The 49,375-nt window shown below is 64.2% G+C and carries 70 protein-coding genes, 3 tRNA genes and 1 riboswitch (1 of these 74 cut by a window edge); of the genes, 30 read left to right on the top strand and 43 right to left on the bottom strand.

Going from position 1 to position 49,375, the window contains the following annotated elements; translation table 11 throughout:
• The 40 genes from ACT80S_RS18580 to ACT80S_RS18385 all read right to left on the bottom strand — a co-directional run.
• Window positions 1–185, bottom strand: partial view of a hypothetical protein gene (locus ACT80S_RS18580; protein ID WP_377418837.1) — the 5' end (the start) only. Its footprint begins 259 nt before the window's first position; only the first 185 of its 444 coding nucleotides appear in the window; its start codon is at window positions 183–185; its stop codon lies beyond the left edge, outside the window.
• On the bottom strand, window positions 182–646 hold the full coding sequence (locus ACT80S_RS18575; protein WP_377418834.1) for a lysozyme: 465 nt from the start codon (window positions 644–646) through the stop codon (window positions 182–184). The genes ACT80S_RS18580 and ACT80S_RS18575 overlap by 4 nt, the downstream gene beginning before the upstream one ends.
• A 282-nt stretch (window positions 647–928) precedes the next feature.
• The gene (locus tag ACT80S_RS18570; RefSeq protein ID WP_377418831.1) at window positions 929–1,210 is read right to left on the bottom strand and encodes a hypothetical protein; all 282 of its coding nucleotides are present in this window, start codon (window positions 1,208–1,210) and stop codon (window positions 929–931) included.
• Window positions 1,210–1,653, bottom strand: coding sequence for a hypothetical protein (locus tag ACT80S_RS18565; RefSeq protein ID WP_377418828.1), 444 nt, complete (start codon window positions 1,651–1,653; stop codon window positions 1,210–1,212). Before ACT80S_RS18565 ends, ACT80S_RS18570 begins: the two co-directional genes overlap by 1 nt.
• Complete coding sequence (locus tag ACT80S_RS18560; RefSeq protein ID WP_377418826.1) at window positions 1,654–2,937, bottom strand: glycine-rich domain-containing protein; 1,284 nt, start codon at window positions 2,935–2,937, stop codon at window positions 1,654–1,656. It lies immediately after the preceding gene.
• Window positions 2,937–3,335, bottom strand: coding sequence for a hypothetical protein (locus tag ACT80S_RS18555; RefSeq protein ID WP_377418823.1), 399 nt, complete (start codon window positions 3,333–3,335; stop codon window positions 2,937–2,939). The genes ACT80S_RS18560 and ACT80S_RS18555 overlap by 1 nt, the downstream gene beginning before the upstream one ends.
• An 18-nt stretch (window positions 3,336–3,353) precedes the next feature.
• Window positions 3,354–4,298, bottom strand: a complete 945-nt coding sequence (locus tag ACT80S_RS18550) for a hypothetical protein (protein ID WP_377418820.1) — start codon at window positions 4,296–4,298, stop codon at window positions 3,354–3,356.
• Entirely contained in the window at window positions 4,295–5,206 is a 912-nt protein-coding gene (locus ACT80S_RS18545) for a carbohydrate-binding protein (RefSeq protein WP_377418817.1), read from the bottom strand. Before ACT80S_RS18545 ends, ACT80S_RS18550 begins: the two co-directional genes overlap by 4 nt.
• Window positions 5,203–9,831, bottom strand: a complete 4,629-nt coding sequence (locus ACT80S_RS18540) for a phage tail length tape measure family protein (protein WP_377418814.1) — start codon at window positions 9,829–9,831, stop codon at window positions 5,203–5,205. Before ACT80S_RS18540 ends, ACT80S_RS18545 begins: the two co-directional genes overlap by 4 nt.
• A 38-nt stretch (window positions 9,832–9,869) precedes the next feature.
• Complete coding sequence (locus ACT80S_RS18535) at window positions 9,870–10,082, bottom strand: DUF1799 domain-containing protein (protein ID WP_377418811.1); 213 nt, start codon at window positions 10,080–10,082, stop codon at window positions 9,870–9,872.
• A gap of 104 nt (window positions 10,083–10,186) precedes the next feature.
• Window positions 10,187–10,579, bottom strand: coding sequence for a phage tail assembly chaperone (locus tag ACT80S_RS18530; protein ID WP_377418808.1), 393 nt, complete (start codon window positions 10,577–10,579; stop codon window positions 10,187–10,189).
• 94 nt (window positions 10,580–10,673) lie between these two features.
• Window positions 10,674–11,318, bottom strand: coding sequence for a phage tail tube protein (locus tag ACT80S_RS18525; RefSeq protein WP_377418805.1), 645 nt, complete (start codon window positions 11,316–11,318; stop codon window positions 10,674–10,676).
• A 123-nt stretch (window positions 11,319–11,441) separates the two neighbouring features.
• Window positions 11,442–11,789: a tail completion protein gp17 gene (gene gp17, locus ACT80S_RS18520; RefSeq protein ID WP_377418802.1), complete on the bottom strand. Its 348-nt coding sequence runs from the start codon at window positions 11,787–11,789 to the stop codon at window positions 11,442–11,444.
• A complete protein-coding gene (locus tag ACT80S_RS18515; RefSeq protein ID WP_377418799.1) occupies window positions 11,789–12,214 on the bottom strand; it encodes an HK97-gp10 family putative phage morphogenesis protein in 426 nt (141 codons plus the stop codon). Before ACT80S_RS18515 ends, gp17 begins: the two co-directional genes overlap by 1 nt.
• Entirely contained in the window at window positions 12,211–12,522 is a 312-nt protein-coding gene (locus tag ACT80S_RS18510) for a phage head closure protein (RefSeq protein WP_377418796.1), read from the bottom strand. The genes ACT80S_RS18515 and ACT80S_RS18510 overlap by 4 nt, the downstream gene beginning before the upstream one ends.
• Window positions 12,522–13,001 carry a head-tail connector protein gene (locus ACT80S_RS18505; protein WP_377418793.1) on the bottom strand — a complete coding sequence of 160 codons (480 nt, stop codon included), beginning with the start codon at window positions 12,999–13,001 and terminating at the stop codon, window positions 12,522–12,524. The genes ACT80S_RS18510 and ACT80S_RS18505 overlap by 1 nt, the downstream gene beginning before the upstream one ends.
• Complete coding sequence (locus ACT80S_RS18500; RefSeq protein ID WP_377418790.1) at window positions 12,991–13,251, bottom strand: hypothetical protein; 261 nt, start codon at window positions 13,249–13,251, stop codon at window positions 12,991–12,993. Before ACT80S_RS18500 ends, ACT80S_RS18505 begins: the two co-directional genes overlap by 11 nt.
• 55 nt (window positions 13,252–13,306) lie before the next feature.
• Window positions 13,307–14,473, bottom strand: a complete 1,167-nt coding sequence (locus tag ACT80S_RS18495) for a phage major capsid protein (protein WP_377418787.1) — start codon at window positions 14,471–14,473, stop codon at window positions 13,307–13,309.
• A 60-nt stretch (window positions 14,474–14,533) separates the two neighbouring features.
• Window positions 14,534–15,220 carry an HK97 family phage prohead protease gene (locus ACT80S_RS18490; protein ID WP_377418784.1) on the bottom strand — a complete coding sequence of 229 codons (687 nt, stop codon included), beginning with the start codon at window positions 15,218–15,220 and terminating at the stop codon, window positions 14,534–14,536.
• A 9-nt stretch (window positions 15,221–15,229) separates the two neighbouring features.
• Complete coding sequence (locus ACT80S_RS18485; protein WP_377418781.1) at window positions 15,230–16,459, bottom strand: phage portal protein; 1,230 nt, start codon at window positions 16,457–16,459, stop codon at window positions 15,230–15,232.
• Window positions 16,460–16,468: 9 nt separating this feature from the next.
• Entirely contained in the window at window positions 16,469–18,166 is a 1,698-nt protein-coding gene (locus ACT80S_RS18480; RefSeq protein ID WP_377418778.1) for a terminase large subunit, read from the bottom strand.
• On the bottom strand, window positions 18,163–18,849 hold the full coding sequence (locus ACT80S_RS18475) for a hypothetical protein (protein WP_377418775.1): 687 nt from the start codon (window positions 18,847–18,849) through the stop codon (window positions 18,163–18,165). Before ACT80S_RS18475 ends, ACT80S_RS18480 begins: the two co-directional genes overlap by 4 nt.
• Window positions 18,850–19,376: 527 nt before the next feature.
• Complete coding sequence (locus ACT80S_RS18470) at window positions 19,377–19,535, bottom strand: HNH endonuclease (protein WP_377418924.1); 159 nt, start codon at window positions 19,533–19,535, stop codon at window positions 19,377–19,379.
• Between the two features lie 429 nt (window positions 19,536–19,964).
• Entirely contained in the window at window positions 19,965–20,336 is a 372-nt protein-coding gene (locus ACT80S_RS18465) for a hypothetical protein (protein WP_377418772.1), read from the bottom strand.
• Between the two features lie 136 nt (window positions 20,337–20,472).
• Entirely contained in the window at window positions 20,473–20,664 is a 192-nt protein-coding gene (locus tag ACT80S_RS18460) for a hypothetical protein (RefSeq protein ID WP_377418769.1), read from the bottom strand.
• Complete coding sequence (locus ACT80S_RS18455) at window positions 20,661–20,858, bottom strand: hypothetical protein (RefSeq protein ID WP_377418766.1); 198 nt, start codon at window positions 20,856–20,858, stop codon at window positions 20,661–20,663. The genes ACT80S_RS18460 and ACT80S_RS18455 overlap by 4 nt, the downstream gene beginning before the upstream one ends.
• Window positions 20,855–21,358 carry a hypothetical protein gene (locus ACT80S_RS18450; protein ID WP_377418763.1) on the bottom strand — a complete coding sequence of 168 codons (504 nt, stop codon included), beginning with the start codon at window positions 21,356–21,358 and terminating at the stop codon, window positions 20,855–20,857. The genes ACT80S_RS18455 and ACT80S_RS18450 overlap by 4 nt, the downstream gene beginning before the upstream one ends.
• A 3-nt stretch (window positions 21,359–21,361) precedes the next feature.
• Window positions 21,362–21,841: a hypothetical protein gene (locus tag ACT80S_RS18445; RefSeq protein WP_377418760.1), complete on the bottom strand. Its 480-nt coding sequence runs from the start codon at window positions 21,839–21,841 to the stop codon at window positions 21,362–21,364.
• Window positions 21,838–22,104 carry a hypothetical protein gene (locus ACT80S_RS18440; protein ID WP_377418757.1) on the bottom strand — a complete coding sequence of 89 codons (267 nt, stop codon included), beginning with the start codon at window positions 22,102–22,104 and terminating at the stop codon, window positions 21,838–21,840. The genes ACT80S_RS18445 and ACT80S_RS18440 overlap by 4 nt, the downstream gene beginning before the upstream one ends.
• A gap of 2 nt (window positions 22,105–22,106) precedes the next feature.
• Window positions 22,107–22,526, bottom strand: a complete 420-nt coding sequence (locus tag ACT80S_RS18435) for a recombination protein NinB (RefSeq protein WP_377418754.1) — start codon at window positions 22,524–22,526, stop codon at window positions 22,107–22,109.
• A complete protein-coding gene (locus ACT80S_RS18430) occupies window positions 22,523–22,906 on the bottom strand; it encodes a putative PDDEXK endonuclease (protein ID WP_377418752.1) in 384 nt (127 codons plus the stop codon). Before ACT80S_RS18430 ends, ACT80S_RS18435 begins: the two co-directional genes overlap by 4 nt.
• Window positions 22,903–23,082 (bottom strand): hypothetical protein, encoded by a 180-nt coding sequence (locus ACT80S_RS18425; protein ID WP_377418749.1) that lies wholly within the window; start codon window positions 23,080–23,082, stop codon window positions 22,903–22,905. Before ACT80S_RS18425 ends, ACT80S_RS18430 begins: the two co-directional genes overlap by 4 nt.
• Window positions 23,083–23,229: 147 nt before the next feature.
• Window positions 23,230–23,415 (bottom strand): hypothetical protein, encoded by a 186-nt coding sequence (locus ACT80S_RS18420; protein WP_377418746.1) that lies wholly within the window; start codon window positions 23,413–23,415, stop codon window positions 23,230–23,232.
• Window positions 23,412–24,017: a DUF6475 domain-containing protein gene (locus tag ACT80S_RS18415; protein ID WP_377418743.1), complete on the bottom strand. Its 606-nt coding sequence runs from the start codon at window positions 24,015–24,017 to the stop codon at window positions 23,412–23,414. The genes ACT80S_RS18420 and ACT80S_RS18415 overlap by 4 nt, the downstream gene beginning before the upstream one ends.
• A 32-nt stretch (window positions 24,018–24,049) precedes the next feature.
• A complete protein-coding gene (locus tag ACT80S_RS18410; RefSeq protein WP_377418740.1) occupies window positions 24,050–24,670 on the bottom strand; it encodes a hypothetical protein in 621 nt (206 codons plus the stop codon).
• A gap of 257 nt (window positions 24,671–24,927) precedes the next feature.
• On the bottom strand, window positions 24,928–25,134 hold the full coding sequence (locus tag ACT80S_RS18405; RefSeq protein WP_377418737.1) for a helix-turn-helix domain-containing protein: 207 nt from the start codon (window positions 25,132–25,134) through the stop codon (window positions 24,928–24,930).
• Entirely contained in the window at window positions 25,131–25,331 is a 201-nt protein-coding gene (locus ACT80S_RS18400) for a hypothetical protein (protein ID WP_377418734.1), read from the bottom strand. The genes ACT80S_RS18405 and ACT80S_RS18400 overlap by 4 nt, the downstream gene beginning before the upstream one ends.
• Entirely contained in the window at window positions 25,328–25,504 is a 177-nt protein-coding gene (locus ACT80S_RS18395; protein ID WP_377418731.1) for a hypothetical protein, read from the bottom strand. Before ACT80S_RS18395 ends, ACT80S_RS18400 begins: the two co-directional genes overlap by 4 nt.
• An 85-nt stretch (window positions 25,505–25,589) precedes the next feature.
• Entirely contained in the window at window positions 25,590–25,799 is a 210-nt protein-coding gene (locus tag ACT80S_RS18390; RefSeq protein WP_377418728.1) for a hypothetical protein, read from the bottom strand.
• A 33-nt stretch (window positions 25,800–25,832) separates the two neighbouring features.
• On the bottom strand, window positions 25,833–26,066 hold the full coding sequence (locus ACT80S_RS18385; protein ID WP_377418725.1) for a hypothetical protein: 234 nt from the start codon (window positions 26,064–26,066) through the stop codon (window positions 25,833–25,835).
• A gap of 89 nt (window positions 26,067–26,155) precedes the next feature.
• Between ACT80S_RS18385 and ACT80S_RS18380 the strand changes: the two genes are divergently transcribed.
• The 15 genes from ACT80S_RS18380 (at window position 26,156) to ACT80S_RS18310 (ending at window position 33,169) form a co-directional block, all read left to right on the top strand.
• Complete coding sequence (locus tag ACT80S_RS18380) at window positions 26,156–26,551, top strand: helix-turn-helix domain-containing protein (protein ID WP_377418722.1); 396 nt, start codon at window positions 26,156–26,158, stop codon at window positions 26,549–26,551.
• A gap of 531 nt (window positions 26,552–27,082) precedes the next feature.
• Window positions 27,083–27,370: a hypothetical protein gene (locus ACT80S_RS18375; RefSeq protein WP_377418719.1), complete on the top strand. Its 288-nt coding sequence runs from the start codon at window positions 27,083–27,085 to the stop codon at window positions 27,368–27,370.
• Window positions 27,370–27,534 (top strand): hypothetical protein, encoded by a 165-nt coding sequence (locus ACT80S_RS18370; RefSeq protein WP_377418716.1) that lies wholly within the window; start codon window positions 27,370–27,372, stop codon window positions 27,532–27,534. The genes ACT80S_RS18375 and ACT80S_RS18370 overlap by 1 nt, the downstream gene beginning before the upstream one ends.
• A 63-nt stretch (window positions 27,535–27,597) precedes the next feature.
• On the top strand, window positions 27,598–28,344 hold the full coding sequence (gene bet, locus ACT80S_RS18365) for a phage recombination protein Bet (RefSeq protein ID WP_445323094.1): 747 nt from the start codon (window positions 27,598–27,600) through the stop codon (window positions 28,342–28,344).
• On the top strand, window positions 28,341–28,970 hold the full coding sequence (locus ACT80S_RS18360; protein WP_377418713.1) for a lambda exonuclease family protein: 630 nt from the start codon (window positions 28,341–28,343) through the stop codon (window positions 28,968–28,970). The genes bet and ACT80S_RS18360 overlap by 4 nt, the downstream gene beginning before the upstream one ends.
• Window positions 28,967–29,329: a hypothetical protein gene (locus tag ACT80S_RS18355; RefSeq protein WP_377418710.1), complete on the top strand. Its 363-nt coding sequence runs from the start codon at window positions 28,967–28,969 to the stop codon at window positions 29,327–29,329. Before ACT80S_RS18360 ends, ACT80S_RS18355 begins: the two co-directional genes overlap by 4 nt.
• The gene (locus tag ACT80S_RS18350) at window positions 29,326–29,451 is read left to right on the top strand and encodes a hypothetical protein (protein ID WP_377418708.1); all 126 of its coding nucleotides are present in this window, start codon (window positions 29,326–29,328) and stop codon (window positions 29,449–29,451) included. The genes ACT80S_RS18355 and ACT80S_RS18350 overlap by 4 nt, the downstream gene beginning before the upstream one ends.
• A gap of 47 nt (window positions 29,452–29,498) precedes the next feature.
• Window positions 29,499–30,302: a DNA cytosine methyltransferase gene (locus ACT80S_RS18345; protein WP_377418705.1), complete on the top strand. Its 804-nt coding sequence runs from the start codon at window positions 29,499–29,501 to the stop codon at window positions 30,300–30,302.
• Between the two features lie 53 nt (window positions 30,303–30,355).
• A complete protein-coding gene (locus tag ACT80S_RS18340; protein WP_377418702.1) occupies window positions 30,356–30,547 on the top strand; it encodes a hypothetical protein in 192 nt (63 codons plus the stop codon).
• Window positions 30,544–30,774 carry a hypothetical protein gene (locus ACT80S_RS18335; protein ID WP_377418699.1) on the top strand — a complete coding sequence of 77 codons (231 nt, stop codon included), beginning with the start codon at window positions 30,544–30,546 and terminating at the stop codon, window positions 30,772–30,774. Before ACT80S_RS18340 ends, ACT80S_RS18335 begins: the two co-directional genes overlap by 4 nt.
• The gene (locus tag ACT80S_RS18330; RefSeq protein WP_377418696.1) at window positions 30,771–31,454 is read left to right on the top strand and encodes a hypothetical protein; all 684 of its coding nucleotides are present in this window, start codon (window positions 30,771–30,773) and stop codon (window positions 31,452–31,454) included. The genes ACT80S_RS18335 and ACT80S_RS18330 overlap by 4 nt, the downstream gene beginning before the upstream one ends.
• Window positions 31,451–31,606, top strand: a complete 156-nt coding sequence (locus tag ACT80S_RS18325) for a hypothetical protein (protein ID WP_377418693.1) — start codon at window positions 31,451–31,453, stop codon at window positions 31,604–31,606. Before ACT80S_RS18330 ends, ACT80S_RS18325 begins: the two co-directional genes overlap by 4 nt.
• Complete coding sequence (locus tag ACT80S_RS18320) at window positions 31,603–31,890, top strand: hypothetical protein (RefSeq protein WP_377418690.1); 288 nt, start codon at window positions 31,603–31,605, stop codon at window positions 31,888–31,890. Before ACT80S_RS18325 ends, ACT80S_RS18320 begins: the two co-directional genes overlap by 4 nt.
• Entirely contained in the window at window positions 31,887–32,105 is a 219-nt protein-coding gene (locus ACT80S_RS18315; protein ID WP_377418687.1) for a DUF4224 domain-containing protein, read from the top strand. The genes ACT80S_RS18320 and ACT80S_RS18315 overlap by 4 nt, the downstream gene beginning before the upstream one ends.
• Window positions 32,105–33,169 carry a tyrosine-type recombinase/integrase gene (locus ACT80S_RS18310; protein ID WP_377418684.1) on the top strand — a complete coding sequence of 355 codons (1,065 nt, stop codon included), beginning with the start codon at window positions 32,105–32,107 and terminating at the stop codon, window positions 33,167–33,169. The genes ACT80S_RS18315 and ACT80S_RS18310 overlap by 1 nt, the downstream gene beginning before the upstream one ends.
• 95 nt (window positions 33,170–33,264) lie before the next feature.
• Here ACT80S_RS18310 and ACT80S_RS18305 read toward each other — a convergent pair.
• A tRNA-Pro gene (locus ACT80S_RS18305) sits at window positions 33,265–33,341 on the bottom strand.
• Window positions 33,342–33,382: 41 nt separating this feature from the next.
• Between ACT80S_RS18305 and ACT80S_RS18300 the strand changes: the two genes are divergently transcribed.
• Window positions 33,383–33,832: a flavodoxin domain-containing protein gene (locus tag ACT80S_RS18300; RefSeq protein ID WP_377418681.1), complete on the top strand. Its 450-nt coding sequence runs from the start codon at window positions 33,383–33,385 to the stop codon at window positions 33,830–33,832.
• Here the strand turns inward: ACT80S_RS18300 and ACT80S_RS18295 are convergent.
• Window positions 33,817–34,827: a sulfate ABC transporter substrate-binding protein gene (locus tag ACT80S_RS18295; protein WP_377418678.1), complete on the bottom strand. Its 1,011-nt coding sequence runs from the start codon at window positions 34,825–34,827 to the stop codon at window positions 33,817–33,819. The genes ACT80S_RS18300 and ACT80S_RS18295 overlap by 16 nt on opposite strands.
• 85 nt (window positions 34,828–34,912) lie before the next feature.
• On the opposite strand from ACT80S_RS18295, the gene ACT80S_RS18290 reads away from it, so the two are divergent.
• The 12 genes from ACT80S_RS18290 to ACT80S_RS18235 all read left to right on the top strand — a co-directional run bounded on the left by ACT80S_RS18290 (window position 34,913) and on the right by ACT80S_RS18235 (window position 46,413).
• Window positions 34,913–35,185: an oxidative damage protection protein gene (locus ACT80S_RS18290; RefSeq protein ID WP_377418674.1), complete on the top strand. Its 273-nt coding sequence runs from the start codon at window positions 34,913–34,915 to the stop codon at window positions 35,183–35,185.
• A gap of 31 nt (window positions 35,186–35,216) precedes the next feature.
• Entirely contained in the window at window positions 35,217–36,938 is a 1,722-nt protein-coding gene (gene mnmC, locus ACT80S_RS18285; RefSeq protein ID WP_377418671.1) for an FAD-dependent 5-carboxymethylaminomethyl-2-thiouridine(34) oxidoreductase MnmC, read from the top strand.
• A 108-nt stretch (window positions 36,939–37,046) separates the two neighbouring features.
• Window positions 37,047–38,843: a nitrite/sulfite reductase gene (locus ACT80S_RS18280; protein ID WP_377418668.1), complete on the top strand. Its 1,797-nt coding sequence runs from the start codon at window positions 37,047–37,049 to the stop codon at window positions 38,841–38,843.
• The gene (locus tag ACT80S_RS18275; RefSeq protein ID WP_377418665.1) at window positions 38,843–39,235 is read left to right on the top strand and encodes a DUF934 domain-containing protein; all 393 of its coding nucleotides are present in this window, start codon (window positions 38,843–38,845) and stop codon (window positions 39,233–39,235) included. Before ACT80S_RS18280 ends, ACT80S_RS18275 begins: the two co-directional genes overlap by 1 nt.
• Window positions 39,236–39,970: a phosphoadenylyl-sulfate reductase gene (locus tag ACT80S_RS18270; RefSeq protein ID WP_377418662.1), complete on the top strand. Its 735-nt coding sequence runs from the start codon at window positions 39,236–39,238 to the stop codon at window positions 39,968–39,970.
• Entirely contained in the window at window positions 39,967–40,908 is a 942-nt protein-coding gene (gene cysD / locus ACT80S_RS18265; protein ID WP_377418659.1) for a sulfate adenylyltransferase subunit CysD, read from the top strand. The genes ACT80S_RS18270 and cysD overlap by 4 nt, the downstream gene beginning before the upstream one ends.
• Entirely contained in the window at window positions 40,908–42,218 is a 1,311-nt protein-coding gene (locus tag ACT80S_RS18260; protein ID WP_377418657.1) for a sulfate adenylyltransferase subunit 1, read from the top strand. Before cysD ends, ACT80S_RS18260 begins: the two co-directional genes overlap by 1 nt.
• Before the next feature lie 55 nt (window positions 42,219–42,273).
• On the top strand, window positions 42,274–42,603 hold the full coding sequence (gene fdxA / locus ACT80S_RS18255; RefSeq protein WP_377418654.1) for a ferredoxin FdxA: 330 nt from the start codon (window positions 42,274–42,276) through the stop codon (window positions 42,601–42,603).
• Window positions 42,604–42,610: 7 nt separating this feature from the next.
• Window positions 42,611–43,699, top strand: a complete 1,089-nt coding sequence (locus tag ACT80S_RS18250; RefSeq protein ID WP_377418651.1) for an NAD(P)/FAD-dependent oxidoreductase — start codon at window positions 42,611–42,613, stop codon at window positions 43,697–43,699.
• Between the two features lie 40 nt (window positions 43,700–43,739).
• A riboswitch (TPP riboswitch) is annotated at window positions 43,740–43,840 on the top strand.
• A gap of 72 nt (window positions 43,841–43,912) precedes the next feature.
• Complete coding sequence (locus ACT80S_RS18245) at window positions 43,913–46,072, top strand: TonB-dependent siderophore receptor (RefSeq protein ID WP_377418648.1); 2,160 nt, start codon at window positions 43,913–43,915, stop codon at window positions 46,070–46,072.
• Between the two features lie 36 nt (window positions 46,073–46,108).
• Window positions 46,109–46,184, top strand: a tRNA-Asn gene (locus ACT80S_RS18240).
• Between the two features lie 153 nt (window positions 46,185–46,337).
• Window positions 46,338–46,413, top strand: a tRNA-Asn gene (locus ACT80S_RS18235).
• A 47-nt stretch (window positions 46,414–46,460) separates the two neighbouring features.
• Here the strand turns inward: ACT80S_RS18235 and ACT80S_RS18230 are convergent.
• The gene (locus ACT80S_RS18230; protein WP_377418645.1) at window positions 46,461–47,366 is read right to left on the bottom strand and encodes a LysR family transcriptional regulator; all 906 of its coding nucleotides are present in this window, start codon (window positions 47,364–47,366) and stop codon (window positions 46,461–46,463) included.
• Between the two features lie 108 nt (window positions 47,367–47,474).
• Between ACT80S_RS18230 and ACT80S_RS18225 the strand changes: the two genes are divergently transcribed.
• Both ACT80S_RS18225 and ACT80S_RS18220 read left to right on the top strand, forming a co-directional pair.
• Entirely contained in the window at window positions 47,475–48,677 is a 1,203-nt protein-coding gene (locus tag ACT80S_RS18225; RefSeq protein WP_377418642.1) for a CaiB/BaiF CoA transferase family protein, read from the top strand.
• Window positions 48,678–48,723: 46 nt separating this feature from the next.
• Window positions 48,724–49,375: acyl-CoA dehydrogenase family protein (locus tag ACT80S_RS18220; protein WP_377418639.1), on the top strand; the 652-nt coding region annotated here is incomplete at its 3' end.

Below are 49,375 nucleotides of genomic sequence, written 5' to 3'. Positions count from 1 at the left end.
TCTAGGGCCTCCACTTTTGCCGATAGGGTTTGCTCACGCTTGCGGGCCTCTTCGCTGGCTTTCAGCGCCTGCGCCGCTTGCTCGGCCAGGACAGCAGCGCCCCCCATGCGGTACACCTTCCAATGGCTTGCCATCAGCGCCACAAGGACAACCAGGGCGGCGACGGAGTAGGCGAATCGGCTCATGCTTCCCCCTTGCAAACTCGGCGCTCTGCCTCGCGCCGCTTGACCAGGCCAGGCAGCACCTTGCCGCCCGCACGATTCCACATCAGGAAGGCATCGCAGCCGCCCGCGTAGTCGCCCGCCTTCCAGCGCTTAACCACCGTAGAGCCGCAAAATGCGCCGGTCCCGATGTTGAAGGCCAGGGACACCGCCGCATCCCATTCGCGCTGTGCGAGGGGCACATCGGCCAGGCACCGACGAATCCCGGCCTCATGCTCCGCAACGTCATCACCCAGGCGGATCAAGGCGCGTTCAACAGTCGTCTTGTCGCCGCGCTTGACGCCAGAGGTAGACCCGAAGCCGATCGTTTGAACGCCGATGCCATCGTCGTAAGCCTCTGCACGAAAGCCCTCATGCACGGCCAGGCCGATCAAGGCAGAGGCCGACAGCGTGAGCGCCGCGACCGATCCCCGATTAATCGTCATACCGGCCTCGCGGCACCTTGCGGCCTAGCCAACGCTGCACCGTGCGGGTTTCGTAGATGCGGATGCAAAACCAAAAGATCGAAAGCAGGGTCGCAATGTGCGGGAGGATTTGCAGGAGTCCCGCGAGAGCCGTCCCAATGCTTACGGAGTCCATGACCGCCTTTGTTCCGTTACTCAAGTTGTCGAACCACTCTTTAAAGTGCGTCATGGTGAAAATGAAAAAGCCCGCACTAGGCGGGCTGTTGCAGGACTACAGGCCAGGATGGCGCTGCTAACGAACGCTCATCGGGCGCTACCGCGATATGTCTGCGGCAGTTGTAGACGCCGCTTTTCCGCGCAATACGCTGCGCGGCAATGATTCCTCTGCGCCCCTAGCGTGAGAACGAAGAAAAGCGCATCAATGACAGGCCGGAAGACCTGGCCGAAGATGCGCCCCTCTTGCTCGACGCGCCAGGCCGCAGAGGACAGGGTTTCATCCGGGAAGCCTGCGCCAAGCGTGACCACCACATAAGCCAACTGGTCAAGAGCAATCAGCAGGTTTAGGAAACGCTGGCCCAGGCTCATTACTGCAATGCCCCGGACAGGATGGCAGTGCGCCGCTCGGCAGTGACCAGGCCCTGCGCCACCAGATAGGAAAGCGCGTCTTGCGTCGATTGCAGGCCCAGGTCAACGTGGGTCAGGCGAGGGTCATCAACAATGTCGAAGAAATCATCAATGACCGGATCAGTAGCCCGCTCCAGTTTGATTGCCACGCGCTCTTGCGGAGTGAATAGCAATTTGAACTCGACCGGGGACACCTTCGCAAAGACAGGCGCAGCCGGAGGCTCGACCACAGGCGCGACAGGCGCGGGCTTCACAAGCTGGCCGTTAACCCAGCCGTCGCCGTTCTCGGCATCGTCGGGCACCTCAGTAGCGTAGTAAGCAGCAATGTCCGGGTGATAAAGCTCCGCAGGGTTGCCGGGGGCAATGTCGCGGATACGGTCGTTTTCAATCCATGCGAGTTTCATTTAGTAGCCCTCCGTCCACAGCAGAATAACGAGTCCACTTCCGCCAGGCCCGCTTGTGGAACCCGAGTAGGAAGGGGTGACACCACCACCGCCACCGCCGTAGCCACCTGCGCCGCCGCTGGAGCCAAGGGCCGATCCGCCACCGCCACCACCCACTCCGCCAGCGCCGCCAACGCCAGGGGCGGAGTTGCTGCCCGCGCCACCGCCGCCAGCGCCTGCGCCGCCATTGCCTGCGGCAGTAGCGCCGCCGGTGCAGTAGCAACCACCACCACCGCCGCCTGGAGCCCCTGATCCTGCGGAATAGCTACCCTGTGAAGCGCCGCCGCCACCGCCACCACTCAGAACAGACGGGTCAATAAAAACATCAGCAAGACTAAAACCCACAGTTGCAGAAGTTGACCCGTTACCGGCGGGTGCGGTCGAGGAACCCAGGCCACCGAAACCAAGGATTCCGTTTCCGCCGTTGCCCCCAGTTCCAGGCGCTGCCGCGCCGTTTTGAACGGTTGCGCCGCTGGCTGCGGTACCGCCGCCTCCCGTAACGCACTTGCCTGAGTTGATGTTGGTCGAGGCACCGCCTGGGTATCCGAATCCACCTCCACCCGTGTAGCCTCCGTCATTCGTGGTCGAGCTGGTGCAACTTCCGCCATGGCCGCTAGCCCATCCGCCGCCGCCAGTGATTTGCTGCCCAATGCCCGCCGCAGTCACTGCAACGTCGCCGCCATTGCCTCCAGCACCCGCAGGGCTGCCGGAAGCTCCGCCGCCAGTCACCATATAGCTGCCGTTGGAAGATCCGCTCTTGTTGCCACCGCGCCCGCCGGAATAGGACGTCGGATTTCGCAGGCTAGCCGAAACAGTCCCAGCGCCTCCCGCGCCGCCATTAAACGTCGAATTAGATGCTGCCGCCGAAGCGCCCCCGCCGCCGCCCGTCGCAGTAATCAGGGAGCCAATAGAAGAAGTACCGCCAGCATTACCCGCCGAAGCTGAGGAGACAGCCGCGCCGCCAGCGCCCACGGTAATTGTGGGCAGTAGCTGCCCAGGCACCACATCAATCGTCCCGGCAGCAAAGCCGCCCCCGCCGCCGCCAGTTGCGATTCCGCTTCCGTGATACGCGCCAGACCCGCCAGCGCCAACAACAATTGCGCGAATCTGAAAGACGTTTTGCGGGACTACGAAGTCGTTATAGGTTCCGGGCGTCGAGTAGACGCGGCGATTTGTCCATCGCGGAGGCTCAACGCGAGTCGGAGCGCTCGGAGGCAGCGGGTAGCCGTAAGCACCTTTATTCATCAGAAGTCACCCCCGAAAGCCGTCACGTTGAAAGTCTCCGCGTTATTCGTAGCAGCCCGCAGCGAGTAGCCAGTGGGGAGAATGATCGGGAGAACCTGGCTCATGCTGTTTGCGTTAAGCAGAGCCTCCCAGGCGGGAAGGGTTGCGCTCGGAGTGATAGCCACCACAGGAACCTCCGTCAGCAGATAGGCAGTGGTCCCGTTGTGAATGAACAGGCGCACCATGCCCGCAGTCGTCGTGCCGGTCGCCTTGAGGTCGATTGCATCAATACGCGAACCATTAGCGCCAGCCGTAAAGACCGTGCCAATCGTGCCGGTGCCATCGCGGGCAGTGTTCGCCGTGCTGATTTGCCCAATGCCGCATTTAGGCGTTGCGGCGTATGCCGGAGTAGAAGCCATTAGCTGTTTTCCTTTCGTTTAGACGATACCAAGAGCCAGCACCGGAAGATGGTTGCTGGGAGTGGTCAGGGCGGCGATTGCTTGCGCGATGTTTTGCGGACTCATGCCACGCAATGCGGTTTGAGAACCGGCCTCCATTTCGGCCTGCGAGGCTTGCGGGATTTCTTCAATTGCACCGCTGCCCGCCGTATTGCGGCCTAGCAGCTTGCCGGACCCCATCGTCAGGCCGGATCCGGTCGCAGGGCCTGCCGTAGCGCCACCGAAGCCGATGGCGACCCAGGCATCGGGCGAGGCGTCAACATCGGGGATTAGCGTCAGACCAGCAGGAACAGAAATCGACTTGCTGGCCGTGCCATCGTCGAAAACATCGGTGCCACCGCATACGACAGTGACGCCATTTGCATCGCTGGTCGTCTTCTTCACACCCACCACATAGGGCTTAGTCAGCGGGCCGAGGACAGGAAGATTGATCGTGATTGCGCCCGCCGAGGTATCGCAGGCAATCAGCTTGCCGGAAGTGGCCTGCGACACCGTGTAGGGGCTGGCTGCGGCGTTAATGAACACCACATCCGAATAACCCAGGCCAGCGACCGCAGCCGCAGCGGCGGCGGCGCTGCTAGCCGCTGCCGATTGGCTGGCGGCTGCATTCGATTCGCTTGTCGCTGCGGCATTCTTGCTAGCCAGGGCGGCGGCGGCGCTAGCTTCGGCCTCGCCTGCCTTCGTCGTGGCAATGCCTGCCTGAGTCGTGGCAATGCCCGCTTGCGTGGTCGCAGTACCCGCCTGAGTCGTAGCCGTTGCGGCCTGAGTCGTAGCCGTCGCCGCGTCAGTGTTCGCGCCAGCGGCGAGTGCATTCGCCTCAGTGACGAAGCCGTCAAGCGCAGCAACCAGGGCGAAGGCCTTCGTATTGAATTGCTCTTGCGTGTCGGTCGGCTGCGGCGCGGTAGGTAGCGTCGAAATGGTCACGTTAGTCCTTCAATTTCGAGGGTGCAATCTGCATATGTGGGATAACTTATAAGAATGTCGAAGCTCTTGTAAAAGCCGAACACCACAGCGGCCTCAAACTGTCCAGAGCCAATCCACAGGCAAGGCACAGCCCGGACCTCTGCAAGGTAGTTTTGAAGGTCGTCAACCTGCAAAGACTCCAACAGCAATTCAAACGAAGCCCTCTTAGCGAAGGCCCGGACAACCAGGGTCGTATCTCCGAAGTCGTTTGTTTGTCGGCGCGAGTAGTCCTGAATGCCGACCCGTGCCCCAGACCTCAACGTCAGGCCGAATCGCTGTTCCTGGCCGAAGACAATCACGCCGATTGCAAGCGCCGAGTTACCCACAAGATCAATCACAAGATCGGCATTCGGGTAGCTCGGAAGACCCGACACCACGAACTGAGTCCGGGCGCGTTTCTGCCCGAAGAACCAGGCCCACCAGGTACTCACCAAAGGTGCGCGGGTGAAGTCTTGGGTCTTGTCGAAGACGGTCCCGTAAACCGGGTCGATCAGACGGACACGCATCGACGTTGCATTGCTCACATTCAGCGCCGCGACGGTATTAATCGCCTGACCAGGCCGAAGCGTGTAACTAATGCTGTTCGCATTGGTCGTCTGAGTGCTGTTGCTGGTATCGAGTACCCGCCAGCGATTCGTGGGGCCGACCTCGATCCACCAGGCCGCAGCCGTTACCGGGTCGTGATTGAGGTTCGAAGCCTGGAGCGATTCGTAGACCTTATGGGTAGAGGTCAGGATGACCCGATCCCCTACCCCATAGGTCGCCGCGTTGCTCCAGGCCGCATAGTCCGTTTCCGGGACGTTGGACGAAACCAGCATGGCATCCGTCACCTGCACCGGGCGAACGATTAGAAGCGCGTCATTGTTCATGCAGTCACCACCCGGACTTCGGGCATACCGTCACCATCCCACCGCTCTAGCAGGCGCGTCATACGCGCTTGCAGTTCGGCCATTGCTCGGGCTTGCGCCCGGTTCTCTTCGCGCAGCCCGCGCACCTCGCCCGCGACCTCCTGGCCGCCATACAGCAGCGATGCCGTTTGGCTTGCGCTGTAGATGCGCGAGGGGCCGGTAACCTCAAGCTCCGGGCCGTTCTCGCCAACGATTCGCGCACCGCCAGCATGGAAACCGCCCGTTGCATAGCCTGGAGGCGTCCGCTGTTCGGCCTGGCCGTATAGCTGGAAATGCAGCGCGGCGAATTCGTCGGGCGAGAGGTTGACAGTCGAAGCTAGGTTCGGGTCCGTGAAGCGGTTTGCATATGCCTGCGCCACATCCGGGTAACGCTCGAAGTAGCTCTGTTTGTTCGCCACCGCCGCCGCCGCCGAACTCTCATTGCTCACTGCGAACTTGAGATTGCGAACTGCGTCCTCGACGGACAGGACGCTGTTATCAATCCCGCGCAGTGCGTCAAGCTGGCTTTGAGCCGTGGCAAGGACGTTATCAAGCGTAGTCAGTTGCTGCTCTGCCAAGGCAAGCTGAGAATTCGCGCTGTCCAGTTGATCGCCGGTCAGAAGCTGCAATTCCTCAAGGCTTCCAGCGAGGCGAAGCTGATCGCGGCGCATCTCAAGCGAACTGCCGTAGGCGTCCGCAGTCAGGCCGGATCGGGCCGCAGCGATGGCCTGCGATAGCTGCTCTTGTTCGGGCAGATAACCGGTCGTGCGGGCCGTGGCGATAGCCTGGTCAATGAAGGCGCGACCAGCGGCAGCAGTCATCCCGGCACCAGCAACGCCGCGAAGCTCTGCAATCTGTTGCTTCAACAGATCGAAGATGCTGGTAATGGTCTTGACGTTTTCGGCGGCGACCTCGCGGGCCGACTCTGCTAGCTTCTTCTGCGCGTCAACCGACCTCTTGAGCGTTTCGAAGGCCGCATCGGTCGCGGTCTTCGCTTGCTCTAGCAGTTGCTCGGGGGTCGGGCCGTATTGCGCCGCGATCCAAGACATTGCGCCAGTGGCCGAAGACTTCGCCGCAGTCTCGGCAGCAACAGCAGCAGCCCTAGCTGCTTCGTCTACCGAATCAGTCACCGAAGCGAACGCGGAAGACAGGCGAAGCAGCGAGGCCACAAGTTCCTCGTTGCCATCGGCCATCGCCGCCTCGACCTGTGCGCGATACGCCAGGCGATCCGCAGGCAGCGCCAGGCCCAGCGATTCGAATTCCTTCGTCAGTCGCTGCGTGACAAGCGCGGTCTTCTCCGTTTCGCTATAGAACGAGTCGTAATAGGTCGTCAGGCTGCTAGCCAGCGCCTCAAGACCACCGGCCAGGTCGATTAGGTTGCTAGTGGCATCGAAAGACCACTTAGCCATTTCCGCGAACGGCAGATCGGCAACAGCAGCCCGAAGCTGCCCCACCGCCGAGACTTGCGCCTCGATGCCGACCAGGAGCGCGGTCGTAGCTTCGTCGGTCAGGGATTCAACATCGACGCCCGCCAGCTTGTCCGAAATCGCCTTCGGGATGTCAGTCGCAGCCTGGAGCGCCTGCAAGGTCGCTTGCTTAAGGTCGGTCGTGAAGTTGGCAAAGGCAGTCTGAGAATCCGGGCTTTGGGTGCTGGTGGACTCAAAAAACGTCCCGTCATAGTTGCTGCCGGAACCGTCTTCGCCAAACTTCGCGCCGGTCGTCAGGGTGCCGCCCGCCAGGACGCCGCCGCGCCCCTTGCCGGAGGACTCTAGACCCGCCTGGAAGCCCGCAATTGCGGAGGTGCTACCCATGTCGGCCAACAGCCGATTAATGCCCAGGACGGTCCCGCTAATGGCCTGCTCGACCTGGCTACCGGCAATCTCGCCGCCGGAGGGACCACGGACAAACGAGGTCGTGCCGGACCCGTCAGCACGGTAGTAGCCGCCCGCCCGCGTTTCGCCCTTCGTCGCCTTTGAAATCGCCGCGATTGCGACGACTGCGGCAACGTATGGCACCGCCGCCGCGATAGAAGACCCAAGGCTAGCCGCCGTCGCCGTGCCAGCGGTAGCCGTGCCGCCAGCCTGCGCCGCAGCGATAGCCGCCGCCTGCGAAGACCCAGCGCCCAGGCCCAGCGAAGTGCCTAGCGCCGCATTGCCAGCCGCTTGACCCAGCAAAGCGCTAACACCCGACCCAACAGCGCCCGCGTAGCCGGTCGTCGCCAGGGTATACAGGTTGTTGAGGCTGGATGCGGTATTGAGCGATCCGAGTAGGCCGCCATTTGCCCCAGCGCCGGTAATGCCCATTGCGTTTGTGAGCGATCCGGCGATGGGCGAGACAATGGCCTGAATGACGGGCCGAAGCACCATCGTTCGGAACATATTCACCAGGGTCTTGCGGAAGTTCTCCGCAAAGCCGTTGCCGTTCTCAAAGCCGCGCATTAGCGCATCGGTCAAGGACTGCTCAATCGTCTGCGCGGTCTTTGCCCACTGTTCCTGTGCGTCCTTCGCGGCGTCAATGATCGCCTCTTTTGCCGCCCCCTCGCGGGTCAGTCCCGCCATCTTTCGCAGCTTGGCCGCGTAGGCTTCCGCATCGCTGGCGGCTTGCTTGTATGCCTCGCTGAATTCTCCGGCGTAGGCCGAGGCGTTACGCAGATTGGATGCGTATTCCTCCTGCGAGGCTGCGGCAACTTCCAACTTTGCGGCGGCAAGCTCTGCGGCAGCTTGCTTGCTCAAGCCCAGCGCCGCAATTTCCTCCTGCCGCTTTTCGATTTGCTTATCAATATCTGCGGCTTCTTTGGCGCGCTCCTGATACCACTTTTCCAGTGACTTCGCTGCCTCTTCTGCCGCCTTCGCCTGAACCTTCGCCGCCTCCGCGTCATTGCGGCGCATCTCCTTAACCATCGGCTGCTGCTCGATCAGCACGCCGACTAGCTCGATATATCGCTCCTCGGTCAGGTTGCCCGCTGCACGCATCGCTTGCAGGCGGGTCAGTTGCTCCATGTAATCCGCATTGACGCCACCCAGCTTCGCCATAAGGCGCTGCTCATGGTCAATGCCTGCGGTTCGGGTCTTCTGCGCGGCCTCGCGCACAGCCGAAACTCGCTTCTCAATCTCGGCCTGGTCGGCACCAGCGGCAGCGCCAGCGGCGCGAATCTTTGCAATTTCGGATTCGAGTTTTTCCTGTTTGGTCAGGTATTTCTCGCTATCTTTCATCCATTCAATTCGGGCCTTTTGCTGGTCGTTGTATGCCTCCTGCGCCTTCGCGCCTTCCTTCATTGCTTGAAGGACGCGCTCCAGATAGGCAACCTCGTTTTGCGCGGCGGTTTTGATTTGCTCACGCTCTGCCGCCGAAATGCCGAACGCCCATTTCTTATCCGGGGATTGCAGTTCAGCCAGGCGCGCTCGGGCAGCGGAAAGCCGCTCCTCGCCGGTTTCCTGCCGCCCAACGTTGAGCATCTTGTCCCATGCCCACTTGGCGGCATCGCCTACGCCCTTCCACGACTTTTCGAGGAAGCCGAGATTGGCCGAGGCGTTATTAATGACGGGTTGAAGCGCGTCCGCGTAAGCCTGTTGCGCCATCGCCGCCGCTTCGGACTTGCGCCCCACCTCTTCAAGCGACTTGATTTGCTCGTACTGTGCGGCGGTCAGGAAATTCAGGGACTCATTGAGGCGCAGGACCGCCCGCGCAGGCTCATTCCCAAGCTCTTTAAATGCCTTGACGGTTTCGGAAACGGGCGTTCCCACGAACCGCTCCATGTCAATCGCGGTCTTTGCGAACTTCTGAATGGATTCGCCAGCGACAGCGCCCGTTCGCGCAATCTCCGATAGAGCCGCAGCCGCAGCGCCCCGAGTGAAGCCCTCCGAACTGAGGGATTTCGACATTTCGGCAAGTTGGCCCGCCGTCACGCCGATGGAATTCCCAGACGCCACCATCGCCTGATCCAATGCGGCGAATTCACGCCGCCCGCGCTCATACGCGAAGAACAGGCCCGCAGCCGCTGCCGCCGCCACAGTAAAGGGATTGACCAGGCCCGCGATATAGCCGCCCATTGCGCGGGCCGCGTTACCCACACCGCCGAATGCGTCCTTCAACTGCCCGCCCTGTTGCAGTAGCACAGTCATAGGAGCCTGGCCCGCTTGCAGGGAAGTCACAATGTCCGTGAACTGCGCGGGCACCTGGCGCATTGCGGCGGCAGTCTGCGCGGCGGAAACCTGAATCTTTCCCAGGCCATTAGCAGCCGCAACCGATGCAGCGGCGGCGCGAGCCTCAAGCTCCCGCAGCTTGGCTAGGTCTTGCTCAAATTTGGCCGAGTCCAGACCTTGCGCTGCAATCTTGAATTCGAGTTTCTGGCTTGCGGACTTGCCCAGCAGTTCAAGCTGAGTCGTCGCCCGCTTAATCGAAGCCGTGATCTTCGCTTCGGCGCTGGTGATCTTGCGCTCGGAAACGCCGAAGCCTTCGCCCACGCCCTCGGCGGCGCGGGCTGCGCGATCCCCTTCGGACTTGACGCTCTGCGCCATCCTCCCGGCGGCTTGCTCGACGCGAGTAAGACCTTGCTCGGCCTTCGTCGTGTCGAACGAAACTTCGCCCTGAATCTTCAAATCAGACATGGAGGATTCCAAAAGGAAGACCCGCCGAAGCGGGCCGGTTAGTCTTTCTCGTTCATGGCCGACAGAGCCGAACGCTCCATCGCCTGAATGTCATCGAACAACATTTCCCAATGCTGTTCATCGGTGGCCGCTCGATCTAGCAGCGGGTAGACCGCCGAGTAATCAAGCCCGGTCGGCCCGCCCATGCCAATGCGCCATTGCGTCTGCAAGCGGGCAAAGAGAATGAAGGAAGGCCAGTTCTCGGGCCACACCTCGACGCCGCTTGATTCCTCTAGCGCAACGATCCCGGCCAGGAACGGATTTCCCGCCGCCTTTTCGTGATCGTTGCGCGTGTAGAGCGCATCGGCGGCCCTGGTCAGTTTCCCAGGCGGCCCTCAGTGATAGCGACCCGATAGGCCTCGATGATTTGCAGCGCAGCGCCGGGAAGCTCATCGCACAGTTGCGCGACGTTGGCGCGGGAAAAGTCTTCGTCAAGATTCCAGCCGTCCGCAATCTTGAGGATGTAGTCCGCATTGCTGTCGCGGGTCTTCGAAAGGGCATCCTCAAGCGAGAACTTGACCTCTTCGTCAGACTGCCCGGTTTGCTTGACGCCCGCCGAGTTCATCAGTTCATCAACGAACGCGCCGAATTCGGTTCGGGTGCGGTAGATGAACGAAACTTCAATGCCGCCCTTGCCACCTTCGGGGAGGTCAACGGTAATGCTGCGCTTGAAGTTCTTCGGGCGCTTGCCCAGGACGATTTTTGCCATGTGTTTCCTTAGCGAGGGATTGAAAAATGCCCTTGCCCGCCCGGCCTTCCCTCGCTAAAGAGAAGAACCGGGCGAGTAGGTGCAGGGGTGCCGATTAGGCGTAGGAGATAGAGCGACCCAGGACGGTCATGGCGGCTTGCACGGTGTTGACCTGGTTGTTATTCAGGCTCGGCACCTCGGAAACGCTCATGTAGCCGTAACCGTAGGTCGTAGAGCCGCCGCCCAGCACCTGCTTGAAGGCCACCTTCGACAGGGTGCGCGAAATGTCCACCATCGTCTGATAGTTGGCATTGCTGGCGTCATGGGCCAGGGACAGGGTGATCGAGGTAGCGTTAAAGCCGGTCGGGATGCGAAGGGCGTTGCGCTTCGCCAGCGGGGCCACATCGGTAAAACGGGCATCGCCGCCGCTAGACGAAATGGTCAGCACCTGCGGGATGGAAGTCCAGCCCGACAGCTTCTGAGCCGTACCGGTGCCAGTGCCAGCGGGGAAGAAGCTGGTATTCGTGGTGTTCAGGCCAAGAATCTTGAAGCTGTTGGCGTCGATAACTTCGATCTTGAAGACGCTATCGGTAGCGTCTTCCCAGCCGGAGGTAAGCAGGATTTCGTCGCCGGTCGTGTAGCCGTGCGCGGTGCTGGTGGCAACTGCCGGATTGGCGTTAGTGATCGCGGAGATGGTCTTAGCGGAGGCGAAAGTATTGGAGAAATACTGAACGCTACCCTCGGGGAATGCGTATGCCATTTAGGGCCTTTCTTGGGACGAAAAAAAACCGCATCGCTGCGGCTGGTCACGCCCACTAGGGGCAACAAAAAAGCCGCCTGGTTGCCCGAAGCGGCTTTGCTAGGTCGGCTTTCGCCGGGTCGGTTATCTGGTTGCCCAGATGCTGAATCGTTGGACAGAGCCGTACAGGCCCGCGTCCTCTTCGTAGGTCGATTGAGGCTCCCCCTCGGGGGTCGCCACGAATGCCGAAGAAGCGCAAAGCGCATCCTCGATTTGTCGAATCAAGGTCAGAGCCTCAAGGCGCGTCGATGCCCAGGCGTTGACCTGCAGAAGCGTGTTTCGCTTGTCGGCGGCGCTGTTATCGAGGAATCGCGCCGCCTTGCCACCCAGGCCCTGCCAGGTCACGTAAGGCGCTGCGGTGCCGCTCGGGGCCACATCGGGATAAGTGCGCGGGCAAATGCCTTGCAGCAGCGTTGCGAGGTCCGATTCCATCATTTCGCAAGCTCCGCAAATTTCGTCTTCATAGCGTCAGTGACCTGGCCGCGAGTCTCCGCGATGGCGCGACCGATGAACGAATGCGCCGTTGCCTTGCTGGTGCCGAACTCGACCATCCCGCCGTAAGGGGCCTTCTGCGGATTCCACGAAATGTGATATTCCGCATACGCGGCCGAACTCTTCGACCGCGCATAGGCTTGATAGATGCTTCGGCGCAGCGTGCCAGGCGCGAATGGGCCGTATTTGCGACCGCCTCGACCGTAGAACCAATGCGCGTTGCCCTCGGACACAGGCGCTAGCGCCCTCGCCCGCTCATACAGCACCTGTGCGCCCGCCTGTGCGACCGGACGCGCCATTTCCTCAAGCTCTCGCTTCTTTTGCTCGATGGCCTGGCCGAATGCCGCCGTGTCAATGCGAATCAACGCACCACCTCGCAAACGAGATCGAGCGCCTTGCGGTCTTGCTCCAGCACCGCCTTGATTTCGTAGACGGTCGCGCCCTCGACCACGCGCATAGCCTCAGTCACGCCAGGACGGTAGCGAATGCGAATGCTTGCCTTGATCGCCGCAATCTCTGCGCCGCCTCGGATCGCCTCTGCGCCGGTCGTGTGGCGCACATTCGCCCACACCTCGGCAACGGTCGCCCACGATTTGACAACCTGGCCGAGTGCATCGCGGGTTTCGCCAAGCTGTTGCAGCAGGACGCGACGATCAAGAGAGCCGCCGCGCATCAGATACCCATTTCCACGCGGTAAGGCTGCAACAGGTATTGCGAACCCATCGGCAGCGATGCAGCGACAGCATTCGAAACCACCACGTCCTCGCGGTTCTCGTACAGGTGGCCGAGAGTCAGCAGGATTGCGGCCCGGATCGAGTCATTAATCACGATGCCGGAGCGCGTCATGCGGGCGCTGGTTGCCGCCTTGGCAAGCTCATAGAGCGCCGCCGCAGCCGCTAGGTCTTGCTCGACCTGGCTGCCAAGCAATTTCGCCGCAGCGATTGCCGCGTCATAGGTCGCGGTCGCGGTAGCCAGCGCGTCGGCCACGCCAGCAACAGCGGCGCTCAGTGCGTCCGCGTCGGCGTAGACGTTGCGATTGAGGTACTGCACAGCGGCAGACTCCGCAGCGCCGACCCACAGCGGCAGGATTGCGTCTTCCGCGCTCCCGTCGATGCGAAGGTGCAGCTTCGCCGTGGTCAGATCAACCAGCATTGCGCTTGCGGCTCACGCGCTGCACAGCGGCGGGCGCTTCGGCGGCTTCGGGCGCGTCCTGGCCGTCGCCTTCGGCCTCGACCGGCTCGACCGGCGCGGACTGGGTGGCAGGCACCACGTATTCGGCCACGCCGACCTCGTTAACAAGGTGTTCGGCCAGGTCGTCCGGGCAAGTGAACAGATCGCCAGGCGCGAAACCGCCGAACGCCGAATTAGCGCCGAACTTCGTGAATTTGATTCGTTTAGGCATATGTGACTCCGTTAAAGGGGGCCACCGAAGTGACCCCCTTTGGCTGAGTGCCTACTTAAGCAGCGGGCGGGGTCAGGTCACCACCGCGAATAGCGGCAGGAACTTCGCTGGTCAGAGCAAGACGACGCTCGGCGCGGAGCGTAATCAGGTTCTTCGTGAAGTTGTCCGAATCGGATTCGGACATTTGCACCACCACGCCCTCGCGGTTGTAGATGTTGCCGTGCTGGCGGAACGAACCCACAGCGAAGGTGTCGGCGGTCATGCCGACAGACTTCACCACCGGCACACCGAACAGCAGAGGCATACCGGGGACGCTGTAGTCCACGCGAACGGCGTTAGCGGACGAAGCAGTCAGCAGTTCGGTTTCGATGGTGGCCCAATCGGCGGGGTTCAGGACGATGCCGTCCGGCTCATAGCCAGCGACTTCCAGATCGCCGATAGCCTTGCGGATCAGGACCAGCTTTGCCAGGACGGAACCCAGAGCGCCCGACAGGTAGCCGTGGGCGGTGTAGTTACCGGCCTTCATGAAACCGGCGATGTTCGGGGCCGAACCGTCACCAGAGACAAGCTGAGTCTCGACCTTGCGCTGCACACCGTAGCGCATACGGGCATCGACATACGCGGCAAGGGCGGCGTTATCCATAGCCAGTTGGCGCGAAATCTTGATCCAGTGGGCAACGGTCGAAACCGGCTGGTTCACCAGGGACCAAGTAAGGGCGGATTCGGCCTTAGCAGCACCTTCCGCAGCCTCGGCGGCGTTATTGGTGAAGCTGGCTTCCTTCGTGAACTCGATTGCGTTGCTGGTCGTCGGGATGGACGCATACAGCGATTCAATGGTCAGGCGAGGGGCAGCGCCAGGCACAACGCCGGGGCGACGGTCGGGGGCCACGTTGGCATCGGAGCCGGTCAGGGTGTTTTTGACCTCGATACGGACCTTTTGCTGTTCGCCACGGGCGAAGGCTTCGAAGCCAGCGGACTTGACCAGTTGATCGCCCCAGCCATCAGCCTTGGCCTCGCCTTCGGGACGCAGTGCGCCCTTTTGCTCCAGGCTGGTCAGGCGGTCGGCCAGTTCGCGCTGCGCGGTGCCGATGTTGTCAAGCGCCGTCTTCGTGTCGCTGGTCACTTTGCCCAGGGTCTTCAGTTCGCCATCGGCCTTTTCAGACATGGCGGTCAGGTTCGCCTCGACCTTTTCGAGCGATTTCATGATGACTTCGATAGTCATGGTCTTCCTTTCAGAAATGAAAAAGCCGCCCGAAGGCGGCGCGTTTTGCGGGATGTGCGCTTAGACGGAGAGCGAAGCCAAACGCGCCAGGCGTTGAGCAACTTCTTCCATCGCTTTCGCGTCGGGCGTCTGACCGGGTTCCCCCTCGGAAAAGACCACCTTTGCGCGGGCAACCAGCGCGATAGCCGCCCCTTTACTTACGCCGCCTGCATCCCGCAGGAAACGCTCGAAATCGCGGACAGTCTCGATTTCTGCAATCGCTGCCTCTAGGTCTTCGGACTTGACGCTTGCCAGGTCAATACGGGCCGCACCGTCCGCAGGGAAGACCACCGGGGAGACTTCCATCAGATTCGACCAGCGGCGAATGACGCGACCGCTATCGGTTTCTTCGTAGTCGCCTTTTTTCAACAGGCCACCAATCGAAAGACCGTCAAGGGTGCCGTGAGTCATCGCGGCGCGAACATCAGCCGACAGCGCCAGGCCGGGAGTGAGTTCGCCCTCGACATACAGGCCGTGGTCGTCTTCCTTCGCCACGGTCCATTTGCCGATCGGCATATCCCAGGCGTGGTTAAAGAACATCTTCGGCTTGCCGAACTTTTTCAGGCTGTACTCGAAAGCGCCCTTAACGATGGTGTCCCCGTAGGAGTCCACGCCACCGAACACAGAGGCATAACCGGCAAATTTGCCCGTGTCGCCTTCCATCTTGAGCGAAACGTCATGGATAGCCAGTGTCTTTTTGACCAGCATATTCCCCCCTTACTGATTGCTCTGCGCGGGCGCTGCGCCCGATGCAGTCATGCCGAGTTTCTTAAGCGGCAGTAGGTTAGATTGCGCCGTCAGGTCGTCCGCGCCATCAATGCGCGGAAGGTTCTCCAACTGGCGGCATTCATTGCGCGTGGCAATGCCGTTTTGGACTAGCTTCGAATACAGATCGGCGCGGGCCGTGGCATTGCCACGCAGCAGCGCGTCGATACTGAATTCGGCGCTCATGGTTGCGCGTTGGCGCGGGGTCATCACACGTTTACGAACCGCCTGCTCGATGCTGACCAGCATCGGGCGAATCGTGAACTTGTGGAAACCGTCGATGATTTGCTCGACGCCGCTGCCCCAGGTCGTGACGTTGGAGTGATAGACCATGACCGGGGGCACATCAAACCACCGGCAAATCTGCTCGACGCCGAAGCGGCGCGTTTCTAGCAATTGCTGATCCTGCGGCGACAGGCTCAATTGCTGGTATTTCATATTGGCCTCAAGCACAGCCAGGCGCGAAGTGCTGCCGGACTCAAGGCTCCCGTAATTGGCGCGGATCGCGTCACGCTGCGCGGGCGTTAGCACCTTGTCAATCATCAGCACGCCCGTAGGCTTACCCGCGTTGCCGAACACCTTCGACGCCGCGCCCTGCGCCTTCGCCTGTTCATCGGTCGTAGCCCGCATGAATTCCAGCTTTGCGAGGCCCACCGTGCCATTGCCCAGGTTCTTTAGGTGCAGGACGTTTTCCTCGGCCAGGACCGCGATGTCTCCATCAATTCGGTACTGATAGACCATCGACCCATCGGCCAGGACAAACGGGGTCACCTGGTCAGCAGGCATCGGCCACAGCGCCACCGCCTCGCCATTCAGCCGCTCGATTCGCGCATAGGCATTGCCGCGCAAATCGTGGTTCATGACCATAGCCCGCCAGAATTCGAACGGGGTCATGCGGGCATTAGGCGATTCGTGCAGCAGCCCATAGAGCCGCGAATCACGCGCTAGCGTCTTCTCGCCGTTGCGCTGTTCGTAAACGTGATACGGCAGCGAGGCAATCGTGGTCGCTCGGCGGTCGATGCAAGCCCAAACCGCATCAATTTGCAGCGCACCGTCCGCGCCAATGCTGGCCGTTCCTTCGGTCAGGGCATGGGACGGGAAAGGCGACTGCTCCCCGGATTTCTCGGCCAGGGCACCGCCCCAGCCAATCCACCGGCTAAAGGTTTGCAGAAGAGTCGCCATTGTTTGCGGTTAGAAAATTAGAGGGTTGCTCAATACGTCATCGACGCGCATTACAGGCTCGGGGTTGAGCGATAGCAGTTGCATCGCATTGAATGCCGCCATCAGCGGATCAATCTTTGCGAAGCCACTAGCCGCCTTCGTGATCGAAACAGCGTTCCCCACAGGGACCACCTTCGCATTGCTCACGCACCACGCCATCATTGCGCGGGCACCGTGAACAAGAGTGCGATTCGCTAGACGCCGCTCGACGCTCTTAATCGCGCCTTGCAGCTTCCAGCCTTGCGAAATGCCTACGATGGACTCATAAGCCACCGGGCCGGGTTCCTCTTCGGTCCCCACCAGGGCATCCAAGATGCCGCCCAGGCCATGCTGGTCAACGCCGACGCGGTGCAGCAGTCCCGACCGCTCCACCGTCGCCACGATGCCGACCAGCTCGTCTATGTCGTCGCCTGGCCGCTTGACGATGCTTAGATCGCCCGCCGCTTCGAAGTCGCGCAAGAGCGTTGCAATGTCCTTGCGGCGCTCCAATACGATTTCATGCGCCCAGGCTTTGCCCCAATGGAGCCAGCGCCCGGAATCGCGCTCTCGACCGACCACAGCCAGGCCCAAAAGGTCATCTAAGCCGCCGCCGTCGATGCCGACCTCGACTACATCGCTTCGCTCTAGAAGCGCCTCTAGCGTCAGGCCAGGCTCACCGGCAGATTCCCAGAAGTCCGCACCGGTCCAGCGGTCAGAGCGCAAATTTAGGCCGACCTCGACGTTAGCGTGCTTCGCCATGAACCCACGGAAGGTGTCCCCTCCCGCAAGCTGCGCCTTCGTGTACTCGCGTTCTAGGAACGCCCGATCAACGGAGAACCCGATATTCGGGTTCACCATCGCCATGTTTTCCAGCTTCAAGCAATCGCCGTTAGCAATCATCTCGGGCGGGTGTTCGAAGATGATCGGCAGAAACGCCGGGTCTACGATCTTCCCGTCGCGCACATTGCGGGCGTAATCGAGTTTCTGCTTGAACACTCCAGCCGGAGGCTCGTCCGATTGAGTCGTCAACCAGATAACGAAGCCCTCGGGCCGCGATGCAAGACCGCCCAGCGCCTCGCGGAACATATTTTCCGCCGCAGGCATCTTCCCGAACAGGTGAAGCTCATCGACCAGGGTGCCAACCGATTTCTTGCCGCCGACCGTGTTTTGATCGGCTGCAAGCACCTTCAAGACCGCCCCGCTCTCTCGGTTCGTGATGGTCTTTACGTGAGATTGAACGTGCATCAGAGCCGATAGCTCTTCGTCCACCCTCTCACTGCACATATCCCGCGCTGGTGCGAATGCGTTATTCGCAACCTCGACGGTCGGAGCCAGTACGGAGAACTCCGCAGACTGCCGCCAGTTCAGGATTAGCGCAGTCATCATGATCCCTGCGGCAATCGTGCTCTTCGAATTTTTCTTAGGCAAGCAAATAAACCATTCGGTAATCAGTCTGCGGCCCGACTGTTCATCGTAGGAGCCGAAGATTGAAGCAACCAAATCGAATACCCAAGGGGCGCACGATTCGCCAAATGTCGGAGAGCCTGGCGCATCGACGATACGCAATTGCGTAAAGATTGACAGCGCCGCTTCCGCTTGTGCCGGAAAGATCGGCGGCGGAATGATTGATCGACCAGCCTTCAGCCGCTCGGCCCAATCCAAGCAAGCAGTTGATGCTGGTGCGGTCATAGAAGAGTAGTAATCGAATCGCCCTTTGCGATGTTTTCTGAGGCCCACATGGGGCGCAAATTCGCCATTGCCCAGCAGGCCCGGAAATCATCGGACCCGATGCTGTCAGCCTTGAAGTGAGAAACCGGGATGATGTGATCTAGGTGAATCTCACCAGACATGAATTTTTCCCAGGTCATCCCGCGAGTGAACTGCCGCTCAATGTGCGACTTCAACTCGCTAAGGCTGTAGCCCAGAATTTCTTCCGTAGACTGCCGCGCTTTCGATCCGCCGCCAGCCTTTAGCATCGTGTAGATGCGCGAAGAAATCCGCGTTTTCAGGCTGTACCAGGGCAACGTCCTGCGCCACCTTGCCACTTTCTCCCGGTTAATCTGCTTCGACCGCTCGGGGTTTGCCGCCACCCATGCCCTAACATCGTCAGTAGAGCGATAGCCCGCAGCGCGATATGCCTCGTTGTACTGGCGAATCTTGTCCTTGTTCGCATCGCGCCAGGCTTTTTGTCTCGCCTGCTGATCGGGCCTAGCCCTTCGCTCTGCGTCCTTCGCTTTCTTGCAGGGCCTGCAATGCGTATACAACCCGAATTTCCCCATCTTGTGCGGCGGGAAATTCTCAAGGTTCGCGGCAAGCGCCTGGTTGCAACCCTTGCACACACGCAAGGGCGTAGAATCTTCGTTAGCTGTCATTCGAACTCTTTCTTCGTTTGATGGTTAGAAAGCCTCGTCGTCTGCCAGGACTTCGGGGCTTTCGCTTTTCTAAGCCGCTACTTGTTACTAACGACAAGTTTTGGCGGCGCAGAGGGAGCAAACCGGCCAGAAGATGCCTTCTTCGCCGCGTCTTGCTTCTGCGCCTTCTTTCCAGCCTCTGCGGCTCCGCGTAGCAGCGCCTTCGCTGCATCAACTCGCAGCTTTGCGTCCGCGCCGCCGTCATTCATTACGGCCTTGAGGAAGTCGGCGGGATCGTCGTAGCCATCAGACAGGCCCAGGAACTCCGGTTCCTTCTTAGGACGCCCAGCGCCAGGCCGCGCACCGCCACTATTGGCCCGCGCACCTCCGCTGTTAGCTCGGGCACCGCCGCTGTTCGGTCTTGCCCCTCCGCTTCGTCCTTTCACTCCTGCCATTTGCTGCTGCCGATTTCTTACCGGCCCGGTTTTTTGTCCGCATGGGAAACAGGCGGGTTCAGGGCCGCTTGACTCGGAGACTTGCGACCCGCCCTACCCCCTCGCCTCTTCCCGCTGCTTCGCGCTGTTGTGGTGGTGGCTGCATAGCGCCTGCCAGTTGGACCGACGCCAGAAAAGCGCCTGGTCGCCCCTGTGCGGCTCGATGTGGTCAACCACGTTTGCCGCCCCCACCCTTCCCTGTGCCTTGCACATCACACAAAGGGGATGCTCGGCCAGGTACTGAGCGCGGGCCTTCTGCCACTTGTAGCCGTAGCCTCGCTGCGTACTAGTCATGCCGCTGGTTCTCCAGCTTCCCGCTTGCATCGTTTCTGCGACTCGCTGCGTATTGAGCAAGCCGACCCTCGGCGCAAGCGTTGGAATCTTTGGCATGGTGTAGGGTGGCCCGGCGTAGCTCCCCGGAGACAGATCGAATCGAGGTGATGGAGCTAGCCGAGGCCGAAAAAGAAAAGCCGCCAGGTCTTTTGAACCTAGCGGCTTAAGGAGACAAGCAATCACAACAACCCGTAACCTTCAAAGACGCTGCCGCCTCCGCATGGATCGTTAGCCTTATGCGTCTTCGCTTGCTACGGGGCCGATTATGCGAATGCCGTTCGATTCGTCAAAACCGGCCCGTACTACAGATTAGACGCTGCGGTTAATCAGCATCAGCCGCCCGGTTAGAAGCACATGGAGCAAGGCATCAGCGGTCAGGCCCAGGCGCTTACGAATCTGAATCGGGCCATTGCGATGCACGTAAGCCCAGCGCAGCACCTCGCGCTGAATCATCGGAAGCTCACGGACTGCCCGCTCGATCTTCATGGCGTCGATGGCGTCAATGTCGGTCTTCGGCTCGGGCTGGTGCCATTGGCGGCTGTTGCTCTTGCCAAGCCTCCAGATCGGCGCTTGCGTGGGTGCCCAGCGCACAGCCACATATCGCGCCCAATTGGTCAGGCGCTCATGGACTGCCACCTGTTCGGCGGGGACGTAGTGGTAATCGGCGAAGTCCCGCTTCATGCCTTCCCCCAGATTTCCAGAAGCTCCAGAGAGAACGCCAGGAAGAAGCCAATAGCTAGCTTCGTCATCAGCGCAGCCAGGACGAACGGGGACATAACGACAACCCCTAGCGTCCGAATGATCTTTCCAAGCACCTTCACTGCATCCCCTCCATTGCTTTTCGAATCTGTTCGCGCAGCCAGGCCGCGCCGCCGTTTTTCTTGACCCACTCCCGCTGTTCGGGCGGAAGGCGAAACGAGGTAGGCCGCTCCCCGTATTGCTTCGCCTTTTGCTTCTGCGGCTTCGGGATCGAAACCGGCTCCTGCGTCAGGACTTGCAGCCAGGTCATTCCTCGGCCCCCTCGATCTTGTTAATGCAGACTTGGATGTAATTGGCCGCGTCTAGCAGTTCTTCCTGTAGGTGGGTCAGCCAATCGACCATGAAGAGGTCGGGCCTCTCCAGGGTCGTGCCGTACTTGAGGATTCCCGCCTGCGACCGCGACAGCAGTTTCTGCCGCACCTGTTCGACTACCGGGTCCGTCATCGCATCAGCCCCGCAAACGGGTTGCTCCCGCCAAGCTCTCGCCAACGCTGGCCGACGCGGATTTCGCGCAATGTCTCAAGGGCCACGCCGTATTCAGCCGCTAGCGCCTTGTTCGTCTTTTCAGAGGCCCGAATCTCGCGGACCTGTTCCATAGTCACCTTGCCGAACTTGGCCCGCATGATTGCGGCGGTCTTGGCGGTGCGGACAGCCAGGGAGGTGCCGGAGCTAGCCAGGCGCACGATTCGCGCATGGTGATCGGTCGGGGTGCGTTGGACGATGTGGTCCGGGCAAATGCACCGCTCATTTCCGCAGGAGGTGCCGAAGAAGATTCGGCCAGGCCGACGCTTACCCAGCGACTCCATGACCAGGGCGCGGACGGAAACGTAATCGTTGCCTCGCCAAATCCTCGGGGCGTTGCTGCGGAATTGACCCTGCCAGATCATGCAATCGCCGTCTTCTTTTGCCTGCGCCATCAGCGCCTCGAAACTGTATTTGTCCATCCCTTACACCCCCACGATTCGAACGTCATGCGGCCTGGTCTTGCCGCTCAGAATTTCCAGAATCCGCCGCTCTGTCAGCCGATGAACCCGGTACATGGTCCGGGCGGGCAGCAAGTCCAGAAGCTCGGAGTAGTCGGCCAGGACGGATCGAACCGCTTGGATGCCCTCCCCGTCTAAGCGAATCACGCCGGTAGCCCCGAATCGCTCACCAGCGCGGGCCATTGCCCCCACCGCGTCATCCAGCAGGCCGGATGCGTCCTCCGCGATGCCTTCCCGCACTACGGTTTCCATCAGATTCACGGCATCGGCCACCACTCGCCAATCGTCTTCGGTCGGTCGCTCCGCTTTCTCCAGCGCGGCGAGGCCCTGGTACATCCGGGTTAGCTGGTGGCGGCGAAAGCCTGCGGGCAGCGGTTCGGTCGGGCTAGCCGTGATTTCGGTTAGCAGCGTGTAGCGGGTGCGTTGTGTCTTGTGTTTCCTCATGCCATCAGCTTTCGATACGTTTCATTGATTGCCTTGATTGCGTCCATTCGCGCCAGGCTCCAGCGGTCGCGGGTGCCATGCCAACCCTTCGGGCCTCGATGGCAGGGGAAGCACAGGGGCACGGAGGCGAACCAGGCTCCCTGTTCGAATTCGTGAACCTCGCTGCCCTCTTCGCTACCGCACACCACACAGGGCAGCGATGCGACTCGCGCTACGTGCTGTTTCTCGGAAGCGGTTTGCTTCGGCTTGTTCTTGCTCCACATGGTCAGTTCACCTCTCGCAGGGCCAGGTCATAAAAGGTCACGCCAAGCTCGGAGGCCGCGAAAGCCTCGACCTGATCGCAGAATTCGGAGAACTCGCGGGTACTCAGTGCGGCGCTGCTCTTGCCGATAACCTGGCCGTTCGGCAGTTGCTCGACGCCGATAAATTGGCGCTTGAATTGCTCATGCCAAACCTCGGCAGAGAACATCCGGCCACCGACCACCGCCTGCGCCGCGATTTGCGCCAGGACGCCGCCGCCCCAATACCGGGCGTTTTGCTTCTTCGTGCGCTTCTGGCGGGCCACGGTCAGCACCCAGCGACCGCCGCCCTGCATGACGCCCTTTAGGAAGGGAAACAGGCGCTCTTGAATCACAAGCCAGGCTTGCGCCCGGTTGTGAAGCTCCAGGGTCAGGGACTCGCTCATGCGGCCCTCACGCTGTAAAGGCCATACAGGCGGGCCAGCTTGTCGCGCATTGCGTCCATTGCTGCCGTCCAATGCACATCGGCAAAGCCGCCCTGGCTTGTGACCAGCGCCCGCCACGGCTGGCGGTTGCGGCGGTAGAAGACGATTGGCTCGACGCCGTGAATCGCTGCCTGTTTGACAGCCTGGCTCCACCACGCATTGCGGCGCAGCACCTCCACGCGCTTGCACTCGACGGCGTAGCCAGGAATGCAAAGAATGTCGCCCGTCGTCTTCTTTGCCGGGTCGGTATTGCGCTTGACCTCGACGCCCAGCGCGTCGGCCAGGAGCGCCGAAAGCTCGCGCTCCGCAGCCGCTCCCTTGCGGTTGCCGTTAATGGTCACTCGCCCGCCTCCACCGGCACGGAGCCGAGTAGCTTCGCCTCGACTTGCGCCAGGACTCCAGCATTCAGGAGCCAGCCATACAGGCGCTGTGCGACTAGATCGGTAACGCTCAGAGCGTTAGCGGGCAGAGGCTCGGCGTGTTCAATTTCCACTAGGAGGGTCGTCTTGTTTTTCATGCTTCATCGCCGCAATCAGCGCGGCATCCATTCCTGAATAAAGTTCGGTCTTTGCTAGCTCTTGCGCCCTGTGCCAGGCATGGGCGCGGAATCCGGGGATGCGGGCCATTCGGACTAGGTGGGCCAGCATTTCGGCGTAGTGATCGGTCAATCGACCTCCCACAACCGGCGGTAGTCGGGCGGGGCCTCGGGGTCGTAGTCGCCGGTTAGCTCCAGCGCCTTTAGGACTTCGGCCTCGTCTATGTCTGCCCCTTTGCGGCGGCGATTCAGCAGGCGAACCGCGTCCGCATAGGACATAACTGGAGAGCGCCAAACAGTTGCCGGGTTGCTCATGCGGCCTGCCTGTACTCAAGCGCCAGGGCCTTGACCGCTACAAAGCTGATAGCAGCCTTGCCGCCGCCGCCGCCCTGGTAAACGAGGCGGGCCTTGGCGGTATCGCCAACCACGGCAGGGGCCGGGGCCGGGAGTCCGCGCTTCTCGTATTCCGCATCGGCAGAGCGGTCGCCCGGAAGCCTTTTCGGGTACTCAAAAGTCCCCCGGCCCGCATAGGCGCGATACGACTCGCAGAAGCGGTGCTGGAGGTAGGACAGTTCATCCACCGGCCAGCGGCACACCTTCGGCCAGCCGCCCAGGTCTTCAATCACGGCATGGATTGCCGGGTCATCGAAGACCACATCGGAATACGCGCCGACGCTGCCCATTGCGCTATGGGCCTTGCCCCAGGCCAGCATGGCGCGGTCGGTCGCGGTGCCCGCAAGCTGGCGCACCACATCGGCAGGCTTCGGCGCGAACTGGCCGCGCTCGGGGTCCATCGCGTGAGCCGTGATTGCCTTCGCAACCTGTTCGAAGGCGAACGGTTCGCAGGCTTGCCACCAAACCGACAGCGCGAAGGGCGATGCGTCTTTGCCGTAGAACGCCAGGGCGTCAGTCAGCAAACGGGCGAATTGAGCCTTTTCTTGAGGGGACACTATGCGACCCCTTCACTAGCCAGCCATTCCGCCGCCACGGCCCGATTTCGGGCCTCCACGGCCCCCTGGCGATTGACAGGCTTTGCCGCCGCCGCGCCCTTCGGGGCAAAAAGCCCTTGCCAGCCGTTAGCGATGGACTGCCGAACCGCCTCGGCCTGGCCCGCGCCAAACTCAAGCATTGCCTCTTGCGCTGCCGCCATCGAAGCGGGCTTAAGCGGCTTCTTGATTTGCTTGCGGTACGCCACCCATTGCTCCCAGGCCTCAACGTCGAGGCCAAGGGGGTAAGGGGGTATAGAACCGTTAGGTTCTATCTCTTCTCTTCTCTTCTCTTCTCTGCGGTTACGCGTTACGTCACTCGTTACGTCACGCGTTGCGTTACGCGTTACGTCACTCTCCGTAACGGATTCGCAGGAGGTTTGCGCCTCGGATTCGGCCTTCGCTTTTTGGCGTTCGCGGTACTCGCGTTGACGCTCTGCGGCGGTCTTTGCCCCAATGGAGCGGGCCTCTCCGCTGGTGTTGTATTCGGCGAAATTCGGGAGGGTTACGGACCCCTCTTCGGGGTCATAAATGGCCCAGCCGACAGCCTCCATTGCCTCGCCAAAACCGGGAATGCCGGTCATGTCATCGAGGTTTGAGAGGTCCGCGTGGTGGAAAACTCCGTCCTTCGTGTGCTCGTTTGCGGCACCCCATATAACGAGGAGTGACGCGACCGTAACGGAGCGCGTAACGCTCCGCGTAACGATGTCACGTAACGCACCGTTGAATCCCGTAGTCAGGACTCGCCCGACTTTGGGGTCGTCCTCAAGGATTCGGGCAATCTGCGTTACCCGTGGATTTGTCAGGAGCGAAGTCCGCATCTTGATCCAATCACCTGCCATTACGCGGCCTCGGCCTCGGCAATGTGATAGGCCTTGACGCGCTTTCCGTTCGGCAGATCGACCCAGCGATCCACCACGGGAAGGCCACGGCGGCGGAATTCGCCGCAGCGCTGCGACAGGGACAGGCACCCGGCTTGCTGCAAAGCCTCAAGCGGCGTCAGCCAGGAGGCCCGCAACAGTTCAATCAGGCGGTCTTGCATCGTCATGCGTCGATCCCCCGCGTCTTGAATTTCTTGTGATCCTCGGCACCAGCGCGAACCGGCCAGGCGCTCGGCACGTAGGCGGCGCGGCTGCTTGAATTGGTGATGCGCTGGGGAATGTCGAAGGCCACGCGCTCGGGCGTGAAGTGAGCGCCCTGTCCGCCCGCGCTCAGAGGGCCGAGAAGCAATTTCTTTTCGCTCATGCCATCCCCCGCTTGCGGAAGGGGACAACCTGGCCGCTGCCCGACACCGGGGGCAGGGTCTTAATCAGGCGCGTAACAAGCGCCTCCATCAGAAGCTGGTGCGCGGCCTGGTCAATCGTCACGCCGCGCTCTATGGCGATGGCGGCGACTAATGAATGCTCTTGGGTCGTCATTTCGATTTGCTCCACTTGTGATTCCGGTTACTCAAAAGTCCCTGAGCCGTGGACCGATGACGAAGGCGTCCCGGTCCTTTTTCGGTTACTTGTTAGTCAGTTGTTTTTCGAAAGGGCGGATAGCAAGATCGGACTCATGCAGCACCTCACGCGCCCTCTCAAGCAGCAACTCCCGAACGAGGACGGCTTTCTGCGAACCGGTCGCATCGCAAAGCCGGTCGAGGAGGTCCAACTCAATCAAGCTGAGACTCAGCTTGACCGTGTGTTTTCTGAGGTAGGCGGGGTCGGAGTACATGGCTTGTCTTCCTTTGCTTCCGGGTGGTTGTGGTTAGGCCGGCTCTGCGGCGGCTTCGTGCTTGTGGTCGTCGCCCCAATCGAATGCGGGGCAGAGGCGGGAGCGGGGGATGCCGGAGAGGCGCTCGATTGCCACGGCATGAGCGGAGGGCACGTAGCCCGCCCGCTTCCAGCCGCTAAGGGCCTGCTTGGAAATGCCCAGCGAATCAATCACCACTTGACGCCCACCGCAGGCGGTGAACACCGTTTCCATGAATTCGTTTGTCATGCCGAGTATTGTCTAGGTTGACTAACGGCGCGTCAACCCAGGCAATACAAACAAAACGTAATGAAGGCCTAACGGCTTATGCTGAATCCATGAACTTCGGCCAAAGACTCAAGACGCTACGCAAGGCAAAAGGCCTGACCCTGGAGCGCCTCGGCAAGGCTCTAGGTCCCGGCGGGGAGGATGTGAGCAAGCAAGCCGTGTCGAACTGGGAGAGTGGCCGCTACGTGCCGACGCTCGACCTAGTGCCCGAAATCTGCGCCCGCCTCGGCTGCTCGGCGGACTACCTGCTCATGGGGCGCGAAATGGCGGTGAATTTGTCGCCCGATGTAACAAGGGTCGCGCTCCTGGCGGAACAGCTTTCGCCGGAGATACGCGCAAAAATGCTGCCGATGTGGGAAGAAATGGTTGCGATGTTCAAATCGCAGACCGTCCCCAATCCGCGCACTAATAACAGCAATTCCAAGAAGACGCAAGCAGGAAATTAGCTATTTCGTTGCGCTACAGTAACCCTAATGACGCACCACAGAGGGGCGTCCCTTGGGGCTTACTGTGATTGACTTAGAGTTAGTGCGGGCCGTGAACGAGTTACGGGCCGCCGTCCTGTCTGGCCGCGTGACGCGGCTTGTAGCCGTTACCGATGACGGCGCGATTCTCACCGGTCGCTATGCGACCGACCACCAGGCCGCAAGCTCGGCCCTCATGGCTGCGGCTGTCAATCTGAGGCTTGGCAACGGCACCGCCAGCCGCTCCGAGAACCTGGTCATCCCCCTGCAGGCGAATTCGCGGCTTACCGTCGCCAGCGCCCGCGATTAGCGCCCCCAGCGGGGCCGCGCAACTCCCTTTCGGGATACCCGCCGCCCCTCGTTGCCGGTACGCAACTTTATAACCGCCGTATTGCCCGGCGATACATCTAATTACGATTCCGTCTAAAGCAAAGTACATTCGGGCTGTACTTGACGGTCAATCTCGGCAATACTTCTGCCTATCGGTTCACGGTGAACCGGCAGGAGTGAAGATTGTTCGAAGTCGAGTTACAGCGGGACGCGGATCGCGTTAGCGACCTCTGTGCCGCAGCATCCCGCGCCCATAACGCCCTGGCCGAATCGAAGGCCCGCACCAGCGTTGCAGTCGCAGCAATCAAAGCGATTCGCTACATCGCCCCCCGCGATGTGTGCCACCTGATCGAGGCCCTTCGCAGCCAGGTCGCAGCCGCATTGCACGGCAGCGAAGCCGATGCCGCCATCGAATGCCTCATGGATGCCCATTGCATCGCAGAGCGCCAGGCCGAAGCGGAGGCCGCGTAATGCAGACCCGCACCTACCCCCGCAATTCCGTTCTCGCGTTCCCGCGAACCGTCGAATACGCCGCAGCCGTCGAGCGCCCCTATGACCCCGAGGACCGGCTTGTCATGGTCGCTTGCCTGGTCGCAGCCGTCTTCCTGATTGGCGTCCTCGCCATTTGGGGCTAACCCGATTTCACCCGCGCCCGCTCCGCTGCGGGCCGCATCACTCACCCTCGCTAGAGAGACTCAATGAGCAACCTAATCGTTAGCCAGGCCGCGAAGCTCGGCGCTCTGTTCGGAATGGATTCGGAGGGGCAGGAGCTTGTCTCCGTTCTCAAGGCCACCGCGTTTAAGGGCCAGGTCACGGACGCGCAAATGGCGTCCCTGCTTGTCGTCGCCACCCAATACAAACTGAATCCGTGGACGAAGGAAATCTACGCATTCCCCGATAAGAACGGCGGCATCGTGCCCGTTGTCGGCGTCGATGGATGGGCGCGAATCATCAATGAGCACCCGGCATTCGACGGGATGGATTTCGAGCAAGACGCCGAAAGCTGTACTTGCATCATCTACCGCAAGGACCGATCGCACCCGATCAAGGTCACCGAATGGCTAGACGAATGCAAGCGCGGGACGCAGCCCTGGCAGTCTCACCCGCGCCGGATGCTTCGCCACAAGGCAATGATTCAATGCGCCCGCCTCGCATTCGGCTATGCAGGCATCTTCGATCAGGACGAAGCCGAGCGCATCGCGGACGCGGGTAAGACCATCGACGCGCAGACCGGCGAAATCATCACCTTCGACACTGGCGCAGCCCTGCGCGAAGTCGAAGAGGCGCAGACGCTAGACGACTTGCAGCGCGTGTGGAAGGCGCGAGGCGCGGACGCCGTGACCGCGAAAGACACATCAGGCCACGCAGCACTGAAGGCCGCAGTCCTGGCCCGCAAGACCGCCCTCGAAAAGGCCGCTGTCACGGATGCCGAGGTGGTGGGATGACCACTACGGTAGTTCAAGGCTCCCCGGAGTGGTTCGAAGCGCGTCTAGGCCGAGTCACGGCTTCGCGTGTGGCCGATGTGATCGCCAAGACGAAGACCGGCTACAGCACCAGCCGCGAAAACTACATGGTCGAACTGGCGCTAGAGCGCCTGACCGGCCAGCGCCAGGAGTTCTATACGAATGACGCGATGCGCTGGGGCACCGACACCGAACCCCTCGCCAGGGCCGCATACGAGGCCCATACGGGCGCGATTGTCGAAGAGGTGGGGCTGATCCCCCACCCCACTATCGAAATGGCTGGCGCGTCCCCGGATGGCCTGGTCGGGCGCGACGGGCAAATCGAAATCAAGTGCCCGAACAGCGCGACCCACCTTAAGACCCTTCGCAGCAAGTCTCCGGATTCGAAGTACGTCACTCAAATGCAGTGGCAGCTAGCTTGCACGGGCCGCGCCTGGTGCGACTTCGTTTCCTTCGATCCGCGTATGCCTGCGGGCTTACAGCTTTTCGTGACGCGCATCGAGCGCGACCCGAAGACCATCGCCCAGCTAGAGGGCGAAGTGATTTCCTTCCTTGAAGAAGTTGCGGCGACCGTCCTGCAACTCATGACCATCAAAGAGGCAGCATGACCGAACAGCACACCGAAGCGCAGCGCCTGGCGGCGCTCATGGACGCGATGGACTACGACGACACCAGGCAAGCCGCCGCCGAACTTCGCCGCCTGGAATTCGAACTGTCCGTCACGGAAATGGCGCGTGGGATTCTCATGACGGCGCTTGTTGCACAGGCCCGCGATGTGCAGGCGCTCGATTCCCTGGTGGCCGACCTCTCGGCGGTGCTGCGCCTGTACGCAGACGCGAACAGTTGGACAGAAGACGCAAACGGAGTCCTTCGCGTGTGGCTTGAGCCTGGCAGCGAGACGCCGGAGCAATACAACGGCTTCGAATTCGCCCGAACCGCCCTGGCCGCGTCGGAGGCCCACGCATGAAGGCCCTCTTCTATGCCGCCGTCTTCGTCGTCTTCTTCTTCCTCGGCGTGTGCGTCAAGGTGTGGCAGTGCGGCGAACTGTTCCCCCAGGCCGACACCCTGGCCTGTGTCTTGTGGAAGTGACGCCGCCATGACCGACCAAAAAAACAGGACAACAAGCAAAGCGAGATATGAATGAGTTGGCTCTTTTCGCGGGCGCTGGCGGTGGAATTCTTGGGGGTCACCTCCTTGGATGGCGAACCGTCTGCGCCGTCGAGTGGGAACCCTACGCAGCTAGCGTTCTTGTCGCACGGCAAAACGACGGCCTTCTCCCGCCTTTCCCGATTTGGGATGACGTGCAAACCTTTGACGGAAAACCGTGGCGAGGAATTGTTGACGTCGTATCGGGCGGCTTTCCCTGCCAGGACATTTCCATCGCAGGAAAAGGCGCAGGACTCGATGGAGAGCGAAGCGGCATGTGGAAGCACATGGCGCGGGTGGTTGGCGAAGTACGACCCCGATACGTCTTCGTGGAAAACAGCCCAATGCTCATTCATCGAGGACTCGACCGAGTCCTTGGAGACCTGGCCGCGCTCGGGTATGACGCGAAATGGACTGTTATGGGAGCTGCCGACGTTGGAGCGCCGCACCAGCGCGACAGGCTCTGGGTTGTGGCCCACGCCCACAGTGTGCGGCAACTACAACCGCAAGGGAGCCAGCAAGACCAGCGGGGACGGTCTGGCGACTGCTGTGATGAAACGCATGTGGCCGACTCCCAACGCGGGATCGTCCAGGTGGGGCGGGAGTATGCAGGAATGGGGCGGCTCAAAGAATTGGGTTCGCAAGGAATTGCCGGAGATGGCTACTGGTCCGCTGAACCCGATGTGGGTCGAATGGCTGATGGGATTCCCGCTCGGCTGGACCGACTTAAAGCCCTTGGAAACGGCCAGGTTCCCTTGTGTGCTGCCACAGCATTCGAACTGCTTGCCGCTTGAGGAGGCCGCATTGACGCCATCAACGCCCTGCGCGAACAACTAAAGGAAAAGCAATGACGATTTGGATTGTCCGCAAGCACCCGCCGTATCCGTTCGACGCCAGATACGCAACCGAGGCATTCACCATTCACAGCACCCACCCGACCCGCGCCGCCGCGCAAGTCGAGGCGCATCGCAAGATGCAGTGCAAGCCGAAATATTTCTACAGCGTTGGACGGGTTCAACTTCGGGAGGCCAAGCAATGACCATCACCCGAGAGCAAATCGTCGCGTGGGCGAGGGAGGCGGGTTTTGATTTCAAAGATCGCGCAGAGCCTCGCCTTGAAGCATTCGCCGCCCTCATCGAGCAGGCTGTTCGCCAGGACGAGAACAAGCAGTGTGCGTACAGAGCAGGCATTGCGCTGCTTGGCGCTGATCGAGGTCTTGCTAATCGTGTCAATCAAGCCATCCGCGCACGAGGAGAGAAGCAATGAGCCGAGAAGCGATGCAGATGGCGCTGGAGGCGCTGGAGCGTGTTACGGCAGTGTGCCGTCTTGAAGCGGATGACGACTACTGCGAAGGCGCATGGGATTTGCACAACAAGGCCATCACCGCCCTGCGCGAGGCGCTGGAGCAGCCGCCCTGCAAGACCGGGGCGCAGTGTGTCGGCAACAAGTGCCAGCGATGCGAGGCGGTGCAGCAATCGGACAACGGCGGCAAGACCGGATGGCCTCCTGGCCTGTTGCAAGACGACGACCGCAAGCTATCGAAGTGGCTTGCCAGCAAGCCCGATGCGCGTAAGTGCGTTCGGGAGGCGCTGCCCGAGCAGGCGCAGATACAGGTCGGGTGCGAAGGCGAGGACGGATTTCTTCGCATTCACCCTGAGTCTGAGTTTTGCGATGTGTGCAAGCCAGCCGAGCCGCAGCCGGTGGCTGTCCATCAGTTCCGCAAACAGCATTGCGCTGATTGGTACGACGGCCACCCAGACCACGAAGACGGCAGAGGGCCTTACGAAGTCCGGACCCTCTACACCTACCCGCAGCGCCGGGAGTGGCAGGGGCTGACTGCGGAAGAAATTGGCAATGAAGCCAAAGACATTTACGGAAGTTCGCACTGGGACGACATCAAATTCGCCCGCGCCATCGAGGCCGCGCTTCGGGAGCGCAACGAATGAGCCGCGCCCTGGTTGTGCTTCTGGTCTTCGTCGCGGTCTTCTCGCTGACATTCCTTGCGACCGATTTGCCCCAGGAACAGCGAGGGACTTCGTTTGTCTTCGCGCTGGCCTGGAGCCTGATTCTGTCCCTGGTCATTTGGGATGACCTATGACCCAGGAGCCGAACAACCTGGCCGCGACGGTATTCGTATTCCGCAACCAGGCCGGGGAAATCCGCTGCACCTACGCCGAAGCGTTCTATTGCGTCGATGGGCGCGACGGCTGGCAGCACATCGCCACGCTAGAGCCGAGGCTTTGGATTCAGGCGCATTACGCGACCGTCGAGAAAGCCGAGCAAGCAAAGCCGAAGCGGCCTAGCGAATTCACGGACGAACAGATCGACCCCGACCACATGGATTTATTCGACGTAAGCAACATCTTGGAAGGGATGGCATGAGCATTATTCTTTCGAGCGACGAAATCCACGCCCTTACCGGCTACAAAGTTGCGTCGAAGCAATTGCAGGCGCTTCAAAAGATGGGCTTCTACCGCGCCCGCGTTTCGCCTATTGGCAATGTCGTCCTAGAGCGAGAGCATTACCAGGCGGTCGCGGCTGGCTATCAACCTGCGGCGGCGAATTCTGCGGCATACAGGCCGCGAGTGAGGGGCTAATGAAAAAGGACCGGGAGCTTCCCCCTGGCGTCTTCCTGCGAGGGCGCTGGTACTGCCGCGCCAAGAGGGAAGGTAAAAAAATCGTGTGGATCAAGCTAACGCAGGCCCGCGACGGGCTGGCGGTGCTTTACGCGAAGATGGCCGAGCTACACAAGGACGGAGCCGGTAACGACCGAATCCCGGCGCTTGCGGCTCACTGGCTGCGCGAAATCAGCACGACCCACAAGCCGAAGACCCAGGCGAATGACAAATGGGTCATGGCAGCGATTAGCGAAGCGTTCGCGGAATTTCGAGCCTGCCAGGTCACGCCGCCTGACGTTGTGACCTGGCTAAAGCGATACCGCGAGAAGCCGCGCACCCATAACGAAATGCGGGCGGGGATGCGAGAGCTAATGCGATTCGCAGAAGCCGAGGGCTATCGTGATGCAGGGACGAATCCGGTTGACAGCGTGAAGACCGCCAAAGTCCAGAAGCGGGACCGCTACCCCACGGATAGCGAGATTCGCCGTATCAAGGCCGCAGCCTGCCGGGGCGCGGATGGCAAGAGAACCCGCATGGGGACCACGCTTGCCGGGTTGATCGACCTGGCCTACCTGACCGGCCAGCGCATCGGGGACTTGCTGGAATTGCGCTGGTCGAAAAAGGCCGCGACCGAGGACGGCCAGGTCATCGCCCCTTTCGTCGCAGAGGATGGGCTTTACTTCAAGCCGTCGAAGACCTCCGGCAGCACGGGCGCGAAGGTCCGCATTGAATGGACGCCGCGCCTACAGGCAACGATTGAGCGATTCCGCAGCATCGGGAGGCGGAATCTAACCTTCGTTGTGACCAATCAGGAGGCCCAGCGGTACGACTACGAAGCGTTCAAGTCCGCATGGGCGCGGGCGCTGGAGCGGTCGGGGGTGAAGGACTTGCATTTCCACGACCTACGCGCAAAAGCCCTGACCGACACGGACGCGGAGGGGGGCATCAAAGCGGCTCAGACGATGGGCGCTCACTCGACCCAGACGCAGACCGCCAGCTACATTCGGCACCGCAAAGCGCAGAGCGCGAAGGCCACGAAATGACCCGGCGTGTTTACAAGAATGCCGTTTGTTTACAAGGGCGAGGAATCAATCGGAACCGGCAAGCCTCCGTAAGTTGCTGATTCCATTGTGTTTTCTGGTCGGAGCGGAGGGATTCGAACCCCCGACCCTCTGGTCCCAAACCAGATGCGCTACCAGACTGCGCTACGCTCCGAAGCGGCCGATTCTACCGGGCGCCCCCTGCACACCCGCAACATGAAACTCAAGATCCTCGTCGGCACGACCGGCGGTACCGCCGAGGGCGTCGCCCAGGCCATCGCCCTGGACTGCGCCGACCTCCTGCCCGCCATCGAAGTCCAGCGCATGGACGGCCTGGACACCGCCACCTTCGACGACACCGAGGCCCTGTACCTCGTGTGCACCGCCACCCACGGCTCGGGCGACGTGCCGGACAACGCCTGGGGCCTGTATGACGCGCTGGACAGCCAGCCGAAGTTCCTGGGCCATGTCCGTTACGGCATCGTCGCCCTCGGCGACAGCAGCTACGACACCTTCTGCCAGGGCGGCGAACGCTTCGACGAGCGCCTGCAGGGGCTGGGCGCCCGGCGCGTGGGCGAGGTGCTGCGCCTCGATGCCTGCGCCGACACCCTGCCCGAGGCCGAGGCCGTGGCCTGGGCGCGCGACTGGCTTCAGCGCCTGGTGTAGATCTGGTCGAAGGTGGCGCCGTCGGCGAAGTGCTCCTTCGCCGCCTGCGCCCAGCCGCCGAAGGCCTGGTCGATGGTGAACAGGTTCAGCTTGGGAAACTGCTTGGCGTACTTGGCCTGCGCCTTGGCCGAGACCGGCCGGTAGAAGTGCTTGCCGATGATGTCCTGGCCTTCCTCCGAGTACAGGTACTCCAGGTAAGCCTGGGCCACGGAGCGCGTGCCCTTCTTGTCGACGTTCTTGTCCACCAGCGTCACGGCCGGCTCGGCCAGGATGCTGGCCGAGGGGTAGACCACGTCGACCTTGCTGCCGAACTCCTTTTCCAGCAGGTAGGCCTCGTTCTCCCACGAGATGAAGACATCGCCGATGTTGCGCTGCGCGAAGCTGATCGACGAGCCGCGCGCGCCGGTATCGAGCACCGGCACGTTCTCGTACAGCTTCGTGACGAACTCCCGGGCCTTGGCCGGCGAGCCGTACTTGCGCCGGGCGAACTCCCACGCGGCCAGGTAGTTCCAGCGCGCGCCGCCCGAGGTCTTGGGGTTGGGCGTGACCACCTTGATCCCGGGCTTGACCAGGTCGTCCCAGTCCCTGATGCCCTTGGGGTTGCCCTGGCGCACCACCAGCACGATGGTCGACTGGTAGGGCGCGGCGTTGTGCGGCAGGCGCTTCTGCCAGTCCTTCGGCACCAGGTGGCCCTGGGTGTGCAGGGCGTCGGTGTCCCAGCCCAAGGCCAGCGTGGCGACGTCGGCCTCGAGCCCGTCGATGATGGAGCGGGCCTGCTTGCCCGAGCCGCCGTGCGACTGGCGCACGCTCACGTCCTGGCCAGACTTGGCCTTCCAGTACTTCGCGAACGCGGCGTTGTACTCGACATAGAACTCGCGCGTCGGGTCGTACGAGACATTGAGCAGGGTCACGGCCTGCGCGTGCGCCGGCAGGGACAAGGCCGACGCGAGGGCGGCGGCCAGGGGAATCTTGATAAAGTCGCGGCGTTTGTGCATGGCGGCGAATTCTCGGGAGACGCCGCCGCAACTGGAACCAATAAGATTTCAGTTGCATATCCGAATAAGCAAATCAGGAGGCGCCATGCCCCGTACCGTCAATTGCATCAAGCTCGGCCACGAAGCCGAGGGCCTCGACTTCCCCCCCTACCCTGGTGAACTCGGCAAGCGCATCTTTGAGAGCGTGAGCAAGGAAGCCTGGGCCGGCTGGCTGAAGCACCAGACCATGCTGGTGAACGAGAACCGCCTGAACCTCGCCGACCAGCGCGCCCGCGAGTACCTCAAGCGCCAGATGGAGAACCACTTCTTCGGTTCCGGCGCCGACCAGGCCGCCGGCTACGTGCCTCCCACGGCCTGAGGCCCGCGGGCCACGCCCGCCTCATCCCCCGATGGCATCCGCCGCCCCCCTCGAGCACGCCTGGACCGGGCGGGCCCAGTGGCGCCTGCTCGAAACCGGCTGGCGCCACGGGCAGGGCTTCCTCGCGGCCTGGCAGGCCTGGCGCGATGACCCGCAGCGGCCCGGGCTGCTGCATGTCGCCTGCGCCCTGCCCTGCCCGCCACGGGCCGAGGCGATGGTGGCCCAGGCGCCCGGGCCGCTGCGGGCGCTCGCAGCCGAACTCGCGGCCCACTGGTGGGGCCTGCTGCCGGGCCTGCACCGCCTCTCCCTCGAGGGCGGGCGGGTCCTGCTCACCCTGCATGTCGGGCCTGCCGGCGATGCGTTGCGCGAGCTGGCCTTCGCCGCCGACGCCATCGCCCTGGACGAGGCCGTCGGCCACGACCGCGCGCTGCTCAAGGCCCTCGCGCGCCTGAGCCGCCCCGGCACCACGCTCGCCGCCGCCCGCGCCGACGACACCCTGCGCGCCGACCTGCGCACCTGCGGCTTCCGCATCGACACCGACGCGCCCGGCGCCCTGCGCGCCACCTACGCCCCCGGCTGGACGCCCAAGACCCGCCACGCCAGCCCGCCCGCGCCGTCCGAGGCGCTGGTGGTCGGCGCCGGCCTCGCGGGCGCCGCCGCGGCCGCCTCGCTGGCCCGGCGCGGCTGGCGCGTCACCGTCCTCGACGCCGCGCCCGCGCCGGCCAGTGGCGCCTCCGGCCTGCCAGCAGGCCTGATGGCCCCGCACCTCACGCCCGACGACAACCTGCTCTCGCGCCTCGCCCGCAGCGGCATCCGCCTCACCCAGGCCCAGGCCCGCGCCCGGCTGCGCGAAGGCACGGACTGGCAGGGCGGCGGCACCCTGGAGCACCGGCTCAAGGCCAAGGCCGCTGAGCGCCACGGCCTCGCGGCCGAGGGCTTCGCCGCCGACTGGAGCCGCCCGGCCAGCCCGGACCAGCGCGCGGCCGCCGGACTGCCCCCGGACGCGCCGGCCGTGTGGCACCCGCCGGGCGGCTGGATCAAGCCCGCCGCCCTGGTGCGCGCCTGGCTGGACGACCCCGCCATCACTTGGCGGGGCGGGGCCCGCGTGGAGCGCCTGGAGCGCCGCGACGGCCTGTGGCACGCCCTCGACGCCGCCGGCCGCACGCTCCACGCCGCGCCGCTGGCCGTGGTCGCGGCCGCCCTGGGCTCCGCGGCCCTGGCCGGCGACCGGCTGTGGCTGCACCCGGTGCGCGGGCAGGTCTCGCTCGGCCCGCGCGAAGGCCTGGACGCCCTGCCCGCCTTCCCCCTCAACGGCAACGGCCACCTCCTGCCCGACGTGCCGCTGGAAACCGTGCCCGGCGGGCGCGCCTGGATGTCCGGCGCCACCTACGGCCGCGGCGAGACCGACACCCGCGAGCGCCCCGCCGACCACGCCGCGAACCTGGCGCGGCTGGAGACCCTGGTGCCTGGCACCGCAGCGGCCCTGGCGCCCGCCTTCGCCCGCGGCGAGGTCAGCGGCTGGTGCGGCGTACGCTGCGCCAGCACCGACCGGCGCCCCCTGGTCGGCCCGCTGGAGGACGGCCTGTGGGTCTCCACCGCCATGGGCTCGCGCGGCCTGACCTTCGCCGCCCTGTGCGGCGAACTGCTCGCCGCCCGCCTGCATGGCGAGCCGCTGCCCCTGGCCGCCTCGCTGGCCGGCGCCCTCGACGCAGGCCGCCAGATGCGCCGGACGCCCTTATCCGGACCTGCCTGAAAAACCGCCGGAAACCCGCGCCGATCCTCGCGAATATGCTTATCCGCATAAGGCGAGCAAAAAAAATTAGTTTGGATCCATAAGGGGCACCGCTACAGTCCCGCCCCTATGTACAAGTACACCGAGTTCGACCGCCAGTTCGTCCACGCGCGTGCCGCCCAGTACCGCGACCAGCTGGAACGCAACCTCCAAGGCCAACTGAGCGACGACGAGTTCCGTCCGCTGCGCCTGCAAAACGGCTGGTACATCCAGCGCTTCGCGCCCATGCTGCGCATCGCCGTGCCCTATGGCGAAATCTCCAGCCCCCAGCTGCGCGCGCTCGCCAAGATCGCCCGCGACTACGACCAGCCCAGCGCCGAGCTCCTCGCCGAGGCCCGCGCCCGCCAGGACGCCCTGGGCCCGGTGGCCCTGCGCAATGGCAGCTCGGTGCACTCGCGCATGGTCACCGGCTGCGGCCACTTCACCACCCGCCAGAACGTCCAGTTCAACTGGATCCCCCTGGACAAGAGCGCCGACGTGATGGACCTGCTCGCCAGCGTCGACATGCACGGCATCCAGACCAGCGGCAACTGCATCCGCAACATCACCACCGACGAACTCGCCGGCATCGCGCCCGACGAGATCGTCGACCCGCGCCCCTACTGCGAAGTCCTGCGCCAGTGGAGCACGCTGCACCCCGAGTTCGCCTTCCTGCCCCGCAAGTTCAAGATCGCCGTCTCCGGCGCCAGCGAAGACCGCGCCGCCACCTACTGGCATGACGTCGGCCTGCACCTGGTGAAGAACGAGGCCGGCGAGATCGGCTTCCGCGTGCTGGTGGGTGGCGGCATGGGCCGCACCCCCATCACCGCCACCGTGATCCGCGAGTACCTGCCCTGGAACCAGGTCGTGAACTACCTGGAGGCCGTGGTCCGCGTCTACAACCGCTGGGGCCGCCGCGACAACCTGTACAAGGCCCGCATCAAGATCCTGGTGAAGGCCGAGGGCCAGCGCTACATCGACGAGGTCGAGGCCGAGTACAAGGCCATCGTCGAGGTCGACGGCGCGCCGCACACCATTCCCCAGGCCGAACTCGATCGCGTGGCCGCCTGCTTCGTCGCGCCGCAGCTGCCCCCCGCCACGGCCACCGAACTGCCCGTCACCGACACCGCCCCGGCCTACCAGCGCTGGCTGCAGCAGAACGTCGTCGCGCACAAGAACCCCGCGCTGCGCGCCGTCACGCTGTCCTTCAAGCGCGTGGGCCAGGCCCCCGGCGATGCCACCGGCGACCAGCTGGCGCTCGCCGCCGACCTGGTGGACCGCTTCTCCGCCGGCGAGGCCCGCGTGACCCACGAGCAGAACCTGCTGCTGCCCTGGGTGCGCGTCGAAGACCTGCCCGCGCTGTGGGAGGCCGCGCGCAAGGCCGGCCTGGCCACCGCCAACATCGGCCTGCTGACCGACATGATCGCCTGCCCCGGCGGCGACTTCTGCGCGCTGGCCAACGCCCGCTCGCTGCCCATCGCCGAGGCCATCACCGAGCGCTACCAGGACCTGGACGAACTGCACGACATCGGCGAGATCGACCTGCACATCTCCGGCTGCATCAACAGCTGCGGCCACCACCACAGCGGCCACATCGGGATCCTGGGCGTCGACAAGGACGGCAAGGAGTGGTACCAGGTCACCCTGGGCGGCTCCGACGGCTCCCTCGCCTCGGGCGACGCCCAGGCCGGCAAGGTCGTGGGTCCGTCCTTCTCCGCCTCGGAAGTGCCGGACGTGATCGAGGCCGTCCTCGACACCTACCGCCGCGAGCGCCAGCACGCCGGCGACCAGTACGAAACCTTCATCCAGACCCTGCGCCGCGTGGGCCTCGAGCCGTTCAAGGCCGCCGCCAACGCCGCCCGCACCACCGTCAAGGAAGTGGCGTAATGCAATTCACGCTCCAGCTCCTGTCCGCCGAGGCCCATGCCGCCGAGGCCGCCGCCGCCAACGTCCTGGTCCTGGCCAATGATGCCGACCCGCTCGAGCCCTCGCTCGAAGGCATCACCCGCATCGACCTGAACTTCCCCAAGTTCACCGACGGTCGCGCCTACAGCCAGGCCTTCCTGCTGCGCCGCCGCCGCGGCTTCACCGGCGAGATCCGCGCCACCGGCGACGTGCTGGTCGACCAGCTCGTGCAGATGCAGCGCACCGGCTTCTCCAGCGCCGTCCTGCGCGCCGACCAGGACGCCGGCTTCGCCCAGCGCCAGTTCGACCGCTACCCCCGCTACTACCAGGGCGACGCGGTGGCCGTGCAGCCGCTGTTCAAGGAAGCGGCCTGAATGGGCGCCATCGACCTGAACGCGCGCCCCAGCGCCGACTTCGAGGCCAAGCTGGCCGAGACGAAGGCCCTGCTGCAGCGCGCCGCCACCGAGTACGCCCCGATCACCCAGGCCTCCAGCCTCGGCGCCGAGGACGTGGTGGTCACGCACCTGATCAACGCGCTGGGCCTGGACATCGAGGTCTTCGTGCTCGACACCGGCGCCCTGCATGCCGAGACGCTGGCCCTGCTGGAGCGCACGCAGGCCACCTCCAGGGCTCCTGTCAAGGTGTACCGCCCGGTGCAGGAGGCGGTGGTCCAGTTCGTCGATCGCGAAGGCAAGGACGCCATGTACCGCAGCATCGAGCTGCGCAAGGCCTGCTGCGGCATCCGCAAGATGGAGCCGCTGGCCCGCGCCCTCGAGGGCAAGAAGGCCTGGATCACCGGCCTGCGCCGCGAGCAGTCCGCCGCCCGCGCCGAGGTGCCCCTGGTCGACACCTCCGAGACGCGCGCCAAGCTCAACCCCCTGGCCAACTGGACCTGGGGCGACGTGTGGCACTACATCGCCACGCAGGGCGTGGACTACAACGCCCTGCACGACCAGTTCTATCCCAGCATCGGCTGCGCGCCCTGCACGCGCGCCATCAGCCTCGGCGAGGACTTCCGCGCCGGCCGCTGGTGGTGGGAGGACGAGGCCGCCAAGGAATGCGGCCTGCATGTGAAGCAACAAGAGAACTCCGAGGAAAGCGCCGCATGAACGCCCGCGTCGAATCCCAGGTGCTGGCCCACGGCACCCCCCTGAGCAACCAGCACCTGAACTCCCTCGAGGAAGAGGCCATCTTCGTCCTGCGCGAAGTCGCCGCCGCCTTCGAGCGCCCGACCCTGCTGTTCTCCGGCGGCAAGGACTCGCTGGTCCTGCTGCGATGCGCCGAGAAGGCCTTCGGCCGCGGCCGAATCCCCTACCCGCTGCTGATGATCGACACGGGCCACAACTTCCACGAGGTCACCGACTTCCGCGACTTCCGCGCCAAGGAACTGGGCGCCGAGCTGATCGTGCGCAGCGTCGAGGACTCGATGAAGCGCGGCACCGTGCGCCTGGCCCACCCGGGCGAGTCGCGCAACGTGCACCAGTCGGTCACGCTGCTGGAGGCGATCGAGGAATTCCGCTTCGACGCCCTCATCGGCGGCGCCCGCCGCGACGAGGAGAAGGCGCGCGCCAAGGAGCGCATCTTCTCCCACCGCGACAGCTTCGGCCAATGGCAGCCCAAGGCCCAGCGCCCCGAGCTGTGGACCCTGTTCAACACCCGCCTGCACCCGGGCGAGCATTTCCGCGTGTTCCCCATCTCCAACTGGACCGAGCTGGACGTGTGGCAGTACATCGAGCGCGAGAACATCGCCCTGCCCTCGCTGTACTACGCCCACCAGCGCCAGGTGGTCGAGCGCAAGGGCCTGCTGGTCCCCGTGACCGAGCTGACCCCGGCCCGCGAGGGCGAGACGGTGGAGACGCGCACGGTGCGTTTCCGCACCGTGGGTGACATCACCTGCACCTGCCCGGTGGAAAGCCCGGCGGCCAATGCCGCCGACGTGGTGCTCGAGACGATCTCCGCCGAGGTCTCCGAGCGCGGCGCCACCCGCATGGACGACAAGACGTCCGAAGCCTCGATGGAAAAACGCAAGAAGGACGGCTACTTCTGATGACGACCCCGACCCTGGACCCCGTGACCCGAACCGCCGCACCGGCTCCTGCCGGCGACCACGCCACCGCCCTGCGCTTCATCACCTGCGGCAGCGTCGACGACGGCAAGAGCACCCTGATCGGCCGCCTGCTGGTGGACTCCCGCGCGGTGCTGCAGGACCAGCTCGCCTCCGTCTCGCGCTCCGGCGAGACCGACCTGGCGCTGCTCACCGACGGCCTGTCCGCCGAGCGCGAGCAGGGCATCACCATCGACGTGGCCTACCGCTACTTCGCCACGCCCGCGCGCAAGTTCATCATCGGCGACGCGCCCGGCCACGAGCAGTACACCCGCAACATGGTCACCGCCGCCTCCAGCGCCGATGCCGCCGTGGTGCTGGTCGACGCCACCAAGCTCAAGTGGCAGGACGCCGGCCTGGCCCTGCTGCCGCAGACCCGCCGCCACACCCTGCTGGCCAACCTGCTGCGCGTGCCCTCCATCGTCTTCGCGATCAACAAGCTCGACGCGGTGGAAGACCCGGCCCTGGCCTTCACCCACATCCGCGGCGCGCTCGAGCGCTTCGCGCAGGACGCCGGCGTGGCCGTCGCCGCCATCATCCCGATCTCCGCGCTCAAGGGCCACAACGTGGCCTCCGCGCAACCCGGCTGGTGCGGCTACGAGGGTCCCTCGCTGCTGCAGCTGCTGGAGACCCTGGACGTCACCGCCGCCGAGAGCGACGAGGCCTTCGCCTTCCCGGTGCAGTGGGTCGAGAAGTTCCACGACAGCGCCGACACCTCCAAGGGCCGTCGCGTCTTCTGGGGCCGCGTGGCCGCCGGCCGCGTCAAGCCCGGCCAGGCGATCAAGATCCTTCCCAGCGGCCAGACCGCCACCGTCGCCCAGGTCCTGAACCACGTGCGCGAGGAGAAGGACGTGCCCGCCGGCCACAGCGCCGGCATCGTCCTGGACCGCGAGGTCGACGTCTCCCGCGGCGACTGGCTGCTGGCGCCCGAGTCGCCGGAGCCCTCGCGCGAGGTCTCGGCCACCATCGCGTGGCTCGACGACGAGCCCCTGGTCGCCGGCCGCGTCTACTGGGCGCTGCATGGCCACCGCTGGGTGAAGGCCAAGGTCAAGCGCGTGGTGCACCGCCTCGACGTGAACACGCTCGAGGAGGCCGACGCCACGCAGCTCGAGCCCAACGCCATCGGCCACGTCGAACTGGCCCTGCAGGAGCCCCTGGCCACCCTGCCCTACGCCCGCTCGCGCATCCTCGGTTCGCTGGTCCTGGTGGACACCGCCAGCCACAAGACCTCGGGCGCCGTGCTGGTGCGCTGATCGGCCCCTACGAGCCGTCTTAGAATTCCGGGTTTCCCCCGGTCCTGAAAAGAAAATGACCCACGTCGTCACCGAATCCTGTATCCGCTGCAAGTACACCGACTGTGTGGACGTCTGCCCCGTGGACTGCTTCCGCGAGGGCCCCAACTTCCTGGTGATCGACCCCGACGAGTGCATCGACTGCGCCGTGTGCATCCCCGAGTGCCCGGTCAACGCGATCTACGCCGAGGAAGACGTGCCCGCCAACCAGCAGGCCTTCATCAAGATCAACGCCGACCTGTCGCAGGACGCCAACTGGAAGAGCATCACCAAGCGCAAGGCCGCCCTCCCCGACGCCGAGGAGTGGAAGGACAAGACGGGCAAGCTGTCCGAGTTGATCCGCTGACCGCCTGATGCATGCCGCACCGGGCCAGGCCCTGATCGAGACCGGCGCCGTCGTCATCGGCGCCGGGCCGGTCGGCCTGTTCCAGGTGTTCGAGCTGGGCCTGCTCGACATCCAGGCCCACGTGGTCGATGCGCTGCCCTTCGCGGGCGGCCAGCCCGTCGAGCTCTACGCCGACAAGCCGATCTACGACATCCCCGCCGTGCCCGTGTGCACCGGCCGCGAACTCGCCGATGCCCTGCTCACGCAGGTACGGCCCTTCGCACCCACCTTCCACCTCGACCAGACCGTCACGTCCCTGCAGCGCCAGGACGACGGCCGCTGGCTGCTCGCCACCCGCACCGGCACCCGCTTCCTCACGAGGACCGTCTTCATCGCCGCCGGCGTGGGCGCCTTCGAGCCGCGCCGCCTCAAGCTCGAGGGCCTCGACGCCTTCGAGGGCTCGCAGCTGTTCTTCCGCCTGCCGGACCCGGCGGCCTTCTCCGGCGAGCGCGTGGTCATCGTCGGCGACGGCGACGCCGCGCTCGACGCCGCCCTGGCCCTGGCCGAAGGCCCGCAGCGGGCCGCCAGCGTCACCCTCATGCACCGGCGCGACGCCTTCCAGGCCGATCCCGCCCGGGTCGAGCGCATGCGCGCCCTGTGCGCCGCGGGCGCGATGCGCTTCGTCGTCGCCCAGGCCACCGGCCTCGAGGCCGACGGCGGGCGCCTGCAGGCGCTGCAGGTCACCGGCCCCGACGCCGTGGTGCAGTCCCTGCCGCTCGACCGCCTGCTCGTGTGCCAGGGCGTGTCGCCGCGCCTGGGCCCCGTCACCGAGTGGGGCCTGGACCTGGAGCGCAAGCTGGTCAAGGTGGACACCGCCACCTTCGCAACCAGCGCGCCCGGCATCTTCGCGGTGGGCGACGTCGTCACCTACCCTGGCAAGAAGAAGCTGATCGCCTCGGGCTTCCACGAGTGCGTGATGGCCGCCTTCGGCGCGGCCGCCTACCTCACGCCCGGTCACGAGCAGCGCCCGCTCGAATACACCACCAGCTCCAGCCGGCTGCACCGCCTGCTCGGCGTGGACGGACAGGACGCGCCAGGCGGCGCGGGCCCTGCCTGATCCCCGGTTAGAATCCGCCGCGCGCTCCTTCCGGGGAGCCGCACACCGCTAGGGGTGTTGCCGCGATGCCGTGGCGACTGAGAGAGTCCCTTTGAACCTGATTGAGGTAATCCTCGCGCAGGGAAGCAAGCTTCCTGTGGGCGTCCCGTCTTCTCGCGGGGCCACCGTGCCCACCAGCATGCCGACCTGCCACCAACGTTGGAGAAAAACGTCGTGGCATCCCATTCGCCCAAGCAACGTCCTTCCTGGCCCCTGGCCACCCTGCCCCGCGCCTGCCTGCTGCTCGCCCTGTCGGCCGCCGCGCACGCGCAGGACACCACGCTCAAGACCGTCACCATCACCACCAGCCGCAACGGCGCGGCGCAGGCCGACGTCACCGGCTTCGGCGACGTGCCGCTGCGCGAGCTGCCGCTGTCGGCCACCGTCATCGACCGCCGCACGCTCGAAGCCAGCGGCGCCCGCCGCCTGGCCGATCTCACCGGCTTCGACGCCTCGGTGACCGACGCCTACAACGCGCCCGGCTACTGGGACTTCCTCAGCATCCGCGGCTTCACGCTCGACAACCGCTTCAACTACCGCCGCGAGGGCCTGCCGATCTCGGCCGAGACCTCGATCCCCCTGGACAACAAGGAGCGCATCGAGTTCCTGCGCGGCACCAGCGGCATCCAGGCCGGCACCAGCGCACCCGGCGGCCTGGTGAACTACGTCGTCAAGCGCCCGACCCAGCAGCCCCTGCGCCAGGTGCGCCTGGAGACCGGCAGCGGCGGCGGCGTGCTCGCCGGCGCGGACATCAGCCAGCGCTTCGGCGAGGGCCAGGCCTTCGGTCTGCGCGTGAACGCGGTGCACGAGCGCCTGCGCCCGCGCGTGAACCACCTCGACGGCGAGCGCAGCCTGCTGGCCGCCGCGGCCGACTGGCGCATCAGCCGCGACTCGGTGCTCGAGGCCGAGATCGAGACCAGCCGCAAGTCGCAGCCGAGCCAGGTCGGCTTCAGCCTGCTGGGCCCGCGCCTGCCCGCGCCGGTGAACCCCAACCTGAACCTGAACAACCAGCCCTGGGCCCAGCCCTCGGTGTTCGACGCCGCCACCGGCACGGTGCGCTTCTCGCAGGCGATCAACGCCCAATGGAGCTGGATGGCCCAGGCCGGCCGGCAGTACCTGCGCACCGACGACCGCACCGCCTTCCCCTTCGGCTGCAGCGCCGAGGGCAACTACGACCGCTACTGCAGCGACGGCAGCTTCGACTACTACGACTTCCGCAGCGAGAACGAGCGCCGCGCCCAGGATGCCGCGCAACTGCAGCTGCGCGGCCAGCTGTCCGCCGGCGGCGTGCGCCACGACCTCACCTTCGCCGCGCTGCATTCGCGCGTGAAGCAGCGCTTCGACCTGCAGGCCTACAACTGGGTCGGCACCGGCAACGTGCAGGGCACGGCCGTCGTGCCCGCCGACCCGACGCTGGGCGACCAGAACACGAACCGCGGCGAGCGCTCGATGGAGTTCTCGGTGCAGGACGCGATGCGCCTGAACGAGCGCCTCACCGTGTGGGCCGGCCTGCGCCACACGCAGCTCGATCGCTCCAGCGTGCGCACCAACGGCACGCGCCCCACCGCGTACGAGCAGTCGATCAACACGCCCTGGGCGGCGGTGAGCTACAAGCTCTCGCCGGTGCTCATGGCCTATGCCAGCTGGGGCCAGGGCATCGAGTCGCAGGTCGTGCCCAATCGCGGCTCGCAGTACACCAACGCCGGCCAGGCGCTGCCCGCGCTGAAGTCGCGCCAGGTGGAGGCCGGCCTCAAGGGCGGCGACGAGGCCCTGGGCTGGCAGGTCGCCGCCTTCCAGATCCATCGGCCGGTGAGCAACCTCGACGCCTGCAGCCGGCTGGGCCTGTCGCCCTGCACCGGCGCCTACGACGGCGAGGCGGTGCACCGCGGCCTCGAGACCTCGGCGCAGTGGGCCAAGGGCCCGTGGCGCGTGGGCGGCGGCGTGACGCTGCTGGATGCCAAGCGCAGCGGCAGCAGCGCCGAACCGGCCGTGAACGGCCAGCGCCCGACCAACGTCCCCGCCGTCACCGCGCGCCTGCAGGCCGCCTGGCGCGCGGCCGCGGTGCAGGGCCTGGAGCTGCAGGGCCGCCTCTCGCACGAGGGCGACCGCAACGTGCTGCCCGATGGCTCGATCCGCCTGCCCTCGTGGACCACGGTCGGCGCCGCGGTGCGCTACGACACGAAGCTCGCCGGTGCGAACACCACCTGGACGCTGGGCATCGACAACCTGTTCGACCGCCGCTACTGGCGTGAATCGCCCTACCAGTTCGGCCACGTGTACCTGTACCCCGGCGCGGCACGCACGGCGCGCCTGACTTTTGCGGCCGCCCTTTAAAACCGGCCGAAAATCTGCCTATAATCTTGGTTCTGTTCCCCGATAGCTCAGTCGGTAGAGCGCCGGACTGTTAATCCGTAGGTCCCTGGTTCGAGCCCAGGTCGGGGAGCCAAAAAACTCGAAAGGCCCTTGCAGCGATGCAAGGGCCTTTTTCATTGCCGCTCGCGATCGATCTTTCGGCGGGAGTACTTCGCCAGGAATATTTCGTCGAAGCGCGCGCCCGGCGCAGGAGCGCTTTTGAAACAAGCTATAATCTAAGGCTTGTTCCCCGATAGCTCAGTCGGTAGAGCGCCGGACTGTTAATCCGTAGGTCCCTGGTTCGAGCCCAGGTCGGGGAGCCAAAAAACTCGAAAAGCCCTGCACTCGCGTGCAGGGCTTTTTTCTTGCCTCAGCGCGGCGCCTCGCCGCCCACGCCGTGGCGCGCGAGCAGGAAGTCGATGCAGGTGCGCACCGCGCGCGTCTGGTAGCGATTGGGCAGGTACATCAGGTACATCCGCGGCCCGAACATGCGCAGCGTATGGTCCTCCAGCGCACGCACGATGTCGCCGCTGGCCAGCCCCTCGCGCACCACGTAATCGGGCACCAGACCCCAACCCAGGCCCGCCCGGATCGCCTGCTCCAGGAACGGGTAGTGCTCCGAGGTCAGGGCCGGCTCCAGCACCACCTCCTCGGAAGCCGCCTCGCGTGTCGACCGCAGGCGCAGCTCGCGCTGCCCCCCGGGCGACGTGATGAGCGGCACCTGCCGCAGGTCGCCCAGGGCCTGCGGGCGCCCATGCGCCTGCGCATAGGCCCGCGCCGCGCACAGGACGTAACGCACCGGGCCCAGCTCCCGGGCGATCAGGTTCTGCGGCGGCTCGTGCAGGATGCGGATGGCGATGTCGACATCATCCCGGATCAGATCGTCCACCCGGTTCTCGAAGCGGGCCTCCAGCACGATGCGGGGGTACGCGCGCTTGAACTCGATCAGCCAGGGGGACATCACCATCTGGCCATAGCCGCTGGGCATGCTCAGGCCCACCCGCCCCCCCAGGCCGGTGCCCAGCGTGCTGATGGTTTCCTGGGCGGCGCGGATCTCGTCGCGCATCACGCGGCCGTGCTCGTAGAGCCGCCGGCCCAGCTCGGTCGGCTCCACCTGCCGCGAGGTCCGCCGCAGCAGCTGCGCCCCCACCCGCTTCTCCAGCTGCGCCAGGTGGTAGCTCACGTTGGCACGGGTCATCTTCAGCCGGCGCGCGGCCTCGCTCAGGTTGCCGGCGTCGAGGATTTCCACCAGGAGGGTCAGGGAGGAGGCGTCCATCTCATTCGTCAAATATGGCTTGACATTCCGTCAATAATTTTCCGTATTGTCAAGCAAACCTTCCTCAACAAGAATCCCGCCCACTGAACACACGCCCCGCTTCCCGACATGGCAGAACCCCGACTCCCCCTCGCCGGCATTCGCGTGCTGGACCTCTCCCGCGTGCTGGCGGGGCCCTGGTGCGGCATGGTGCTGGGCGACATGGGGGCCGAGGTGATCAAGGTCGAGGCGCCGGGCCGCGGCGACGACACGCGCGACTGGGGCCTGCGAGTCGGCAGCACGCAGACGGCCTACTTCAACAGCGTCAACCGCAACAAGCGCTCGGTGACGCTGGACCTGCAGACCGACGACGGCCAGCAGCTCGCACGGGCCCTGGCGCGCGAGTGCGATGTCGTGATCCAGAACTTCAAGTTCGGCGGCGCCGAGAAGCTGGGGCTGGGGTTCGAGCAGCTGAAGGCCGTGCGCCCCGACATCGTCTACTGCTCCATCTCCGGCTACGACCGCACGGGGCCCGACGCGTCCCGCCCCGGCTACGACCTGCTGGTCCAGGGTGAGGCGGGCTTGATGGCGCTCAACGGCGAGTCTGCGCAGCCCCCCCTCAAGTTCGGCGTGGCGGTGGTGGACATGTTCACCGGCATGTATGCCGCGCAGGCGGTGCTGGCGGCGCTGTTCGAGCGCCAGCGCACCGGCCAGGGCCGCCACATCGAGATGGCGCTGTATGACTGCGGGATGATGGTCACGGCCTACTACGGCCTCGAGGCGCTGCTGATGGAGAAGGACCCGCCGCGTTACGGCAACGCCCATCCCTCGATCGTCCCCTATGGCGTGTTCGACGCGGCGGACGGCCCCCTCATCGTCACGGTGGGCAACAACGCCCAGTTCGAGCGCTTCTGCCGGGACGTGATCGAGCGCCCCGACCTGGCTGACGACGAACGCTTCAAGACCAACGTGCTGCGCACCGCGAACCGCGACGCCCTGATGCCGCAGGTGCTCGAAGCCCTGCGGCAACGACCCAGGACCTGGCTGCTGGAGCGCCTGGCGGCCGCGGGAATCCCCTGCGGCGAGGTGCTCGGCGTGCACGAGGCCCTCACCGGCGAGCGCGCCACCCGCGGCGGCCTGGTGACGCGGCATCCGCATCCCGAGGCGGGCAGCGTCGACGTGCTCGCGCCCCCCTACCGCTTCGACGGCCAGCGCCTGCCGGTGCGCCGCCCGCCCCCGGCGCTGGGCGAAGGCACCCGCGAGGTACTGTCCGGCCTGCTGGGGCTCGACGACGCCGAGCTCCAGCACCTGCATTCGGCGGGCGTGACCTGAAGCGCACCGCCGCCCCTCCCATCCTTCCCTACTCCCTTGCGACACCATGGCCCTCGATCCCGAGTCCTTTGACCTCCTGTTGTCCGCCGTCGAGCGCTTCGTCCGTGAGCGCCTGGTGCCTGCCGAGAACCACGTCGAGGAGCACGACGAGGTGCCCGCCGACATCGTCGAGGACATGAAGGCGATGGGCCTGTTCGGCCTGTCGATCCCCGAGGAGTACGGCGGCATCGGCCTGTCGATGGCGCAGGAGTGCCAGGTGGCCTACGAGCTGGGTCGCACCGCGCTGGCCTTCCGCTCGGTCTTCGGCACCAACGTGGGCATCGGCTCGCAGGGCATCCTCATGGACGGCACGCCCGAGCAGAAGCAGGCCTACCTGCCGCGCGTGGCCAGCGGCGAGCTGATCATGTCGTTCGCGCTGACCGAGCCCGACGCCGGCTCCGACGCCGCCTCGCTCAAGACCCGCGCCGAGCTCGACGGCGACCACTACGTGCTCACGGGCACGAAGCGCTACATCACCAACGCGCCGCGCGCCGGCGCCTTCACCCTGATGGCCCGCACCGGCGGGCCGGGGGCGGGCGGCATCAGCGCCTTCATCGTGCCGGCCGACGCGCCGGGCCTGCGCCTGGGCAAGGTGGACAAGAAGATGGGCCAGCGCGGCACCAAGACCTGCGACGTGATCCTGGAGAACGTGCGCGTGC

It is taken from the genome of Ramlibacter sp. MAHUQ-53 (assembly GCF_052600055.1).
Note: the sequence above shows the minus strand (reverse complement) of the source record. Positions and strands in the feature narration are given on the sequence as shown.

Excerpts from the sequence above, each read along its gene's own strand:
- ACT80S_RS18575 (WP_377418834.1), bottom strand. The coding sequence starts at position 646 with ATGACGATTAATCGGGGATCGGTCGCGGCGCTCACGCTGTCGGCCTCT.
- ACT80S_RS18570 (WP_377418831.1), bottom strand. The coding sequence starts at position 1,210 with ATGAGCCTGGGCCAGCGTTTCCTAAACCTGCTGATTGCTCTTGACCAG.
- ACT80S_RS18565 (WP_377418828.1), bottom strand. The coding sequence starts at position 1,653 with ATGAAACTCGCATGGATTGAAAACGACCGTATCCGCGACATTGCCCCC.
- ACT80S_RS18560 (WP_377418826.1), bottom strand. The coding sequence starts at position 2,937 with ATGAATAAAGGTGCTTACGGCTACCCGCTGCCTCCGAGCGCTCCGACT.
- ACT80S_RS18555 (WP_377418823.1), bottom strand. The coding sequence starts at position 3,335 with ATGGCTTCTACTCCGGCATACGCCGCAACGCCTAAATGCGGCATTGGG.
- ACT80S_RS18545 (WP_377418817.1), bottom strand. The coding sequence starts at position 5,206 with ATGAACAATGACGCGCTTCTAATCGTTCGCCCGGTGCAGGTGACGGAT.
- ACT80S_RS18540 (WP_377418814.1), bottom strand. The coding sequence starts at position 9,831 with ATGTCTGATTTGAAGATTCAGGGCGAAGTTTCGTTCGACACGACGAAG.
- ACT80S_RS18530 (WP_377418808.1), bottom strand. The coding sequence starts at position 10,579 with ATGGCAAAAATCGTCCTGGGCAAGCGCCCGAAGAACTTCAAGCGCAGC.
- ACT80S_RS18525 (WP_377418805.1), bottom strand. The coding sequence starts at position 11,318 with ATGGCATACGCATTCCCCGAGGGTAGCGTTCAGTATTTCTCCAATACT.
- gp17 (WP_377418802.1), bottom strand. The coding sequence starts at position 11,789 with ATGGAATCGGACCTCGCAACGCTGCTGCAAGGCATTTGCCCGCGCACT.
- ACT80S_RS18510 (WP_377418796.1), bottom strand. The coding sequence starts at position 12,522 with ATGCGCGGCGGCTCTCTTGATCGTCGCGTCCTGCTGCAACAGCTTGGC.
- ACT80S_RS18505 (WP_377418793.1), bottom strand. The coding sequence starts at position 13,001 with ATGCTGGTTGATCTGACCACGGCGAAGCTGCACCTTCGCATCGACGGG.
- ACT80S_RS18500 (WP_377418790.1), bottom strand. The coding sequence starts at position 13,251 with ATGCCTAAACGAATCAAATTCACGAAGTTCGGCGCTAATTCGGCGTTC.
- ACT80S_RS18495 (WP_377418787.1), bottom strand. The coding sequence starts at position 14,473 with ATGACTATCGAAGTCATCATGAAATCGCTCGAAAAGGTCGAGGCGAAC.
- ACT80S_RS18490 (WP_377418784.1), bottom strand. The coding sequence starts at position 15,220 with ATGCTGGTCAAAAAGACACTGGCTATCCATGACGTTTCGCTCAAGATG.
- ACT80S_RS18485 (WP_377418781.1), bottom strand. The coding sequence starts at position 16,459 with ATGGCGACTCTTCTGCAAACCTTTAGCCGGTGGATTGGCTGGGGCGGT.
- ACT80S_RS18480 (WP_377418778.1), bottom strand. The coding sequence starts at position 18,166 with ATGACCGCACCAGCATCAACTGCTTGCTTGGATTGGGCCGAGCGGCTG.
- ACT80S_RS18475 (WP_377418775.1), bottom strand. The coding sequence starts at position 18,849 with ATGACAGCTAACGAAGATTCTACGCCCTTGCGTGTGTGCAAGGGTTGC.
- ACT80S_RS18470 (WP_377418924.1), bottom strand. The coding sequence starts at position 19,535 with ATGTGCAAGGCACAGGGAAGGGTGGGGGCGGCAAACGTGGTTGACCAC.
- ACT80S_RS18465 (WP_377418772.1), bottom strand. The coding sequence starts at position 20,336 with ATGAAGCGGGACTTCGCCGATTACCACTACGTCCCCGCCGAACAGGTG.
- ACT80S_RS18460 (WP_377418769.1), bottom strand. The coding sequence starts at position 20,664 with ATGACCTGGCTGCAAGTCCTGACGCAGGAGCCGGTTTCGATCCCGAAG.
- ACT80S_RS18455 (WP_377418766.1), bottom strand. The coding sequence starts at position 20,858 with ATGACGGACCCGGTAGTCGAACAGGTGCGGCAGAAACTGCTGTCGCGG.
- ACT80S_RS18450 (WP_377418763.1), bottom strand. The coding sequence starts at position 21,358 with ATGGACAAATACAGTTTCGAGGCGCTGATGGCGCAGGCAAAAGAAGAC.
- ACT80S_RS18445 (WP_377418760.1), bottom strand. The coding sequence starts at position 21,841 with ATGAGGAAACACAAGACACAACGCACCCGCTACACGCTGCTAACCGAA.
- ACT80S_RS18440 (WP_377418757.1), bottom strand. The coding sequence starts at position 22,104 with ATGTGGAGCAAGAACAAGCCGAAGCAAACCGCTTCCGAGAAACAGCAC.
- ACT80S_RS18435 (WP_377418754.1), bottom strand. The coding sequence starts at position 22,526 with ATGAGCGAGTCCCTGACCCTGGAGCTTCACAACCGGGCGCAAGCCTGG.
- ACT80S_RS18425 (WP_377418749.1), bottom strand. The coding sequence starts at position 23,082 with ATGAAAAACAAGACGACCCTCCTAGTGGAAATTGAACACGCCGAGCCT.
- ACT80S_RS18420 (WP_377418746.1), bottom strand. The coding sequence starts at position 23,415 with ATGAGCAACCCGGCAACTGTTTGGCGCTCTCCAGTTATGTCCTATGCG.
- ACT80S_RS18410 (WP_377418740.1), bottom strand. The coding sequence starts at position 24,670 with ATGACCGGCATTCCCGGTTTTGGCGAGGCAATGGAGGCTGTCGGCTGG.
- ACT80S_RS18405 (WP_377418737.1), bottom strand. The coding sequence starts at position 25,134 with ATGACGATGCAAGACCGCCTGATTGAACTGTTGCGGGCCTCCTGGCTG.
- ACT80S_RS18400 (WP_377418734.1), bottom strand. The coding sequence starts at position 25,331 with ATGAGCGAAAAGAAATTGCTTCTCGGCCCTCTGAGCGCGGGCGGACAG.
- ACT80S_RS18395 (WP_377418731.1), bottom strand. The coding sequence starts at position 25,504 with ATGACGACCCAAGAGCATTCATTAGTCGCCGCCATCGCCATAGAGCGC.
- ACT80S_RS18390 (WP_377418728.1), bottom strand. The coding sequence starts at position 25,799 with ATGTACTCCGACCCCGCCTACCTCAGAAAACACACGGTCAAGCTGAGT.
- ACT80S_RS18385 (WP_377418725.1), bottom strand. The coding sequence starts at position 26,066 with ATGACAAACGAATTCATGGAAACGGTGTTCACCGCCTGCGGTGGGCGT.
- ACT80S_RS18380 (WP_377418722.1), top strand. The coding sequence starts at position 26,156 with ATGAACTTCGGCCAAAGACTCAAGACGCTACGCAAGGCAAAAGGCCTG.
- ACT80S_RS18370 (WP_377418716.1), top strand. The coding sequence starts at position 27,370 with ATGCAGACCCGCACCTACCCCCGCAATTCCGTTCTCGCGTTCCCGCGA.
- bet (WP_445323094.1), top strand. The coding sequence starts at position 27,598 with ATGAGCAACCTAATCGTTAGCCAGGCCGCGAAGCTCGGCGCTCTGTTC.
- ACT80S_RS18360 (WP_377418713.1), top strand. The coding sequence starts at position 28,341 with ATGACCACTACGGTAGTTCAAGGCTCCCCGGAGTGGTTCGAAGCGCGT.
- ACT80S_RS18355 (WP_377418710.1), top strand. The coding sequence starts at position 28,967 with ATGACCGAACAGCACACCGAAGCGCAGCGCCTGGCGGCGCTCATGGAC.
- ACT80S_RS18350 (WP_377418708.1), top strand. The coding sequence starts at position 29,326 with ATGAAGGCCCTCTTCTATGCCGCCGTCTTCGTCGTCTTCTTCTTCCTC.
- ACT80S_RS18345 (WP_377418705.1), top strand. The coding sequence starts at position 29,499 with ATGAATGAGTTGGCTCTTTTCGCGGGCGCTGGCGGTGGAATTCTTGGG.
- ACT80S_RS18340 (WP_377418702.1), top strand. The coding sequence starts at position 30,356 with ATGACGATTTGGATTGTCCGCAAGCACCCGCCGTATCCGTTCGACGCC.
- ACT80S_RS18335 (WP_377418699.1), top strand. The coding sequence starts at position 30,544 with ATGACCATCACCCGAGAGCAAATCGTCGCGTGGGCGAGGGAGGCGGGT.
- ACT80S_RS18330 (WP_377418696.1), top strand. The coding sequence starts at position 30,771 with ATGAGCCGAGAAGCGATGCAGATGGCGCTGGAGGCGCTGGAGCGTGTT.
- ACT80S_RS18325 (WP_377418693.1), top strand. The coding sequence starts at position 31,451 with ATGAGCCGCGCCCTGGTTGTGCTTCTGGTCTTCGTCGCGGTCTTCTCG.
- ACT80S_RS18320 (WP_377418690.1), top strand. The coding sequence starts at position 31,603 with ATGACCCAGGAGCCGAACAACCTGGCCGCGACGGTATTCGTATTCCGC.
- ACT80S_RS18315 (WP_377418687.1), top strand. The coding sequence starts at position 31,887 with ATGAGCATTATTCTTTCGAGCGACGAAATCCACGCCCTTACCGGCTAC.
- ACT80S_RS18310 (WP_377418684.1), top strand. The coding sequence starts at position 32,105 with ATGAAAAAGGACCGGGAGCTTCCCCCTGGCGTCTTCCTGCGAGGGCGC.
- ACT80S_RS18300 (WP_377418681.1), top strand. The coding sequence starts at position 33,383 with ATGAAACTCAAGATCCTCGTCGGCACGACCGGCGGTACCGCCGAGGGC.
- ACT80S_RS18295 (WP_377418678.1), bottom strand. The coding sequence starts at position 34,827 with ATGCACAAACGCCGCGACTTTATCAAGATTCCCCTGGCCGCCGCCCTC.
- ACT80S_RS18290 (WP_377418674.1), top strand. The coding sequence starts at position 34,913 with ATGCCCCGTACCGTCAATTGCATCAAGCTCGGCCACGAAGCCGAGGGC.
- mnmC (WP_377418671.1), top strand. The coding sequence starts at position 35,217 with ATGGCATCCGCCGCCCCCCTCGAGCACGCCTGGACCGGGCGGGCCCAG.
- ACT80S_RS18280 (WP_377418668.1), top strand. The coding sequence starts at position 37,047 with ATGTACAAGTACACCGAGTTCGACCGCCAGTTCGTCCACGCGCGTGCC.
- ACT80S_RS18275 (WP_377418665.1), top strand. The coding sequence starts at position 38,843 with ATGCAATTCACGCTCCAGCTCCTGTCCGCCGAGGCCCATGCCGCCGAG.
- ACT80S_RS18270 (WP_377418662.1), top strand. The coding sequence starts at position 39,236 with ATGGGCGCCATCGACCTGAACGCGCGCCCCAGCGCCGACTTCGAGGCC.
- cysD (WP_377418659.1), top strand. The coding sequence starts at position 39,967 with ATGAACGCCCGCGTCGAATCCCAGGTGCTGGCCCACGGCACCCCCCTG.
- ACT80S_RS18260 (WP_377418657.1), top strand. The coding sequence starts at position 40,908 with ATGACGACCCCGACCCTGGACCCCGTGACCCGAACCGCCGCACCGGCT.
- fdxA (WP_377418654.1), top strand. The coding sequence starts at position 42,274 with ATGACCCACGTCGTCACCGAATCCTGTATCCGCTGCAAGTACACCGAC.
- ACT80S_RS18250 (WP_377418651.1), top strand. The coding sequence starts at position 42,611 with ATGCATGCCGCACCGGGCCAGGCCCTGATCGAGACCGGCGCCGTCGTC.
- ACT80S_RS18230 (WP_377418645.1), bottom strand. The coding sequence starts at position 47,366 with ATGGACGCCTCCTCCCTGACCCTCCTGGTGGAAATCCTCGACGCCGGC.
- ACT80S_RS18225 (WP_377418642.1), top strand. The coding sequence starts at position 47,475 with ATGGCAGAACCCCGACTCCCCCTCGCCGGCATTCGCGTGCTGGACCTC.